At 41.2% G+C, this 57,671-nt stretch carries 48 protein-coding genes, 2 tRNA genes and 1 pseudogene (2 of these 51 only partly in view); 29 read left to right on the top strand and 22 right to left on the bottom strand.

The window, feature by feature from the left end; genetic code table 11:
• The 9 genes from BLP33_RS17160 to BLP33_RS17120 form a co-directional block, all read left to right on the top strand.
• Positions 1-2,207: the 3' portion of a TonB-dependent receptor gene (locus tag BLP33_RS17160; RefSeq protein WP_090531224.1), read on the top strand. The gene continues 568 nt to the left of window position 1, outside the view; the window shows 2,207 of its 2,775 coding nt (coding positions 569-2,775); its start codon lies beyond the left edge, outside the window; its stop codon occupies positions 2,205-2,207.
• A 9-nt stretch (positions 2,208-2,216) separates the two neighbouring features.
• The gene (locus tag BLP33_RS17155; protein WP_090531222.1) at positions 2,217-3,392 is read left to right on the top strand and encodes a DUF4249 domain-containing protein; all 1,176 of its coding nucleotides are present in this window, start codon (positions 2,217-2,219) and stop codon (positions 3,390-3,392) included.
• Positions 3,393-3,439: 47 nt separating this feature from the next.
• Positions 3,440-5,824 carry a hypothetical protein gene (locus tag BLP33_RS17150; RefSeq protein WP_090531220.1) on the top strand — a complete coding sequence of 795 codons (2,385 nt, stop codon included), beginning with the start codon at positions 3,440-3,442 and terminating at the stop codon, positions 5,822-5,824.
• Between the two features lie 186 nt (positions 5,825-6,010).
• Positions 6,011-6,084: transfer RNA gene (locus tag BLP33_RS17145), tRNA-Asp, on the top strand.
• 112 nt (positions 6,085-6,196) lie between these two features.
• Positions 6,197-6,270 (top strand) — tRNA-Asp (locus BLP33_RS17140).
• Positions 6,271-6,521: 251 nt separating this feature from the next.
• Positions 6,522-7,742 (top strand): site-specific integrase, encoded by a 1,221-nt coding sequence (locus tag BLP33_RS17135; RefSeq protein ID WP_090531218.1) that lies wholly within the window; start codon positions 6,522-6,524, stop codon positions 7,740-7,742.
• A 56-nt stretch (positions 7,743-7,798) separates the two neighbouring features.
• The gene (locus BLP33_RS17130) at positions 7,799-8,314 is read left to right on the top strand and encodes a hypothetical protein (RefSeq protein ID WP_090531214.1); all 516 of its coding nucleotides are present in this window, start codon (positions 7,799-7,801) and stop codon (positions 8,312-8,314) included.
• A 45-nt stretch (positions 8,315-8,359) separates the two neighbouring features.
• On the top strand, positions 8,360-8,632 hold the full coding sequence (locus BLP33_RS17125; RefSeq protein ID WP_139160012.1) for a hypothetical protein: 273 nt from the start codon (positions 8,360-8,362) through the stop codon (positions 8,630-8,632).
• Positions 8,633-8,636: 4 nt separating this feature from the next.
• Positions 8,637-9,290, top strand: coding sequence for a zeta toxin family protein (locus BLP33_RS17120; protein ID WP_090531207.1), 654 nt, complete (start codon positions 8,637-8,639; stop codon positions 9,288-9,290).
• 123 nt (positions 9,291-9,413) lie between these two features.
• Here BLP33_RS17120 and BLP33_RS17115 read toward each other — a convergent pair whose 3' ends face one another.
• From BLP33_RS17115 to BLP33_RS17100, 4 genes are all read right to left on the bottom strand, one after another.
• Positions 9,414-10,433 (bottom strand): hypothetical protein, encoded by a 1,020-nt coding sequence (locus BLP33_RS17115; RefSeq protein WP_175490037.1) that lies wholly within the window; start codon positions 10,431-10,433, stop codon positions 9,414-9,416.
• A gap of 29 nt (positions 10,434-10,462) precedes the next feature.
• A complete protein-coding gene (locus BLP33_RS17110; RefSeq protein WP_090531201.1) occupies positions 10,463-11,359 on the bottom strand; it encodes a tyrosine-type recombinase/integrase in 897 nt (298 codons plus the stop codon).
• A gap of 659 nt (positions 11,360-12,018) precedes the next feature.
• Positions 12,019-12,348 carry a winged helix-turn-helix domain-containing protein gene (locus BLP33_RS17105; protein ID WP_090531197.1) on the bottom strand — a complete coding sequence of 110 codons (330 nt, stop codon included), beginning with the start codon at positions 12,346-12,348 and terminating at the stop codon, positions 12,019-12,021.
• Entirely contained in the window at positions 12,345-12,611 is a 267-nt protein-coding gene (locus BLP33_RS17100; protein WP_090531194.1) for a helix-turn-helix domain-containing protein, read from the bottom strand. The genes BLP33_RS17105 and BLP33_RS17100 overlap by 4 nt, the downstream gene beginning before the upstream one ends.
• A 288-nt stretch (positions 12,612-12,899) precedes the next feature.
• On the opposite strand from BLP33_RS17100, the gene BLP33_RS17095 reads away from it, so the two are divergent.
• Both BLP33_RS17095 and BLP33_RS17090 read left to right on the top strand, forming a co-directional pair.
• Entirely contained in the window at positions 12,900-13,607 is a 708-nt protein-coding gene (locus BLP33_RS17095) for a hypothetical protein (protein ID WP_090531191.1), read from the top strand.
• Between the two features lie 225 nt (positions 13,608-13,832).
• Positions 13,833-14,855, top strand: a complete 1,023-nt coding sequence (locus BLP33_RS17090) for an AAA family ATPase (protein ID WP_090531188.1) — start codon at positions 13,833-13,835, stop codon at positions 14,853-14,855.
• A 4-nt stretch (positions 14,856-14,859) separates the two neighbouring features.
• On the opposite strand, the gene BLP33_RS17085 is transcribed toward BLP33_RS17090, so the two are convergent.
• Positions 14,860-17,298 (bottom strand): S8 family serine peptidase, encoded by a 2,439-nt coding sequence (locus BLP33_RS17085; RefSeq protein WP_090531185.1) that lies wholly within the window; start codon positions 17,296-17,298, stop codon positions 14,860-14,862.
• Positions 17,299-17,400: 102 nt separating this feature from the next.
• Here BLP33_RS17085 and BLP33_RS17080 point away from each other — a divergent pair, with 102 nt between their 5' ends.
• Together BLP33_RS17080 and BLP33_RS17075 are read left to right on the top strand one after the other, a co-directional pair.
• On the top strand, positions 17,401-18,432 hold the full coding sequence (locus tag BLP33_RS17080; RefSeq protein WP_090531182.1) for an AlbA family DNA-binding domain-containing protein: 1,032 nt from the start codon (positions 17,401-17,403) through the stop codon (positions 18,430-18,432).
• A 74-nt stretch (positions 18,433-18,506) separates the two neighbouring features.
• Positions 18,507-18,974: a hypothetical protein gene (locus BLP33_RS17075; RefSeq protein ID WP_090531179.1), complete on the top strand. Its 468-nt coding sequence runs from the start codon at positions 18,507-18,509 to the stop codon at positions 18,972-18,974.
• 59 nt (positions 18,975-19,033) lie between these two features.
• Here the strand turns inward: BLP33_RS17075 and BLP33_RS17070 are convergent, their stop codons facing one another.
• The 3 genes from BLP33_RS17070 to BLP33_RS17060 are packed head-to-tail and all read right to left on the bottom strand — an operon-like array spanning position 19,034 to position 23,132.
• On the bottom strand, positions 19,034-20,371 hold the full coding sequence (locus tag BLP33_RS17070; protein WP_090531176.1) for an McrC family protein: 1,338 nt from the start codon (positions 20,369-20,371) through the stop codon (positions 19,034-19,036).
• A gap of 3 nt (positions 20,372-20,374) precedes the next feature.
• Entirely contained in the window at positions 20,375-22,528 is a 2,154-nt protein-coding gene (locus BLP33_RS17065; protein ID WP_090531173.1) for an AAA family ATPase, read from the bottom strand.
• Complete coding sequence (locus BLP33_RS17060; RefSeq protein WP_090531170.1) at positions 22,509-23,132, bottom strand: master DNA invertase Mpi family serine-type recombinase; 624 nt, start codon at positions 23,130-23,132, stop codon at positions 22,509-22,511. The genes BLP33_RS17065 and BLP33_RS17060 overlap by 20 nt, the downstream gene beginning before the upstream one ends.
• A gap of 137 nt (positions 23,133-23,269) precedes the next feature.
• Between BLP33_RS17060 and BLP33_RS27875 the strand changes: the two are divergent.
• Both BLP33_RS27875 and BLP33_RS17055 read left to right on the top strand, forming a co-directional pair.
• Positions 23,270-23,533, top strand: a pseudogene (locus BLP33_RS27875) (Eco57I restriction-modification methylase domain-containing protein); the annotation flags it as partial.
• Between the two features lie 6 nt (positions 23,534-23,539).
• Positions 23,540-24,601 carry a TaqI-like C-terminal specificity domain-containing protein gene (locus BLP33_RS17055; RefSeq protein ID WP_371328326.1) on the top strand — a complete coding sequence of 354 codons (1,062 nt, stop codon included), beginning with the start codon at positions 23,540-23,542 and terminating at the stop codon, positions 24,599-24,601.
• A 6-nt stretch (positions 24,602-24,607) separates the two neighbouring features.
• Here the strand turns inward: BLP33_RS17055 and BLP33_RS17050 are convergent, their stop codons facing one another.
• Both BLP33_RS17050 and BLP33_RS17045 read right to left on the bottom strand, forming a co-directional pair.
• On the bottom strand, positions 24,608-28,054 hold the full coding sequence (locus BLP33_RS17050) for an Eco57I restriction-modification methylase domain-containing protein (protein ID WP_090531164.1): 3,447 nt from the start codon (positions 28,052-28,054) through the stop codon (positions 24,608-24,610).
• Positions 28,055-28,059: 5 nt separating this feature from the next.
• Positions 28,060-31,368, bottom strand: coding sequence for a helicase-related protein (locus BLP33_RS17045; RefSeq protein WP_090531161.1), 3,309 nt, complete (start codon positions 31,366-31,368; stop codon positions 28,060-28,062).
• A 373-nt stretch (positions 31,369-31,741) separates the two neighbouring features.
• Between BLP33_RS17045 and BLP33_RS17040 the strand changes: the two genes are divergently transcribed.
• The 4 genes from BLP33_RS17040 to BLP33_RS17025 are packed head-to-tail and all read left to right on the top strand — an operon-like array spanning position 31,742 to position 35,408.
• Entirely contained in the window at positions 31,742-33,025 is a 1,284-nt protein-coding gene (locus BLP33_RS17040; RefSeq protein WP_090531158.1) for a hypothetical protein, read from the top strand.
• A gap of 24 nt (positions 33,026-33,049) precedes the next feature.
• Positions 33,050-33,745, top strand: coding sequence for a hypothetical protein (locus BLP33_RS17035; RefSeq protein WP_090531155.1), 696 nt, complete (start codon positions 33,050-33,052; stop codon positions 33,743-33,745).
• On the top strand, positions 33,738-34,826 hold the full coding sequence (locus BLP33_RS17030; protein WP_090531152.1) for a DarT ssDNA thymidine ADP-ribosyltransferase family protein: 1,089 nt from the start codon (positions 33,738-33,740) through the stop codon (positions 34,824-34,826). Before BLP33_RS17035 ends, BLP33_RS17030 begins: the two co-directional genes overlap by 8 nt.
• Entirely contained in the window at positions 34,827-35,408 is a 582-nt protein-coding gene (locus BLP33_RS17025; protein ID WP_090531149.1) for a DUF6939 family protein, read from the top strand. It abuts the gene before it with no gap.
• 341 nt (positions 35,409-35,749) lie between these two features.
• Here BLP33_RS17025 and BLP33_RS17020 read toward each other — a convergent pair whose 3' ends face one another.
• Both BLP33_RS17020 and BLP33_RS17015 read right to left on the bottom strand, forming a co-directional pair.
• Positions 35,750-36,958 carry an ATP-binding protein gene (locus BLP33_RS17020; RefSeq protein ID WP_090531146.1) on the bottom strand — a complete coding sequence of 403 codons (1,209 nt, stop codon included), beginning with the start codon at positions 36,956-36,958 and terminating at the stop codon, positions 35,750-35,752.
• Positions 36,959-37,185: 227 nt separating this feature from the next.
• On the bottom strand, positions 37,186-37,368 hold the full coding sequence (locus BLP33_RS17015) for a hypothetical protein (RefSeq protein ID WP_090531143.1): 183 nt from the start codon (positions 37,366-37,368) through the stop codon (positions 37,186-37,188).
• Positions 37,369-37,576: 208 nt separating this feature from the next.
• Here BLP33_RS17015 and BLP33_RS27795 point away from each other — a divergent pair, with 208 nt between their 5' ends.
• The 6 genes from BLP33_RS27795 to BLP33_RS16980 all read left to right on the top strand — a co-directional run bounded on the left by BLP33_RS27795 (position 37,577) and on the right by BLP33_RS16980 (position 41,945).
• Positions 37,577-37,708: a hypothetical protein gene (locus BLP33_RS27795; RefSeq protein WP_256382335.1), complete on the top strand. Its 132-nt coding sequence runs from the start codon at positions 37,577-37,579 to the stop codon at positions 37,706-37,708.
• A 418-nt stretch (positions 37,709-38,126) separates the two neighbouring features.
• Complete coding sequence (locus BLP33_RS17000; RefSeq protein ID WP_090531134.1) at positions 38,127-39,029, top strand: helix-turn-helix domain-containing protein; 903 nt, start codon at positions 38,127-38,129, stop codon at positions 39,027-39,029.
• Positions 39,030-39,122: 93 nt separating this feature from the next.
• Positions 39,123-39,956, top strand: coding sequence for an oxidoreductase (locus tag BLP33_RS16995; protein WP_090531131.1), 834 nt, complete (start codon positions 39,123-39,125; stop codon positions 39,954-39,956).
• A gap of 40 nt (positions 39,957-39,996) precedes the next feature.
• The gene (locus BLP33_RS16990; RefSeq protein ID WP_090531128.1) at positions 39,997-40,728 is read left to right on the top strand and encodes an SDR family oxidoreductase; all 732 of its coding nucleotides are present in this window, start codon (positions 39,997-39,999) and stop codon (positions 40,726-40,728) included.
• Between the two features lie 132 nt (positions 40,729-40,860).
• Positions 40,861-41,706 carry an oxidoreductase gene (locus BLP33_RS16985; RefSeq protein ID WP_090531125.1) on the top strand — a complete coding sequence of 282 codons (846 nt, stop codon included), beginning with the start codon at positions 40,861-40,863 and terminating at the stop codon, positions 41,704-41,706.
• A complete protein-coding gene (locus BLP33_RS16980; protein ID WP_090531122.1) occupies positions 41,667-41,945 on the top strand; it encodes an Atu4866 domain-containing protein in 279 nt (92 codons plus the stop codon). The genes BLP33_RS16985 and BLP33_RS16980 overlap by 40 nt, the downstream gene beginning before the upstream one ends.
• A gap of 184 nt (positions 41,946-42,129) precedes the next feature.
• Here BLP33_RS16980 and BLP33_RS16975 read toward each other — a convergent pair whose 3' ends face one another.
• The 5 genes from BLP33_RS16975 to BLP33_RS16955 form a co-directional block, all read right to left on the bottom strand.
• Positions 42,130-43,059: an NAD(P)-dependent oxidoreductase gene (locus BLP33_RS16975; RefSeq protein ID WP_090531120.1), complete on the bottom strand. Its 930-nt coding sequence runs from the start codon at positions 43,057-43,059 to the stop codon at positions 42,130-42,132.
• Between the two features lie 271 nt (positions 43,060-43,330).
• Positions 43,331-45,472, bottom strand: coding sequence for a carboxy terminal-processing peptidase (locus BLP33_RS16970; RefSeq protein ID WP_090531368.1), 2,142 nt, complete (start codon positions 45,470-45,472; stop codon positions 43,331-43,333).
• Between the two features lie 189 nt (positions 45,473-45,661).
• A complete protein-coding gene (locus BLP33_RS16965) occupies positions 45,662-46,291 on the bottom strand; it encodes a tetratricopeptide repeat protein (protein ID WP_090531117.1) in 630 nt (209 codons plus the stop codon).
• 179 nt (positions 46,292-46,470) lie between these two features.
• A complete protein-coding gene (locus BLP33_RS16960; RefSeq protein ID WP_090531114.1) occupies positions 46,471-47,313 on the bottom strand; it encodes an isoaspartyl peptidase/L-asparaginase in 843 nt (280 codons plus the stop codon).
• Positions 47,314-47,384: 71 nt separating this feature from the next.
• Positions 47,385-48,305, bottom strand: coding sequence for a cyanophycinase (locus BLP33_RS16955; RefSeq protein ID WP_090531111.1), 921 nt, complete (start codon positions 48,303-48,305; stop codon positions 47,385-47,387).
• 171 nt (positions 48,306-48,476) lie between these two features.
• On the opposite strand from BLP33_RS16955, the gene cphA reads away from it, so the two are divergent.
• A complete protein-coding gene (gene cphA / locus BLP33_RS16950; RefSeq protein WP_090531108.1) occupies positions 48,477-51,104 on the top strand; it encodes a cyanophycin synthetase in 2,628 nt (875 codons plus the stop codon).
• 270 nt (positions 51,105-51,374) lie between these two features.
• Here the strand turns inward: cphA and BLP33_RS16945 are convergent, their stop codons facing one another.
• Positions 51,375-52,037 carry a DNA-3-methyladenine glycosylase family protein gene (locus tag BLP33_RS16945; protein WP_090531105.1) on the bottom strand — a complete coding sequence of 221 codons (663 nt, stop codon included), beginning with the start codon at positions 52,035-52,037 and terminating at the stop codon, positions 51,375-51,377.
• A 272-nt stretch (positions 52,038-52,309) separates the two neighbouring features.
• Positions 52,310-53,428 carry a DUF4407 domain-containing protein gene (locus BLP33_RS16940; RefSeq protein WP_090531102.1) on the bottom strand — a complete coding sequence of 373 codons (1,119 nt, stop codon included), beginning with the start codon at positions 53,426-53,428 and terminating at the stop codon, positions 52,310-52,312.
• 116 nt (positions 53,429-53,544) lie between these two features.
• On the opposite strand from BLP33_RS16940, the gene BLP33_RS16935 reads away from it, so the two are divergent.
• The 3 genes from BLP33_RS16935 to BLP33_RS16925 all read left to right on the top strand — a co-directional run bounded on the left by BLP33_RS16935 (position 53,545) and on the right by BLP33_RS16925 (position 55,232).
• The gene (locus BLP33_RS16935) at positions 53,545-53,859 is read left to right on the top strand and encodes a rhodanese-like domain-containing protein (RefSeq protein WP_090531100.1); all 315 of its coding nucleotides are present in this window, start codon (positions 53,545-53,547) and stop codon (positions 53,857-53,859) included.
• 2 nt (positions 53,860-53,861) lie between these two features.
• Complete coding sequence (locus tag BLP33_RS16930) at positions 53,862-54,077, top strand: DUF6358 family protein (protein WP_090531097.1); 216 nt, start codon at positions 53,862-53,864, stop codon at positions 54,075-54,077.
• Positions 54,078-54,323: 246 nt separating this feature from the next.
• Entirely contained in the window at positions 54,324-55,232 is a 909-nt protein-coding gene (locus BLP33_RS16925) for a prohibitin family protein (RefSeq protein WP_090531094.1), read from the top strand.
• 41 nt (positions 55,233-55,273) lie between these two features.
• Here the strand turns inward: BLP33_RS16925 and BLP33_RS16920 are convergent, their stop codons facing one another.
• The 3 genes from BLP33_RS16920 to BLP33_RS16910 form a co-directional block, all read right to left on the bottom strand.
• Entirely contained in the window at positions 55,274-55,831 is a 558-nt protein-coding gene (locus tag BLP33_RS16920; RefSeq protein ID WP_090531091.1) for a hypothetical protein, read from the bottom strand.
• A gap of 84 nt (positions 55,832-55,915) precedes the next feature.
• Entirely contained in the window at positions 55,916-56,551 is a 636-nt protein-coding gene (locus BLP33_RS16915; protein ID WP_090531088.1) for a hypothetical protein, read from the bottom strand.
• 291 nt (positions 56,552-56,842) lie between these two features.
• On the bottom strand, positions 56,843-57,671 hold the end of the coding sequence (locus BLP33_RS16910) for a GH92 family glycosyl hydrolase (protein WP_090531085.1). The gene runs 1,448 nt beyond the window's last position; the window shows 829 of its 2,277 coding nt (coding positions 1,449-2,277); its start codon lies beyond the right edge, outside the window — the gene reads right to left on this strand; it ends in the stop codon at positions 56,843-56,845.

Raw genomic sequence — 57,671 nt, 5'->3', positions numbered from 1 at the left:
AAACGGGTGTAGCTACCGACCAGTTTGGCTATTTCACTATCAAATTACCCAAAGGCAGGCAGGTTTTAAGCGTTAGGGGCGTTGGCATGCGCGATACCCGCAGGCAGATCATCCTTTATTCGGACGGTAAGATCATTATTGAAATGCAAGAGCAGGTAACCAGCCTTAAAGAGGTAAAGATCTCTGCCGAGAAAGTGGCTAATGTGCGTAATGTTCAACTGGGGGTGAACAGGCTTGATATTAAAAGCATTAAACAAGTACCTACGGTATTTGGCGAAGCCGATATATTAAGGGTAGTGCTTACCCTGCCCGGCGTTCAATCAGTAGGCGAGGCTACCACGGGTTTTAATGTACGCGGGGGCTCGGCCGATCAGAACCTGATCCTGATGAATGACGCCACCATTTATAACCCCTCGCATTTTTTCGGCTTCTTTTCATCATTTAACCCCGACATAGTTAAAGATATCGAACTATATAAAAGCAGTATCCCCGAAAGGTTCGGCGGGCGTTTGTCATCGGTGTTGGATGTTACCAATCGTGAGGGTAATAAAAAGAAATTTACAGGTTCGGCAGGCATTGGTTTAATCACCAGCAGGCTTAATGTTGAAGGGCCTATCATCAAGGATAAAACCTCGTTTTCATTCGGAGGCCGTACCACTTACTCCGACTGGCTCCTTAAACTCCTGCCCGATGCCTACAAGCACAGTTCGGCTTCATTTTATGATCTTAACCTGGATATAAGCCACCAGATTGATGATAAAAACAACCTGTATCTAACCAGCTATATAAGCAGAGATAAATTCAGGCTTAATAGCGATACTGCTTATAGTTACAGCAACAGGAATATCAACCTAAAATGGAAGCATAATTTTAATAATAAACTATTCAGTGTTATTACGGCCGGGATAGACAAGTACCAATATGATGTTTCAAGCGCTGATAACCCGGTAAATGCTTATAAGCTGAATTTTGATATTAACCAAAGTAATTTTAAAACGGATTTTACCTATTACCTTAACCGCAAAAATACTGTCGATTTTGGGGTAAGTTCCATTTATTATAAGCTCCATCCGGGCAGCTTTCAGCCTCTTGGCGCCCAATCATTGGTAGCTCCTGATGTCGTTTCCACACAACAGGCCCTGGAAAGCGCCTTATACCTGGGCGATAAGTTTGACGTGACCGACGATCTGTCGATAAGCGGTGGTGTAAGGTATTCGATCTATAATTTCCTGGGGCCGCAAACAGTGTATAACTATGCGCCTAACCTGCCCAAAACAAGCGCCAACCTGTTGGATAGTACCTATTACGCAAGTGGTAAGTTTATTAAAACTTATTCGGGGCCCGAAATCAGGCTTTCGGCCAGATATCAACTGGGCGATAACCTATCAATCAAGGGCGGCTATAACACACTCAGGCAGTATATTCACCTGTTATCAAACACAACTGCCATATCCCCCACTGATGTTTGGCAACTGAGTGATCCCAATATCAAACCTCAATATGGTGACCAGGTATCATTAGGCCTTTATCATAATTTAAAATCAAACACCATTGAAACGTCGGTCGAGGTTTACTACAAACGATTAAGGGATTATCTCGACTATAAGAGCGGCGCTAACCTCGTATTAAACCATCATATTGAAACGGATGTGGTAGGTACAAAAGGCAAAGCATATGGAATTGAGTTTTTAGTAAAAAAAGCCACCGGGAAAGCCAATGGGTGGATCAGTTATACTTATTCGCGCACGTTTTTAAGACAAAATGATCCTAATGCCGGCGATTTGATTAATGGGGGGGCTTATTATCCTGCAAATTTTGATAAGCCACATGCTTTTAATTTTATTGGTAACTACAGGTTTTCACATAGGTTCAGTGTTTCTTTAAATCTTACTTACAGCACGGGCAGGCCTATTACCCTGCCTATTGCCAAGTATGAGTATGGTGGTTCCGAGCGGGTATTTTATTCGGACAGGAACCAATACCGCATCCCGGATTATTTCAGGTCGGATTTTTCAATGAACATAGAGGGCAACCATAAAGTGCACCAATTAACCCATAACTCATTTACAATAGGGGTGTATAACTTAACCGGCAGGCAAAACGCGTATTCGACATTCTTTACAGAGCAGGGAGGGGTCATTAACGGGTATAAGCTGTCCATATTTGCCAAGCCTATTCCATTTATTAATTACAATATCAGGTTTTAATTGAAAGCGATGAAAGGAAAACGATATATATTAATTTTATTATTGCTGGGGGGCATATACAATGCCTGTAAAAAGCCTTATAACCCTAAAATTGTTGACTCTCCCAATCATTACCTGGTTGTTGAAGGGGTAATAAACAATGGCAGCGATTCAACCATAATAAAATTAAGCAGAACGGTTAACATCTCAGGCAATGTAAGCACAAGCGGAGTTGATAATTGCGCGGTATCTGTTGAAGCCGAGGAGGGAACAGCATATTCACTTACACCCCGGGGAAATGGGACTTATGTTATACCGGCGCTTAACCTGGATGTGTCAAAAAAGTACCGTGTGCATATTATCACTAACGATAATAAAGAGTATGCGTCTGACTATGTTGAGGTAAAAAAGACACAGCCAATTGATAGCATAGGGTTTAATATTAAAAATGGCAACATGCAGGTTTATGCAAATACGCACGATGCTTCCAATAGCTCCCGATATTATAGGTGGAGTTATGAAGAAACGTGGCGCTTTCATGCTAAATATCAATCGGCCTATATGGTTGATCCTGTGGCTAAAGCAGTTGTTTTTCGGCCACCCAGTGAGTATAATTATTACTGCTTTGCGGGGGCCAAATCCAGTACCATAGTTATAGGATCATCAGCTAAGCTGTCACAAGATGTAATATACCAGCAACCGGTAACAACCATAGCCTCAACATCTGAAAAGATTGAAATGCGTTATTCCATTTTTCTGAAACAGTATGCGTTAACCAAAGAAGCTTACCAGTTTTGGGAAAATATGAAGAAAAATACGGAGCAATTAGGAAGTATATTTGATGCGCAGCCATCGCAGTTAACAGGGAATATCCACAATCTTAAAGATCCGGCTGAGCCTGTTATTGGCTATATAAGTGTAACCAACATTCAATCGAAAAGAGTATTTATTGACAATGCCGATCTCCCTCGCGATTGGGCGCCTACATATCCATATGATTGCGGTCCCCTTGATACTGCACTCTTTTTTAATCCCAAAACCAAACAAAATGATGTACTGGGCATCATAATTAATGGTAATGCAATACCTGTGCTTGATATAACCGAGAAAATGAACGTAATAGGTTATACTTATTCATCAATTGAATGTACCGATTGCAGGATCAGGGGACGAGTACAAACTCCCTCATTTTGGAAAGAGAGATAAAAAAGTTTATGAATGATGCCATGAAAATAAATCAATAAGGTTTGGCTATGAATGAAATTAAAAAACTTGCTGTGGTTCCGATGATTTCCGGCATGTTACTGTTGTCAGTGAACGGGGTGGCGCAAACTATAAGCCAAATCTCCGACAGCTTTAACAAATACTATCAGGCTACTGTACAGGAAAAGATTTTTGTACATACTGACAAAAGCGCCTATATGACCGGCGAAATTTTATGGTTTAAAGCGTATAACGTTGACGCTACTTATCATAAGCCGCTTGGCCTTAGCAAAGTTGTATATGTTGATGTATTGGACAACAAGCAAAATGCCATAATCCAAACTAAAATAGAAATGAAAAACGGCCTCGGGAGTGGCTCTGTTTATATACCAGTATCGGCAAGCAATGGTAATTATAAGTTAAGGGCCTATACCAACTGGATGAAAAATTTTACTCCTGATTATTATTTCGAAAAGAATATTACCATTATTAATCCTCTAAAATCTCCCGAAGCCATAACTAAAGTACAGGCACCGGGCTACGATGTTCAGTTTTTCCCGGAAGGGGGAGATTTGGTCGCGGGTATTAACAGTAAAGTTGCTTTTAAGGTTACGGCATCAGACGGTACAGGCTTAAGTGAATGCAGAGGTTTTATTGTTGATCAGAAGCACGATACGGTAGCGCGCTTCCGGCCATTGAAATTTGGTATTGGCAGCTTTTTATTCACCCCGATAGCCGGGAATGTTTATACGGCTGTTATTAAATCGGGCAATACCCCGGCTGTTACCAAAGAGTTACCTGCCGTTGAAAGTCGGGGTTATGTAATGGCTGTAAAAGATGCAGGTAGCACACGGGTGGAGATCACAGTAAAAGGCGCCGGCGTTGAAGCTGGCGAATTATATCTGTTTGCTCATACAGGCCAATCGGTTAAAGCCGGCATGACAGCACCTTTTAACAACGGCAGTGCCATTTTTACGCTTGATAAAGCTAAATTGGGCGAAGGAGTGTCGCACTTAACAATTTTCAATAGCGCCAGACAACCCGTGTGCGAAAGGCTTTATTTTAAACGTCCCAAACAAAACCTCATTATCGAGGCCTCTGCTGATCAGCCTTCATATACCCGCCGTAAAAAGGTAAGTGTGGACATCGCTGCCAAAGATTTTTCGGGGCGCGTAAAACCTGCTAACCTGTCAATGTCGGTTTATAAGATTGACTCATTACAAAATATTGATGCCGGCGAAATATTCAGCTATCTGTGGCTCAAGTCAGATTTACGTGGAAATATTGAATCGCCAGGCTACTATTTCAAAAATTCCGATGCTGAAGCCGACACGGCCCTTGATAACCTCATGCTAACACAAGGGTGGCGAAGGTTTCAATGGGATAATGTATTTGGTAATAAACAGGCGGCATTTAGTTTTTTGCCAGAGTATGACGGGCACCTGATTACCGGTAAAATAACCAATACGCAAACCGGTGGTATTGCCAAAGATGTAGTAGCTTATTTAAGTGTCCCGGGAAAACGGGTACAGCTGTATGCCGCAAAAAGCGATTCGACAGGCAGGTTGATTTTTAATACAAGACAACTTTATGGTCCCGGCGAAATAGTAGTTCAAACCAATTCAGAACGGGATACCACCTATCATATTGATATTTTAAGCCCTTTTTCTGAACAATTCGCAAAATCCCCAATATTAAAATTTAACCTAACCCGGGGCATGCAAAGTGCCATTGAAGAACGAAGCCTGGGCACGCAGGTTCAAAATATTTATTTAGGCAATAAGATCAAGCACTTTTATGAGCCGCAGGTTGATAGTTCGGGTTTTTATACAACCCCCTATAAAACCTACCTTTTGGATAACTATACCCGCTTTACTACAATGGAAGAGGTATTGAGAGAGTATGTAAAGGAGGTTTGGGTTAACAGATCGCAAAAACGGTATCACATCAAAGTATTGAATGGTAATGGATTTTTAGATGGCGACCCCTTAGTGATGCTTGATGACGTACCTGTTTTTAACATAGATAAGGTTATGGGTATTGACCCGTTGAAAGTTCGTAAGCTGGAAGATGTTCCGTACCGGTATTATTGGGGACCATCTGTTTACGAAGGAATCTTAAGCTTTACAACTTATAAGGGCGATCTTGGCGGTGTTGAAATAGACCCAAAGGCAGTAGTGCTCGATTATGAAGGTCTGCAATTACAACGTGAGTTTTATTCTCCGGTATATGACACTGAACAGTCAGTAAAAAACAGGTTACCCGATTTCAGAAACCTGCTTTATTGGGGGCCGGATATCAACACTTCAGCCGCTGGTAAAAATCAGTTGTCGTTTTATACGTCTGATCAAACAGGGAAATATATAGGAATTGTACAAGGGGTTACGTTACAAGGTGACATCGCAAGCCAATATTTTAGCTTTGAAGTGAATTAACTACTATTAAATTTCTACAGGATTTATATTTTGTGATTCCTGATTTAATGTTGAATATCAGTAATTTACAGCCACCAAAAAAGGCACACCGCACAAAAAAGTGCTTAATTTTCAAAATAATGAACTTTTTTGAAAAAACAATTTGTGTAGAATAAAATGGTTTGTATATTTGCACACCCAAACGGAGGAGTGGTAGTTCAGCTGGTTAGAATACATGCCTGTCACGCATGGGGTCGCGGGTTCGAGTCCCGTCCATTCCGCTAAAAGCCTTACTGAAAAGTAAGGCTTTTTTGTGTTTTAAGCTTTTTTTATTTTAAGTTCTACAATTTGTGTAGATCAAAAAGGTTTGTATATTTGCAACCCCAAACGGGAGGAGTGGTAGTTCAGCTGGTTAGAATACATGCCTGTCACGCATGGGGTCGCGGGTTCGAGTCCCGTCCATTCCGCTGAAAACAATGTCAAAATTGCCTAAAAGCCTGTAAATCATCGATTTACAGGCTTTTTTGTTTGGCCGAAAACACTAAAATATGCATGTTTTAGCAAAAAAAAGGTGAGCAATTCGGTGAGCATATTAAAGCCAAAAAGACGCTCACCAGAAACACCATAAGTAACTGATTTAGAAGATGTTCAGCGAGTGAACATCTTGATTGCAAGTGATGGAATAATCAATTTTGTTTCACTATTTAATTCATTTGTAATGAGAACTAACATCAATTTGCTTTTTTATTTAAAGAAGCGCTCTACCTACATAAATGGCCCAGTGGCCATTTATCTCCGGTTTACTGTTGACGGCCAAAGAGCGGAAGCCTCAACTGGTAAAACTTGCGACCCTTCTCGCTGGAATACACAAGCAGGCCGTGCTATCGGCACAAAAGAAGACGTCCGCACCCTCAACTCTTATCTCGACACCTTGCAGGCCAAAGCCCAGGAATTCCATCGCTGGATGACGGCTAATGACGAAATGGTTACTGCTGAGAGTCTCAAAAATCGGTTTATTGGTAAAACTGAAAAGGTACGCACCCTGGTTAGCGTTTTTGAAGATCACAATCAAAAAATGCGAAGTCTGGTTGGACAGGAATTTGAGAAGAGCACACTGCAGCGTTATGAAACAGCTTTAATGCATACCAAAGATTTTATGCAATGGCAGTACAATGTATCAGACATGCCTATCACTAAAATCAATTTTGAATTCTTGAATAACTTTGAATACTACCTGCGGAGCGTACGCAAGTGCGCTAACAACTCTGCAATCAAGTATATCAAAAACTTAGGCAAGATTGTTCGCATCTGTTTAGGAAACGGCTGGCTTATCGTTGACCCTTATCTAAATTATAAACCCAAAACAAAGAAAGTCCATCGGATGGCGCTGACTAAAGAAGAATTGACAGCTATTGCAGAAAAGCAATTTCCCGTAGACAGATTACGATTGGTTAGGGACATCTTCCTGTTTAGCTGTTATACAGGACTTGCTTATGTCGATGTTAAAAAGCTTAAACGTTCTGAAATATCTAAGGGAGTCGACGGCGACCTATGGATCCATACCAACCGCCAGAAAACAGATACTTTATCCCGCATTCCCATTTTGCCAGCAGCGTTAAAAGTTATTGAAGGATACGAGGATAACCCACAATGTATTGCCGATGATCTTTTGCTACCAGTGATGAGTAACCAAAAGATGAATGCCTATTTAAAGGAAATAGCTGACTTGTGCAGCATTTCCAAACTACTGACTTTCCATATTGCCCGGCATACGTTTGCCACCACGGTAACGCTTAATAATGGCGTTCCGATAGAAAGTGTGGCTAAGATGATGGGACACACCAGCATCAAGACCACACAAATCTATGCTAAGGTGATGGATCATAAAATCAGTTCTGATATGGCCGCACTTAAAGTTAAGTTATCGGTGAATAATTAAGACCACCAATTAACAAAGTTTGAAAAATAATATTCTGACACCTTATTCTTTTATTTATGAAAGTACACAACGGCATGAAACCGCATGATGTAGTCGTGTTGCTAAAAATCATTTCTTTAGAAAAGAGCTGGTCGAGTAAAGACCTCGCAAATAGCTTATGTCTCAGTAATTCCGCGATCACCGAATCGCTACACCGTTCGATAATTGCCAAGCTGATCAGCCCTGATAAACAGGTCGTTTTCAAAACTGCTCTTTATGGTTTTATTGAACACGGATTGAAATACGTCTTCCCGGCGGAACCGGGGACTGTTGTACGCGGATTGCCAACCGCACACAGTGCTCCTATATTGAAAGGCTATTTTGTATTTGATAACTACTATGTATGGCCAACTGATGGTGGAAAAATTAAAGGGCGCGCAATAGCACCGCTATATGCTAACCAAGTGGCAGCGGCATTGAACGATCAAAAATTATATGATAGCCTTGCTTTAGTTGATGCGATCCGGGTAGGGAAAATCAGAGAGCAAAAGAAAGCCTTAGAGTTATTAAAACATTCTTTTGGTCTGTCTTAGAATAGCCAGATCCATTAATATTTATCTTAAATTAATTATATTTGTATGAGAACATTCCATCAAACAATGAGCAATTCCTCCGCGATAGATCTACGTTTAAAGCCAATCTTTGAGTTATCAGACGAAGAATTGCGAGAAAGACTGCGCCCTACCTACGAAGCCATGAAAAGGGACAAATTCGCTAATGGCGGTTACCTTACTTATTACGATCCATCTATTTGTCCGACCAATATCCATGCTGTGCATGAGTATAGTGATAGGAAAGAACTGGTAAAGTTGGATATCGACGGCAATGTGCAGTTTGTAAAAAATCTTTAATCTTATGTCAAATTACCCGCAGCTATTATTTGTAGCGGGGCCAAATGGAGCTGGAAAATCGACTTTTTCAAAAGAATTGTCGGAGCCTGGTGCCATTATTTTTGACGCGGACATAGTTGTTGCACATATCGAGGCCCAATCACCTGATATGCCTAAAAAGCGGGTATATGATGATGCTACAAAGGAATTTTTTGAACAGGTTATCGCCGCAATTACGGATAGGCGGCACTTTACTTTGGAAACCAATTTCAGAGATGAGAATTTATTAAAAATTGTTGCTGAATTCAAGCGCCATAGATATACTACAAACATGATTTACCTGACGTTGGAAAATATAGAACAATCTATCGACCGTGTTAACGAAAGAGTTTCAAGTGGCGGTCATTATGTCGATCATGAAACCATTAAGCAAAATTATGATCTGGGATTGCAATTCCTTGAACGTTATGCTGAAAGTTTTGACAACTTAGAGATTATTGATGCTTCCGGCTCAACTTGGCAGTTGCGCTCTTTACTTAGCATTCAAAACCGAAATTTGAAACATGTAAGTGAACGTGTAAATGAAAGGGTTGCGAAAACGGTGAATGCTATTGCTGAAAAGTTCACCCCACCACCGCCCGAACAAGATTTAAGGCCTTATAGAGGTCCCAGGCGTTAATTAGTATTTATTTAGCTTTAGCCGCTCGAGTGAGCGGCTTTTTTGTGTCAGACAGGCCAATATTTGCCCAAGAGGCAGATATAGTAATTTATATCTCCTCTTGGGCATTTGTAATCATAATTGTTAAAAGATATCTTTATCTCCTTCCGTCATCCATTCATCTTCAGCCATTACAATTGGGTCTAGCCAATCTGCTTTATGCCTAGCCCAGGCCAGCCAGTCATTATTAGGGCTGGGTATTGCATCAAGGTACTCTCGAACAAGCTGGGCCTGCTTCCAGCGTTTTGCCTGCGTAATTAACTCTTTAAAACTCTCTCGCTCTTCATGCTGGTGTGCATCACGTTTTGCCTGAAGTTTACGTTGCTTTTCCCAGTTCTCCTGCCATATACGTGCATTTTTTAAATACTCCTCTTCTTGCTTAGCAGATATATCCAGTTTAGCCATTATTTTTGGCAGCTGGTCTTCTAATAGTATGGTTTTTGAATCTCCCCATTCAGACTTTAATCTGTCATCAAGTCGAAACACTATTTTACCATTTGGCCGCCATTCAAATTCCTGATAGGGCATATCCACCTTGAATTTGGTTGTTCGTTCCCGAAAATTGACCCTGAGTTTTACATTACCAATAACAATATAATTCCCATCTATAGTTATCTCATAAATGTATCCTCTGGCATGTACGCATTTAATTAACGTATCCATGAAACGAAGTGCCCGCCCGATATTGGATGGTGCCACGCGAATATCCAGTTGCCCTTTTGTGGTTACAGCCATTCCAGGATAATTGATATCAGTCAGTTTTTCCAAACTTTCTTTTGCAGCAACAATTAGCGGATCAGGTTTTATAAACCGTCCTGGTACCTTGAAAGGTAATTCCTTCTGAATTATTTCCTTAACGAGTTGCACCCGCTCGGAAGCTTTTTTAACAGGTTGTTCCTGAGGCCGTTCTTCGAGTTCAATAAAATCTTGTCCGTCCCACTTTGCCGGCAGTTTAGGTTGGTGTCTATGATGCCCTGCTTTAACTTTAGCCCAGGAGCCTGTTTTTGGAACAGGAATATTCATACGAAGGCATATTTTACGAAAACCAACATCCGATATCTTATATTTCTTAGCAATCTCTGTCATTGGTAGCTCCCATACCATCTGGTAGATTTCTTTACGTGTAAACCTGATCATAAAACGGGCGCTGCAGATTTTAACTCGTCCATGTTAAACTCACCCAGGCTTCGGAGATATTTCATTGTTATAAGTACTGATGAATGTCCCATCATTTTCTGAACCATATAAACATCTTTAGTACGGCGAAATACATCTATCGCAGCGGTATGCCGAAAAGAATATAATGTCTGTTTAGGATAAATCAACCCATGGCTCAATAATATCTTCTTTTCCCGTGACCATTGTTTACTGAAGTAGTCATCATTAAACGGCTCGTTAATTAAACTGAATATATTGTCATCTTTTCCAATTACATCAAGAACAGGCTCCAGCTCATGCCTTACATAATCGGGTACATAGACAACCCGAATTTTACCGCCCTTATTTTCACTACCATTCAAATGGATCTCGGTATTGTTAATCTTAAAATGCTTTTTGGTCAGTAGCCGTATCTCCTCATGAGGCCGCAATAAGCAGCCATAGGTCATCAGGCAGCAGCGATAAAGATTGGTTTGCCTGGCCTTTAGAAAGTTGAGCACTGGTTTTAGCTGATCCTTTTCATAAGCCAAATGAAGTGTAGGCTTGATTTTTTGTACTTCTGTTTTCTTAACTGTCATTAAAGATTCATCGATTAGTCGAGTAGCCGCGTTAAAAAGGGAGCTCAATTCACGCCTTTTGTTCATGTAGCTTGTTGGAGATGAATTGTACCGTTGGAGGAATTCTTCAATTGTAGATGTCTTTAATTTCTTGATTGACATTTCACGGCCTTCTGGCCCTAAAAAGATCATGAACTGATTGTAGGCATACCGAAGGCTATCTCTATGCAGTTTACTGATGTCAGAAGAAAGCTTTCTGTCGAGCGCCTGCTGAAAAAGCAAGCCAATGGACTTGTTATTTTTTTTAATTTTCATCCGGCAAACATGCGCTTATAGCACATATCGACTTTATTAATTCTTTTCTTTTTTGACAGCTTTGAACAATGCTGCCTTAATCATCATGTAAGCAACTGAAAGCAAAGCCGGATAAAATGTCAAGGGCAAGCCAACCGCTGAAAGCGAACAATACGGCTCGCTTGTATACCCTTGACATTTTATTCCGGCTTGGACTACCTTTGCGATAGTGGTGAGTAAGGTAATCTCACGATAGTAATTTATTCGTTGTTGCCCATCTGACCAATCAGGAACAAGGCTTTTATGTAACTTTTAAAAGACCTCCAAGAAAAAATGAGTTGCGAATTTTTTTAGATCCTCCCGGTAGGGCAAGGGACTTTTTGTCATACAAAAAGACATCTTGCAGTAACAAAAGCAACGTGTTTTTTGATAATGATTTTTAAGTTAATTGATACTTCTTAAAAAAGCGACAGAGTAATTTTCGACAGCATTTAAAAGCCGTTTTCGAGATTCTCGAAAACGGCTTGTTTTGGGTGATCTTAGATAGGCAGATACCTTGATCGCGATATTTGCAGATCGCAAGATTTCAAGATAATAAGATCATGAGATTTGTGGATTGCAAGATCTTATGATTTCGTGATCGTAAGATTTACGGATTACATTATCTATAGATTTCCTGATCATGAGATCGATGGATTTTGTAATACCTCCTCCGGCCAATAAATCAAGCTTCCTTGTTTTGGATGATAGGATGGCTCATAAATAATGTAGCCATGCTCCTGTAAATCTTTTATGCATTTGTGATAAGTAGCTATAGAAGCGATATTGCTGTAAGACATCAGCACTCTGCGACTAATTGAAAACGGACTAATACCACCGTTTTGCTGCCAAAAAATAAACAAAGCACTATATAAGCTTGAATGACTGGTATATAAATGAGGGGCTTCTTTTATTTTTGCAACCCGCTCCCTGTATCCTGAAAAGTCCTTGGCATTAACACATCGTTTCATGGTTTACCTCCTTCCAGAACTTTTTGAATATCCTCCAGCTTGTAATACATCATACCGCCAATCTTAGTGAAACTAAGCGTACCATTGATTCGCAGATTTTGCAAAGTACCTGGTGAGATGTCTAATAGCTTTCTAACGTCCTTACTCTTTACCCATCGCTTGCTTTGTATTTTTTCAGGCTGAAGAAGAGCTTCAATTTTTTCCAAGATTCTTTTTTCGAAGGCATCCAGGGCTTCTGTAGTTACTAATTCATTTGGTCTCATTTAATTTAGTTAACAAAATAGTTCGTTCACCATTCGCTGACCTAGGGAATGGTGCATTTTAATCTGCAGTTGACTTAACTGCAATGTTTTTCATTTAAAACAAATGTAAAATATTGTTTTGACAAAATTAAATTTATCAAAACAAATGAGTAATTTTGACATATTCAATCAGCAAAAGCTTAATTAGGATTGATCGTTTTTGGTTAAATCTGAATAACTATTGAGGTTTAATAAAAGAAGCAAACATCAAAAGCAGCCAAATCGTATCAAAAAATATTTTCAAAAAAAGTGAATAAAATCAGTTACAAAACCTACCTGAATGACCGTTTGAAGCAGGTTGGCTTCCACGGACAGCTAATCCACCCCTTATACGTACAGGTAACTTATGAGCGAAAGACTATTTTTTTTAAAAGCTATTATTTTGAGTTGTTCTCTAAAGCAAGGTATGCTATGCATCTGCCGGATGGCAAGATCAAAAGTCCAGACCTGGAGCAAATAATTGAGAAGGAAAACGAGGTTATCCGATTTGTAATAGACAAGCTTCAAGATGGATTTTCATTGGAAGCGTTTAAAAAACTTTACACGCACTTTAGTACAGATCTTTGTGATGCTACAGAATTCGACTTTATTACTTATCTGTATTTGTTCTTCGATGACAAGGAATTACCGCACATGGCGGAATTAATAAAGTGGGGCACGTTGCACCTCGTCACTTATGATCTCATGATGGAATTCAAAAACACACTTAAAAAGTCTTTATATACCGAACTCATTGAGCAAGCGTTTCAAAAAGCCCCCCCATATTTGCAATTATATGGTTTTGTAATGCACAATAAGCGTTCACCTTTGCTCTGTCTCACTGTGATGGAATGGGATAATATTGAAACGGTTAGGTCTTTTAAAGAGTATGTAGAATTACATTATCCGAAATTGAAGTCTACTATATTGATTGGACAGGTGAATGCCTGGTCGAATTATCGAAGGAAGGCAATTTAGATTATTTTTATCATAGATTCCGCTATACACAACAAGTGCCGTACAGTAAATTTTCACAATTTGAAACTTGCATTTCCCGCTGATTTTCATTAGTTTCAACTCGATAACCTATTACCTGTTAAATTCGTACTAAATGCCGGTGCGCGGATTTTTCTTGGTCATATTTTTGATAACCAATGTAAAATCGTTGTTTAAAGGATATATTTGCCGCCAATTGCTAATAAAATGAGTCAGGCTGAGTACATAAAGGATATTGCGAAATTCGGATTGGAAAACGATCAGGAGAAGCTTATGTCCGCTCTGAACGACTTGATCGAGCATTCCAAGCATACCAAAAAGGTCAATTTCGCGCTGCAGCTCCAGTCGATCGTTAAAGAATCGGTCAAAGGGCAAAAGGCGAATACGCTTGTTCACCATGCTTCGGAAGCTTATTATAACCGCCAAGACGACCGCGATTATAGCGAACTGATCCTGGAAAAGCTGACCTCGGACTATACGCTGGAGAACCTCATCGCCGCACCTGACGTCAATCATGAACTGAAAATGTTCATTAGGGAGCATTCATCCCTCTCACTGCTGCAGAAATATGATCTTCCGGTAGCCAATAAAGTGTTGCTGTACGGTCCGTCAGGCTGTGGCAAGACACTGGCCTCCTACGTTATCGCCGGCGAACTGAAAAAAACGATGGTCGTGGTCAATCTTGGTGCTATCGTATCGTCCAAATTAGGCGAGACCAGCAAGAACCTTTCCCGTATCTTCCGCCGGGCAGCCATTGAGGACTGTATCATATTTATTGATGAGTTCGATTCTTTGGGTAAGGTCAGGGATTACAGCCAGGACCACGGTGAAATGAAACGCGTGGTGAATACCATCCTGCAGCTATTCGATTACCTGCCCCAAACCTGCCTGGTCATTGCCGCGACCAATCAAAAAGATATGCTCGACGAGGCCTTGATGCGCCGTTTCGACCTGCATCTCGGCCTAGATCTTCCCAGTGCAAAACAGGTACGTGAACTGATCGATCTGGTCCTGAAAAAGGGGAATTTCGTGCTCGACACGCCGCGCTCCCTTACCGCCCTGATCAAGGCCGCCAAAGGCCTTTCGTACTACAGTATCCAAAAGACGCTGATCACCGCGATCAAGCGCAGCCTCCTGGAAACGACCGGGGAAGCCACGCCGATGGCGGCTGTCGTAAAGACGGCGCTGTGGCGCGAGCTGATCACGCAGGAGCTTAAAGCCCTCAAATAATCCATTATTCCGCGTCCGCTTCTGCAATGCCGTCCGCGCGGGCGATGTTGATGATTTGGTTGACCAGCAGCATTTCATTGTACAGGCGGCCCGTATTTTTACCTGCCGGCATTTTTTCTTCGATCCTGATCGCCAGCGAAAAAGGATGGGCATGCTGGTAAGCGCCTTCCGCGCCCGGGAAAAGCTGTTTGCTCAGGCGGCAGTTCACCCCGATCTTGAACGTATGGTCCTCGTTGACCAGATCGTCGAAGCCTACGCTGAAGCTAACCTTCTGGGTGTTCATATTGGGGATCGGCTTATTGACATAACGGCCGCTCTGCGACCAGCGCAGCGAAGTTTTCAGCAGGGAATAGACATCTTCCTCTTTTTTGAGGATATCTGCCGGCGACTGGTTCTTAAAAAAGCAGAAAGCCATGTGTACCGGGCAATAGGCCATTTGGCTGTTGATCACCGGCGCGAAGCTGAAACTCAGCGTTGCCGTCACGCGCAGCAAACCGGTTTTCTTTTTGAGGATACCGCTGGTCAGGTATCGCGGGAAGTGGATCGGGAAGACCGCCAGTTTTTCGGGCTCCACGCTGTCCTCGATCAAAAAGGTGATGCTGTTATCATCCGACAGCACACTCGCCTCCTCATTCACCAGGCCGTGTCCGCAAACCTTGTTCAGCAATTTGTCGTGCGGTTTGGCGAAGCGGATCAGATCGAGGGAAGCCGCATTGACCATCAGCGCTTTGATCGACTGGGCGCCGATGCCCGGGTAGGCCGCCTGGATACGCGCCGCAGTGTTGGCCGCCAGCGGTGCCGCATAGCTGGTACCGATCCCTTCACAGAAACTTTCGGCCGGATCCGCAGAAAGCACTTCCATCGAGGCTTTGGAACCCTGGCCGAAGAAAGTGCCGCTGCTGTGCAGTTCATAATCCCCGCCAACCTCCAGCACATCGGGGCGGAAATAGTGTTTATTTAGTTTTTTGCTGGAAAAGAAAGGCGTCAGGTCGATATGGCTGCGGCGGGTATATAGCGCCGGAAATTCGCGGCTGCTGGCAATGCCGGCAAACGGTCCGCCGCGGAGACTGCCCGCCGCGGCACCGACGATGAGGCCGCTCATGGAATCGGCCGGCGCGCACAAATGCGTTTCCGGCTGGCTGAAATAACCCAGCGAATACGCCTTTTGGTTCTCCGCCAGTTCATTATTCGCGGTACAGATCACGACCAGGCAGTCATGTTCATGCGCAAAGCGGTCGATCTCCGCCGCGTAGGTGGAATGGAGCTCGTTCAGCAGTTTCGGCTGCTGGTAACAGATCGTCAGCACGAATATCTTCAGGTCCGGGTATTTTGCCTTGGCGTCCTTCAGCAGTTGCAGTACCTGCGATTGCGCGATAAAACCCGAATTACTGTCCAGGATCTTGATCGGAAGCACGCGCGCGTCGGCTGTGATATCTCCCCGGTAGCCCTGTGCATAAGGCTTTTTCCCCAATGCTGCCAAAGCCGCCACGGCAGTTCCGTGGCCGCTGCCGCCGGAACTGTTGTCCTCATTGACCGGGGTGCCGGTCAGGTTAAGCGCCGGCTCCACCACCAGGATATCTTTCAGCGGGGTCAGCGCGCTGATGCCGGTATCCAGCACGCCGATCAGCGGCAGGTCCTGATCGTTACCGTTGACGATCTGAAAGCCATAACCTCTCTGCGGCTGGTTCAGGTGGCCGGGACGGACGACCGTCGCCAGTGCCGAGGTCACGCTGGCTACGATGTCGAAATTCTGGATGATCTCGGTGATCTGCCCGCCGGAAAGCCCCCGGATCTCCAGCTGATTGCTTTCCTGCTGGTAGGTATAGGTGAGCCGGGCGTTATTCAAATAGGTTTCCAGTGCTTTGAAGATCGACTCCGAAGCCCGGTTGTTGAGAGGGAAATCGATCAGCTTGAAGTTCATCAGTTCCTGCGGCTGGGCATAGCGGATGATCTGCGCACCGGAAAGCAGCTGGAACGACTTGATATATAAAACCTTGGCGGAATACTGGGCATCCTCGTTCAAGCCGGTTTCCTTTTCTATGAAGCGCTCGATGTTCGCGACGAAATCCTTGAACTTCGCGCGGTTGACCACGGCAAAAAGGCCCTGGTGGTTATAGTCAAAGAAATTGGTTGCCTCCAGCCCGAACTCATTATACCAGGACTGAAAGAATTTGCTGACGTTGAACTGGCCATGGAACTCGATCCGGATATGGTCGATGTGGTCCGGCACATTCAGCTCCGGGTTCCGTAGATCGGCTTTCGTCTGCTGGTCCACGATCAGCTGGTTCAGGTTGTTCCGGAAACGCAAAGCCATACGGCGGTAGTCGCTGCCCTGTTCCCGGTCGTCGTCATCATCATCGGGCTTGCCGTAGTTGAACTGCAGCTTGACCGGTTTATCAAATTGTTTGGAGGTATCTAATTGGATGTGCGGGTTCTTGGCCATATCGGACTGAAAAACAGCGTTTAGGTGTTTTACAAATATATTATTTCTGATATATATTATATATGCTGAAATTTACCGGCCTATTCACCCTGAACTTTTGCTATGGACCACGCTTCATTACATTTTGGCAAGCCGATCGGCAACCTGAGCTATGCAGATATCATTGCTTATTTCCAAATCCCGAGGGCAGAATCCGCGACCCTTGAGTTCAAATCTTCGCCGCCCCGGTCTAATTTCGACGCCGGTTTGGGCAAGGTTGCGCGCGGCATCTCCAGTTTCCTCAACGCCAATGGCGGTATCCTGGTCTGGGGTGCCCCCACTGCGAGCAAACAAGCAGGCGGCAGTGCCGATGAATTCAGCGGCGACCTATGCCCGCTGCGGGAGTACGTACCCAAAGACACGGTGATCAACCGTATCAATTCATTGATCAGCCCGCTGCCGGCAGGCTTGCAGGTACAGATTCTCCGCGACGGTGAAAATTGTCTGTACATCTTCGAGGTCCAGGAAAGTCGGACCAAGCCACACATGTTCGGGCATAGTTATTATATCCGGCTTGACGGGCAAAGCCACCCGGCGCCGCATTACCTTGTCGATGCGCTGATGAAGCAGGTCACCTATCCTGATATCGCCGGCGTGATCGCGTTCCATAGCCTGCAGGAATCGTCTAAAGACAAAAGAAGCACGGAAATGGCAATGACGATCGGGTTGTTCAATTTCTCACCTTTTCAAAACGAGGAAAATATTTCTTATAAACTGACCATTAGCGGCGGCTATCTATCTAATAGTTTAAACATGATCCAGACCAGAAATCCGGCTTATGCGGCGGGCGGCTTCCAGGTTGTTCACGAGAACGCTGTGGATGTCCTGCATTTTGGAACGCCGAAAAGTTTTCTTGAACGCGTGGCATTTAACGATCAAACGCTGCGAATGACCAAGAACATGCTTTACTTGGATCTGAGTTTCGGCGGTAAACGTTCGCCAGCCAAAATCTCCAGTTATGTGCTTGACCTGTCCAAATACTGGGTTGAAATGGATCCTAAAGATGCCGTGATCTATACCAAAGAGAACATACTTTTTGCCGATAAAGAACAGAAAAGCCGGGAGGATGAGCTACAGGATTTCAAAAATCAATAGCTGGGGAAAATAGTATATTTGAGCATGCCGGATAGCGGTAAAAGCATCGTCCGGTTACCATAAACACCGACCCTATGATTAATTGGATCAACCAAAAGTTAAATATCAACCTCGACCCAAACGGATTAGAAAGCATTAAGGACTTTTCGCTAATTTGGAACATATTTGAGCGCATAGTTTGCGGTATGCGATTCACTATTAATACAGCCGAAGTGTCTTTGAACCAAAACCAATTCCAGCAAGCCGAGTTCCAGGCCTGCTACGACTACTTCCGCAACCGTTATACTGGCGATGCGGTAGCGCTGAACCGTTTCGATCATTTAAACTTCCGGCCGAATGACCGCCGGGCATATGTTAGACAAGTACTGGAGGATCCGGCCAGCTCGATAGCCGATATTGTTTTAGCGCTAACAATCATTGTTTACCGCCTGCGCAATAACCTGTTTCACGGCGAAAAGGACATGCGCTTTATCGAAGGGCAGGTAGATAACTTTGAACAGGCTAATGCTTTTTTAAAAACCTTATTGAATTATTACCCTTAAAATAATGATTTAAATGTACGTCGATTTCAATGCGAAGATTGAGATAGTTTAAATTGTTCTTATATATTTAATAAACCTAATGATTGATACACCTCAATAGCTAAGGAGGTATTTAAAAATGTTTTACCATTTGTCATACTTTCATTCCATGCTTTGGAAATAATTAAGCCACAATGTTTTGATGCAGGCTCTTCTGTTCCAAAGAAATATTTATTATAAAAAACACCATTTTTAACAGGTTCTGTACTTCCAGGATAAAGTAAAAAACATTGTTTAGCTTCAAAGAAATGATGATAGGCATACATTTGCCTCAAATCGTCCATACTTATTTTAGACGGATCGTTATTAATATTTTTCCATTTTGTATCTATCACTATTTTTTCGGAATTCATTGATTCAATAACGATATCAGGTTTCAAATATCGACGAGATCCATTCACCTCCCAAAAGCAAGTAGATTTTTGGTTATAGATCATTTTTACGCTATCCGGCTTACTTTTTTGTAGTATTCTGTATATGTATTCTTCCCATAACTGATTCATATTGAAAAGAATGGCGATAGAATTATTTGTACCAGATGTAAGGTCAGGGCGATAGTTTAACAACAGCATTTTTGCTATTTGAATTGCAATTTGATAAGCGTTTGACTTGCGGTCAAATACTATTTTGTCAAACAAGCTTTCTGTTATTATGATATCTTCAAGTTCCGGAAAATTTAGTTTTAAGCTATAGCATTCAGATAATAACACCCTGCTACTACATAAGCTTGGTAATATATCTATAGCTTTAGCAAGGATTTTATGTAATAAATGATTTTTATCAAACTGTATTTGGGCTACATAAAAGCGTTCCTGGTGAACCAAGTTTTTTTGAATATGCTTTCCAATAAGAAGTTTTCCTTTAAGGTTATTACAATTGCCCTCGACTTTTCGGTACCTTTTAATTAGCCCTTGCCTTATCAAGGTATTTACTTCAATGATAAATCGTTCAATATAAAGATCAAGTATGCTATTACTATGGGTTTTTAGATGTGCATCTGATATGGACGGCGTATTTATTAAATAGCATACTTTCAACATATCAATTAATATGCTTTGCCATTTATTTTCCTCTTGCTGTATTGCTCGAAGATCATCAAAATTCGCTCGGCGATTATCAGCTTTCGGCAAAATTTCGATAGTAAGATTTAATACTTTTACAACACCAACGTATTCATTAAAGCAAACGCCATTACGCGTCGGTTTAAAAAATGGCCTCTTCTTTGAATCATACAGTTTCCATAATGCGTCAACATACTTCTTGTCTAATGGCTCGTGTTCTGGTTTTTGCCCTTTATAAAAAATTAGAGGTTGGCCTATAGTTATCGTTTGGTGTTCAAAGACTTTGAGCGTTTTCATAAGTTAGTTTACGATTGCTTTGACAGCTGATAAAAATCTATCTTCGTCCATTTGCTGATCTACACCTATAAAGTTGTTGATTCTGTAAACTTTTTTTTCCAGTAAAATATCTTTGTCATCGTATTCAAAATCTGCAAATTTGGGAACATCGGTAACCGAGGTGATAAAGCCTTTACCCAAAATCAATCCAATTTTGCCGTAGTCTCCAAAAAAGTATTCTTGTAATTGAGGGATAATTTTGTTGTAGAAAGCATTATGAAGTTTATCACTATCATTGATATTCAAAAAAAATGAATGACCTATCATATGATCCCGGGATAATAATGTCTCCAAGCGTCTATTAATGCTTTTTAAAACATCTTTTAAGTTGATGTCTTTAATGTCCTTTATGTCTGGGTTATCTTCCTGCGGCAGCATCTCTATAAAGCTAAAACGTCTGCGTAAGGCAGTATCCAACGCCTCAACGCTTCTATCTGCTGTATTCATAGTGCCAATAATATAGAGGTTAGGAGGAACAGAGAAGCTCTTCTTTGAGTAGGGAAGCATCACTTCTAGGGCTTCTGCACAACCTTCACGTTTATCATCTTCAATTAAGGTAATGAGTTCACCAAAAATTTGCGATACATTACCACGGTTAATTTCATCTATAATTAATACATAATTCTTAGGTTTAACCGACGCTTCTTTCTTTATTTCTTCTGCACTCTTTACGAAAAAATCGAGTTTAATATTTTGATTATCTAGTTTATATATGCTTTGCTGAGAGAATGACTTATGATAGATTTCTGATACGGGAATATCTACGTCTTTTACTAACCATTCTACTTTCCTAAATTGGTAATAGTCAATTTCATCAGTTTCCTTGAAGTAATAATCGCCAGTTACTTTTCCTATCGCTCTACAGCTATTATTTCCGTTAGATACTAAAACGTAATTGCCTTTTTTTAAATAGTTGATAAAATGATTGATAGCCGTTATCGCATAGCCGCTTTTTTCAATCGCTATCGCTTTCTTCTTTGTTTCTGCTTCATTTAGGTTACTGTAATCGGTATTACCTCCCCAACCTAAAGCTATGCAGTTATTTTTTATACAATAATCATATATCTCATCGTCCTCCGATAAAAGTGTATTTCCTAACGATATTTTAAAGAAGGCTGTTTTATTAAATTCCTCTTTGCTAATCTGGAAACGTTTAATTTGCACATCGGGTTTGTAACGCGCTTTTTTGCAAATCTCAAAAAATATCCCAGGTTCAATTTTATAATTTATTGTTTTATTAAGAACTTCTAATTCATCTGCAGGTTCCACTAATATTGGTTTAATGCCCTCAATAAAATCTTCATATCCCAAACTTTGATGAAAAGTTGTAAAAGCTATCTGGCCATCTGCATATAATCGCTGATATTCATCTTTAATTTCTTTTCTGGTTTTATCAGTAAACACAAAATCGGGATTTGTGATAGCAATAGCCCTATTAATGGTGTGATATGTTTTACCCGTACCAGGTGGCCCATATAGAATCGTGTTTAATGACATTACGCTTTGTGTTTTACTTGTTTCAGTTGGAGGCTCTGGTTTATCGCCAGTCAAAGCCCATAAGTCATCAGTGTATTCAAAATAATCTTGATTGACCGGCTTGTTGTCCACTAGATATTTATGGGCTACTGAAATAGGGGCGTTACCGGCCGGCATTCCTTTGGCCCGAGCAGCTATTAATAAAGCTTCCGGCTTAAAGATGTTAATGACTTGATAATTACTATATAAAAAGGCAATCTTCCACTTATAAGCGTAACCCAGATCCATTTCGTCTATAGGTTCTAAGTGGTTTTGTAGAGCATCTGTTGCTATTGCAACGATTAACTTTTTAATTTCAAGAAATGCACTATAAGCCTCATTTCCATATTTGGAATGCCATGCATAAGTACCGTCTGTTTTATAATTGGTACGGTTATCTGTCTCTAGACTGCTTTTTCGATATATGCCAAACTTATAAGATGAGCCACCCCAAATGCTACCTAATTCTTCGGTTCTTTTTTCAAGCCAGTAACAAAATGAAGTTGATCTGTCAAGATTAGTATATTCATTTAATTGCAGATTTTGAAGGCGGCTTAGTGGCCATGTCTCTAAAAATTGCGTTTTAAGTTCGTACCGACTCATTGTGTGATAATTGCTTAGATTCTTTAACGAATGAAGATACCGTTATTCTGTGAACTCCCAAAATGCGTCCGATGGCACTATGCGAAATGTTTTTGTCTAATAATCCTTTTATCTTTTTTTCCTGACCGGTAAGTTTGGTGGTAGCGGATTTGCTGCCAATAGGGCGGCCTAAAACTACACCTTCGGCTTTCTTTCGTGCTAAGGCTTCCTTTGTTCGTTGTGAGATAAGGTTTCGCTCTATTTCCGCAGAAAGACCAAATGCAAATGCCAGGACTTTAGAATTAATGTCACTTCCTAATCTATAGTTATCTTTAATAGTCCACACTTGAATATCCTTATTCATACATTCATTAAGTATGCTCATTATCATTAAAAGGTTGCGGCCAAGTCGAGATAATTCGGAGCAAATTAGGATATCGCCTTTTTTCATTTTTCTAAGCAGCCGCCCTAATTTCCTCTCCTGGACGTTTGTTGTGCCAGAAATTGTTTCTCCTATCCACTCGTCTACGACCAAAAGTTCTTTTTGACAGAATTTTGTCACCTCATAGCGCTGGTTTTCAATTGTTTGTTTGTCCGTACTTACTCGGATATAGCCATAAATCATAATACAATGTTATTTAAAGTGAATTGGTTAATTTAATACTAAATCTGTATTTAAATTCAGCAGTTTATATATAACACAATCATAGTTTAAATAGACATTTCTTTCCATATTTATTAGGTAGTTTAACTTCGACAGGCGGTTTTAACATTGTTATAGGGAACCCGCCTTATGTAGAAGCAAAAAAGTTAAAAAACGTATCTACCTATTTAAAGCATTATAAAGTTTATTCAGGGACCGCTGATATAAGCAGTTATTTCTTTGAGAAAGGAATTGACCTATGTAGCAAGTCAGGACATATTTGTTATATAAATACAAACAAATTTTTTACCACAGGCTATGGTAAACCGGTACGTTCCTTGATACTTGACGTGGAGATCCGGCATTTACTGAATTTTGAACAAGTTGAGGTGTTTGAAGGCGTTTTAGTTTCTAGCGTTATACTTGTTTTAAAAAATAAGCAACCTTCAATAGCTAATAAGTTTGCTTATTCCAAATTTTATAAACTTAAGAACAAAGACTTTATTAAGGAATTTACAAATAACATTAAACAACCGAAATTATATAATCAATCTGTCTTGGATAGTAACGAATGGTCATTTGCAGATGATCTAAGCCTATCTATTAAAGCAAAGATAGAGTCGCTCGCAATCCCCATAATTGATATAGAAGGAGTTTCCATTTACAGGGGTGTGACAACAGGGTTCAACCCCGCATTTATTATTGACGGTCAGAAGAAAAGTGAATTAATTCAAAAGGATGAAAAGAATAAGAATTTAATTAAGCCGCTATTGCAAGGCCGAAATATTAGAAAATGGCATTATAATAAAAGTGATGAAAATCTTTTATTTATTCCATGGCATTTTCCACTTAATGATGATACTTCTATAACAGGAAATTCAAGCGATGCAGAACAAGGTTTAAAAACAGAGTACCCTGTCTTATTCCGCCATTTATCACATTATCGAGAAGAGCTTTCAAACCGAAATCAAGAAGAGACGGGTATCAGATACGAGTGGTATGTTTTACAGAGATGTGCGGCTTCTTATCATAAAGAATTCGAAAAAGACGAGAAGATAATATGGGGCTTGACGGCTGATAAATGGGCTTTCGCATATGACGATCAGAAACATTATTTACCAAGCAATGGATACATCTTAACTTCTGAATCGGTGCCAATTAAGCTATTGTTAGCACTCCTTAATAGTAAATTACTAAATTATTATTTTGGCTTTATCGGTATAATGACAGCAGGAGGCGCTTTCACATTGAAGCATTCTACAATTCAGAAGATGCCAATTATTGTATCGAATAGTCCCCAACAAATTATAGCAATTGTCGATGAAATTTTATTAAAAAAGAAGGCCAGTATTTCAGCCGACATCCGAGATTTAGAATGGGATTTAAATAAACTTATTTATCAGTTATATAGTCTATCTGACGACGAAATATCCATCATTGAAAATAGTTGATTTCGATTAATCAATGATCAAATTATTATATTCTGTTTCATTTAATGAGAATTGGGGATCAATTATACATACTTCGTCAAAAGTTAAAGAATAAATTTTATATACGAAACAATTGATTTGCTCCTCTAAAATTTTTGTATCTAATTTTTCTTGTTTTTTTAAAATGACCTCTTTGGCAAGTTTTACAATTTTACTTGCCTGTTGAGATACAATCATTGGTAAATTGTCAACCATGGTAGACGACATCGAATAGTAATCACCTTGTTTTAATGGAAATGTATGGTGCACAAAAAATTCAATTAATTTAGAATTTAGTATTGCTAAAAAATATCTTAAATCTATGTTGTTTAATTTTAAAGTGATGCCGAATACTCTCGCTCCGCTATATCCAGCTTTGTTCATATTTAAACCAAATTTCATTGCACGTTGCTCCCCGGGGAACACTATTTTTTCATTTTGAGAAAAAACTTCTAATTGCCCAAATCTTGTCAAGGTATGCCAGTTTTCAATATTTTCAAATGTTTCTCTCGAGTCTTTTCGCTTCTTTAATATATGTTCGTTAGACATTAAATATTTAAAGGTGGCGGGATATTTGGTTCTTATAGTATTCAAACCAAGCAAAACAGTTTGTTTTCCAATAAGCTCGAAAGGATACAAAATATACAGATGATTCTTTATAATTGAATATCTATCGCAATCATTAGCGCGTAATAGTGGCAATAAACACTCTTTCTCAATACCATGGGTTCTAATCTGATCTTCATTCATTATAAAAACCTTATCAGCGCCGCTTACTATTCCGTAACTACATTTAGCATATTTCTTTAATTTTTCAAATTTGTTATTGAGTTTGGAGATCAACAATTCTTTATTACCAGATGACATAATCCATTTTTCTGCATTTAGATTTGCATAATCAATTTTTTCATAATGAATTTCGGATTGATCAAATGGTAAATGTGATACTTTATTATAATTAAGTAATACATTTTCTCTTTTTGTTAAATTAAATATACTCACATAAGTTATAGCACTCTCAAACACCGGTAGTCCACCAAAGTCTATACAACTTTTTATCCAAAGCTTGGTAGTTAAGAAATTTCTTAAATTTCTGCCATATTCAGCCATTAGGAATTGATTCGACGAGATATAAAAACAATTACCATTAACTGTAATAAGTCGTTCAATTAATTCAAAAAACAAACTTGAAATATCAAGTCTTTTATAAGCAACCAAGTACCGTTGCTTATATAAATCTATTTCTTGATAATCTAAATTTTGAACTTTTACATAAGGCGGGTTCCCTATAACAATGTTAAAACCGCCTGTCGAAGTTAAACTACCCTTTTCTTTTAACATAGGGTTAAGCACTTCAGGAAAGTCCAACTTCCAATCAAAGAAATTGAGCGGCTTTTCGGATTGAAGCTTTAGCGCTTCAAGTTTTTTTATAGAGGTGGTATATCCGGCCAATTGAAGGGCTATCTCCGTTGTTTTGACTTTCTCGTTTTTTGTTTCTCCAAATAGATTTCCCGTTTTAGCAGTTGTGTGATCGTATTTGTATTTATCTAATTCTAATTGGCTAATTAGAACATCAATCTTGATACTTCTTATTTCAGCTTGTATTTTCTTCTTATCTCCCTTATAGTTAAAAAATTGCTTTTGTTTCGCCAAGAGCTTTCTAAGATTTTCCTGAATCTGCAATTGTAATTTTTTAGTAGCCTCTGTCCCAGCGTTTACCTCCCAATCGATATCAATCACTTCATCTTCGAACTTGCTTAGTAGGCTATTGCCAACAACAATTTTATAATCCAAATTAGGCAACGGTTGTGGTTTAAGCTCATCAACAACTAAACTCAACCAAAAACGCAAACGGGCAATATCAACAGCACCTGGTTCAATATCAACACCATAGATGCTATTTTCAATAATGCTTAATTTTACTTTAGCGGGGTTCCATCCATCTTCCAAATCCCAAATTCTTTTGGTTGCATCAAACTCATAATAGAGGGTTTCAACTGAATGAAAAATCTCTAATAGTACACCCATGGGAAAAGCTCCCGAACCGATAGCTGGATCACAGATCTTTACATCGCGCAGGGCCTGCAATATGATTTCATCATATTCAGCAATACCTCCAAGTTCTTGATTTTTAATAAATCCCTCAATCCCAATACGCAGATTTTCGTCTGATTTCGCTTCGCATTTGGTGCACAAGTATTCAATCAGGCTTTCTTGACACATGTAATGTACAATCTCTTTAGGCGTATAAAATGCACCTTTGTCTTTATTGTCTTCCAGTAGGTTTTCAAAAATATGGCCTAGCATTTCTGGATCAACTGCTACGGTGTGCTCCTGCGGACTATCTTCATGGACCGTGAAATTATAGCGATCAAAAAAGGTGAAAAGATTTTTAAATAGCTCTGCCGGAAAAATCAAGTAATCCGTAATGTATGCTTCGGGTTCGAATAAGCCACCATTTAAGAAGGGAATTTTACATTTACTATATTCAATGCCGTTAAAAAGCGTATCGTCTATAGCAAAAAAGTCGCCAGCTCGCATCTTATTCAGCGTGTTATGGAACAACGGCTCCAATACCAATGAGTAAAAGCCTTCCTGGTCCTTACTGTTATCGAAAAGGTTCCTTAAAAAATCGGGGTCGCCCTTGCCCCAAGGTTCGTCCGCCGGCACACCAAGCCAGCCCTTCTTTTCTAAAAAATACAAAAACACTATGCGGCCAAGCATTTTTTTTACAAAGTCGCGCGCCTTCTTACGATCAGCATTAAAAGCGGTTTTAAACAGGTGTGTGGCTTCACCGGTCACCTTCCCCTCTTCATTTTCGCCAATTAAATAAGTTAAAAATGCGCCGTAATGCTTACGATATTTGTCAAAAAACTCCTTCGACATCTTTTCAACATTGAATGTGTCTTGAAGACTTTTCAAAGTTATACCCCTGCCTGTAGCCACATCTTCTTTTTGTATATCAGCAAAACGATCAGCAGCAGTTTTGGCTTTCTCGTCTTTCCCAAATAGATAAGTATAGCGCTTCGGATCAGTTTTTAATTTTTCACGTTCGCCGGTTACAGAATTACGAGCTGTTACCTCGCTTACATAGCTAAATCTCCATTTATCGCCTTGGGTAAATACGATCAATGCAGCATCAACATCCGTTTTGTAAACGTTACTAAGTAAATTACGCAGACCAACCTTATTACGATAAATTTGTTTTACTGCAGGTACATCAACCTCATAAATACCAACTACGTGGCCATTAGAGGTATCAAAAGTTCCTAACTCATAAGCAACAGCGCCAAAATCATTTTGCGTCACAGAGACTTTTATAATTGGGTTTTCTCTTAACGTATCTACATTAAAATTTTGCCTTAGTATTTTGTACCAATCGTTTCGGTTGTACTTGGCTTCTAAAATAGGTTTAAGCTGTTCTGAATTTAACATGTGATTTATAAAGTAAAGGTTTCTGAAATTATTATAGCGGGCTTATCGGTTATAGTTAACGGCAGTTCAGGCTGTTCATTATCACTATCCTCATGAGCATTATGCCCATATTTGACCGCATAAGTCATCATCAGATTATGGGCTTTTGCAGGAGATAATTGATTTTTATCGCATTTTAAACGTACCTGATTAATTTCGGTAGCTAAATTAGTATATGTACCTGTTTCAAGTAGGGCATAAAGCAATTCGCAGGCTTTTCTAAATTTTTCGTCGGTACTGTTAGCTTTTTCTTCTCGTATAAACTTTTTAGCTTGGTTTGTTTTGGCATCCGCCTGTGGGCCGGATAAAGCATCAGAAGATTGCGTAAGTAAATCCTCCTCGAATTTTTTCACCGCCATTTGCACCTGTGTGTGATGATAAGATGCCAACTCGTCAGCGGCAAGTTCATTAGGTTTTGCCTCAAATATTTCTGCGGCTTCTACAAAGCTTAATGGTTCAATTTTTTTATCCCCTACCTTAAAAAAGTCCATTTTATAGTCGGACTTTAAGAACACCAGGGTTTGGCCTTTCATGTGTTTTCTATCGGCTTGCTGCGTATCCCGGGCGGTCCGTGCACGCAGAGGTAATCGCGCTATGCGCTTAAACTCTTTTTCATTTTTGTTTCTGAAATCGCGAATAAATTCAAGATATTTTAAGCGTTTATCTTCTTCTTCTGGCAAGCCCTTAATGTGTAAAGTAACTTGTTCTAATACTTCCTCGCGTGTATATACTTGTGCGTCTTCGCCGTAAGCAGAATGGAACCCCTGTAATTTTATATACGCGTTGTTGTATAAACTTATTAATGCATCACTTTCACGGCTTGGGTAAAACGAATAGTTATAAATAACGTCAGCAGTGCTACCTATTCGATTAACCCTACCTATCCGTTGCATTAACCGTGTTGCATTCCATGGTGTATCATAATTAACCAAAATATTTGCCCTATGCAGGTTAATGCCTTCTGCCAATACCTCAGTTGTAATTAAGTATTTAATGTCGTCAGTTTGTTTGCCTGGTAAATTAGCATCAAAGTTACTTAGAATTCGACTTTGCATAGATTTGCGATTTTCGGCCGAAATCATTAGTGTTTGCTGTTCATATCCCCATTGGCTAAATTCTTTAAATAAGTATTTTGCAGTGTCTTTCGATTCTGTAAAAATCACCAGCTTACCAGATGGATTATAGTCTTTGCGTAAAAGTTCCTGAGTTAATAGTTTTTTAAATACACCCAGCTTTGGATCAATATGTATTTTTTTCCATTCTTTACATATAGCATCAATATTTACAAAGTCTTCTTTTAGCAACACTAAAAATTTATCATCAAAATCTTCAGGAACAAATATTTGATTCTTAGGATTTTCTATAGAAAGTTCAAGAATATATTCATCTATCCTTTCTTCATCCCAACCCTTGTTCATCAAATCATTGATTTGAGCATCAGGCGCAACATAAATTTTTCCTTTATCAAACATCTCTATCATACGAACCGTGGAGAGATGGAAGCGATCCAATGATATTTTAAAAGCATCGAAAGAGCTTTCTAATCGCTTCACCAATTGGGTCATCATAATGAATGCAAGCGTTTTTGACGCTGTTTCTGCTTGTGTATAATACTTCTTTTGAATCTCGGGCAAAAGATATTCTATTGCCCGGTATCTGTAATAGGCAATTTTATCTACAAGATAATCAATAGTGCTAACAAATAGTGGCCCTAGCTCAGGGCCAAGTTCATACTCAATAGAAATTGGGGGATTTATTGCCGGAAATCTAATGCCCTGTTCATCAAGGTCCTTTTTGTAATCTCCATACGACTCTACATCTTTTCGGGTGCGCCGCACAGTAATAGGTTGCAATACTTTTTCGCGAATGATCCCATAGATTTTCCTTAGTTCATTAATATCCGGTTTACCTGTTACTTTTGCTGCCGATAATACTTCCTTATATTTTCTAATTAGCGGCGCAAAAAAACTTTGCAGGTTTGTAACCGGCAAGGTAGACTTCCGGGCATCAGTAAATAATTGAAGTTGATAATAAATATCTTCGGGCCGGTTATTTAAGGGTGTTGCCGAAATCAAGATCACCTTTTTTCGTAATCCTAATACATTTCCTTCAACAGAACGTGGTGTTTTACAGATAAGCTGAAGCTGTTGGAACATTTGAGCTTTATGATTCCTGAATTTATGAGCCTCGTCAACCAATATTAAATCGTAATCTTCTTTGGGCCAATAATCATCATTTTTATGTTCAATTATTTTATGTAAGCTCCCATTACTTATATAGCGAACATGTTTATCAAGACCAAATTGGCTAAAAGTACTTTTCCAATTCTGTTCCAAATGAGGTGGGTATACTATCAGTATTTTTGTATTTATTGTCCCATTTGCAATAAGGAAGCGTTTAGCAACTAACGTTGCAATAATTGTCTTACCTAGACCAACCACATCAGCCAGCATAAAACCATTATGTTCCAACAACATACTATATCCCTGATTGACAGCATCAATCTGATAAGTTAATTTCTTAAAGTTCTTGGGAAGATCTCCAACTGAGTCGGGATCATATTCAATATTTTTTCCAAAATACTCTATAAGTAACTTAATGTAAATTTCAAAAGGTTTGTATAACTGCCCAATGTGACTTCCTTCTTTAGTACGATTAATGTCAATTGGTAAAACCTCTTCTCCTTCGCTCCATAGCCTTTGAAATTCCATTTCGGCAAATGCAACCTCTTCATAATCTCTTAATGCAACATTAAACTCGTAATTGCCTTCATTCTTTATTCCTAACCCGGCATCTGTTAGGTTAGATGAGCCAGTAATCACCTCTCCGCCACTGTATTCATTGAATTTTTTTGGTAAAAAGACATAGATTTTGGCGTGGAGCTTTTTAGTTTTATGTATTTTAATATGAATCTTTTTATCAATAACATCCTCCATGAATTGCAGGATACCATCTTCAACTTCTTTAGCGTATTCAGCTTCACGAATATCCTGGCGCATTAATTTAATAAACTCTTCACGAGTACGGTCCGGATCTCCAAAAAATAATAGGCCTCTACGCTTGGCTTCCGCACTAATTTGATCTACGTCTATGCCAACTAATATTTTAACTTCCGGTACTTTGTGTAAATGTTCGCGAATGGGGAAATATCCAGAAGCTCTAAAATAACCAACAACAGCATGGAACGCGTAAATATCAGCCATATGATCTATGGCTCCTTTAAACTTCTTGAATAAACTTTTTTCCTCTCGGTTAGTAAAAAACTTGGCTGACATCAATATAAAAGGTTGATTAATGGTATGATTCTAATTCTAGTTGTATCGAAAGCTACAACAATAATAAGGATATAAAACATCATACTATTTATATATTAAGGGTAACTGCTATATGTTATTAACGTATAGCAGTTATTCTTAATCATCATGTAAATATAGAATAAAGGCAAATAGAGAAACCCGTTGGTAGAGGTATTAACCAAATTTGAGCCAAGGATAGTTAGAATGGCAGATACGAGAGAGAAGCCGGAGGATTGAAAGGGCTATGAAGCAGGAACAATATCGGATAAAGTATTAAATAGACTGTACCTGCCTGCTTTTTTTGTTTTATAAAAATTAAAAGGTTAATTAGCGAACCATTAACCTTTTTACCATGTCACAACCCGATCTGCAAGATGTAATAGCCTCCTTGTTAACCAATGCGGGTAGCCCGCTTACCACCACCGAGATCGCGGCTGCGATTGCAAAAAACCGTATATGGCACCGGCCATCCGACAACCAGTTTCCAACCCCGAGCCAGATCAGCGCACGTGTGAACAATTACAGTAATTTATTTGAAAGGATTGATGGGCGTATTGTTTTGAAAACTTCAGCCAACGAAGTTGACCGATTGTTTCGCTTAACCTGGAATACCACCGGATGGCAGTTTCCCATTAAGCACAAGTGGCGTAAAGCCAATCAGGGAAAATCCAACATAGCCTTTGAGAATCAATACGGTTTCGGTGGCGAAGAATGGCTATTCAACCCGCGTTACATCATCGACGGGTATCAATATGGATTCATAAGAGGCGTAAGTGATCTTGCAACCGATGTAATATTGGTTCCAAAAGCATGGTTATTCAGCTTAAACCAGGAAACCAAGGAGCGTTTTTTAGTCGGACAAATCAACGATCTGGAAGTCATCAAAGCTAAGCCTGATATTATGCGTATAGCTGAAAATTTATACAGGCATCACTTCGAGGATGTGAAAGTTGAATTACACGACGTTGATGCAGATGAAAATGGTTTGGATAATTACGGATTACTGCCAAACGTTCGTTTTCACCTAACTGGTGAAGAACTTTTTGAAGTCATGTTGCCAGCTCCCGCACTTGACGGCCATCAGTATAACCGTTTTTTACCTTATATCGTCGATGATGAACTGCAGTTACTCATAGATGGTGTGTTGCCCGAAGATGATTTCGTTTTTAATCCTGGTGTCGCCCGAAACAGCACAGGGCATCAGTGGGTTACTAGTCCCTCTGTCCGTGTAATCCAAAGAATTCACAGCGATATTTCTACTGCATTAGAGCAGTATTTAAGACCGCAATTTGCACGCAGCAACAAAAACATATCAATTGAAAAAACCCGATTTGGTGATAATATTGCCGATGTAGTACTCATTCATCACGCAAAAGAAATAACGATACTTGAGATAAAAACCTCCGGGCTCGCCAGAAAAAATATTAGGGAGGCCCTCGGTCAACTACTCGATTATGGCTGTTGGTATAGCGGCCTGAAAATAAAAAAACTGATCATTGTTGCACCATCGTTTTTATCAGTACGGGAAACGGCTTATTTTCAACGAGTAAAAAGTGTACTTGATATACCGATTGGTTACTGGCAGTATTTACCCAACGCCGTTAAAGGACAACCTGAGTTTGAAGAAATAATATAAACTTATCAACTTATTGATTCGCAAATGCTGACACAACAAATAGCCGAACAAAAGCTTTATGAATCTTTAGCTGATCTGCAGCAAAAGAAAGGAAATCTGATCTTACAGGATGTAGAAACAGAAACCATCAACGTGGCCTGTCTGCTCATCCTGGAAAATCACAGGCAGCAAATATCATCTCATCACGATATAAACCAACTACAAAATCATGTTAACGCCAATATGCGTTTTCATGATATCGCACTGTGGTTTACAAATTATACTGCGCGGCTTTTTCCGCAGGACTATACTCAAAACCATGTTGCTACAGCGTCATTTATGATCGTTCAAAATATCTCATGGGCTGGTATGTGGGATTTTCTGAGGGAGTATTTTTTCAGAACACATGGCAGAGCGATAGATAACGTGGAATCCGACATGTGCATTTTTGATTCCGTTCGCCACGAAAGGTATGAGAACAATTTAATGGTAAACAACTCCATTGCCGATCGTAAGGTAATCGTCAATTTTACAGATGAAAAAAGAAGGGCGATGATTAGTATCGAACCAACCTTGTCTGCGAAAAGTGCCAGGCTATCGCGCCGAAACGGCAACCAGTTGGAATATGCTGGGGAAGATCCTGATTATGCTTTTCAAATTACTGTTAACAGATTTGATCAAATCGAAAGATTTATATTAAAGATGCCAAACAGGCGGCTGGAGATTATTTATTATGTCTGAAAAGGTTATCGGCCCCGATGCACACGCGGAGTATATCGTAACGCTTGAGCGGCTTCTTAGGAACGTTGCTGAAATCAAATCACTGTTACTTAATTATGAACAGAAAGACAAGCAGGTTAATGTCCGGGAACTTATCGGCATCTACGATAATATATTTCAGGATCAGGCATTAAGCATTCATATAGACTATGAGATAAAGTTTGTTCCGAAATCCACCTATGCTTACATCCCGGCAGAATTAAACGAGGAAAACGCCTACTACCATCTGACGCTCAAAATATCCTCCCCAGAGTTTTCATGGCTGAATGATCTTTATGCTGGTAGGATTGATGAACTGCTGCAATACTTCAGATATTTATTTTCCAGCGTAGATTCTGTCTTTGTACTGCGTAATAAAACGAAGTTAAATCAATTTCAGGCTCTGACAGATGAGGTCGCAGCCGACATTACTGCATTTCTGGAAAAAGTCCTAGAAAACGAGCGCAATCTGCCTGGTTTCCTGAGACAACAGGATGCCGAAATAGAACTGTTACGAGCCCAGCCGAAGGAGAAGGTAATTTACAAAACTGATGCGGAGGCCTTTAACATCATCATTAAAAAGAACGGCATTTACAAGTTGTATCATTTTACAGACCGAAGTAATATTGATTCCATCCTTCAACACGGCTATCTTTACTCTTGGAAATATTGCGAAGAAAACGAAATTTTAATTCCCGCGCCCGGCGGTAATTCGCTATCAAGGGATTTGGACAGTCGCAAAAAACTCGAAAATTATGTTAGAACATCATTTTGCCAAAAACACCCTATGCTAAATCGGGTGATCGGGGACGGGACTGTTAAAAATCCTTTATTTTTAGAAATAGATCCTGAAATCATTTATTGGAATGGTACAAAATTCAGCAATATGAATGCAACCCGAAAAGACGCGATGATTGGCGAGTCTATTGCAGATTTTACCCGGATAAATTATGCATTAACGCAACGGAATCCTCAATATGGTGATAGGCCTCATTATGATGCTTTTCAGGCTGAAGTGCTTGTATTCGAAAAAATCCCCATTGCTTATATAAAAAACTTATAGATGATCTTTATTGAAAGCAAACGAAAAAAATTGCAGGGATTAGTTCAGAAATACCCGGAAGCGATAATACTAGATTTTACGTCATCGGGCATAGATGAGTACAAACAATTTAGCCCGTTCTATCCTCATGGAGACATACCCGTTCCATTTTGTGATGTGTTAGCGAAAAGCGTTGAAGGAATATGGCAAGGCCTAAAAGTTTTTGAAGATCAGGATATTGATACCGCTAAATTTATGATTGAAGACATGAAGAACATAAAACGCTCCGTTAGAAAAAACGGGCGGGTATGCGGACATCGAAAAGGTGTTTACGGAACAGAGCTGCTCGACTATCAGGAGGCAAGAAAAAAAATTTATTTAAAAACGTATGCCTGGGTATTAGATCATAAGCTACAAACGTTGTTAGGAAAGCTAACACAATTAGCTCTGCAAAAGGATTTAGTTTTCCTGGATTATGAAACCAATATCGAAATTGAAAACTTAGAAAAGCCCTTATCCCATGCCGGTTTGGTAAAAAGATACCTTGAAAAGAAAACACCTGCTATTACTTTAAAAAAATCAATTCCTAATCTTTTATTCTGAGTTGATTGCGAGTTTATAACCTCAACCGGGGCGGTTGCAGTGTAGGCAAGAACGTGGCGTACTTGGTTTTAACGGTTTTGCTTTTTATAATTAGTGTGATGTATTAGCGTGTAAGCTTTTCAGGACGACACACATGTTTCATGAGTTTTTCACGGCGTTTCATGTGTTTGAGGTATTGAATATATTTCATGAAACAAAACAGCCATCTCAAACTGATCAGTTTATAACTTCGACCTAAAATATAAGACATCCGGCTTTACTATGACGTTGTGCTGGGAACGATATTCAAATAGAGGGTGCGAAAAATAATAACAGCGCAATGCACATGCTTTTCGCAATCATTATTTTGATAAATATTGATGGGCCGGAACTACATGGACAACTTTACCATTTTTCTCCAACCGGTCGGTTTGATCAAGGGTCACGATAAAGCCTTCATCACCATTAAAAAATGTAAGTGCTTCAACCACACCATCCAACTCACGGTTGATATTATCAGGGTTTAATTCAAAACACACCTGAACTGCCGCCACTAATTTTCCGTTATTTGTGATAACGAAATCGCATTCGTTCTTTTCAGCAAAATAATAGATCTCTCGGTGTTTTTGACGTAGGTGCAGGTAAACCAAATTCTCAAACTTTCTGCCATTATCTTCTGTAAAAGAACCCGAATTAACATTGATCAGGCCGGTATCTATCGCATAAACTTTCCTTGGGTTTGCGATCTGTTTTCTTAAAGAATAGCTGAATTTAGGCACGAATTGTAATAGATATGAATATTCCAGGTGGGACAAATACTCCATAACTGTACTGGTAGACCCGATTTCAAACAGCGTTTTGAGCCTGTTGCCTGAGATCAACTTTGAAACATTAGAGAGCAGGTAAAATGCCAGCCGCTGCAACGTCTTAACATCCCTAATGCTGTAGCGTACTGCAATGTCTCTGATCAAAATATCCTCGAATAATTGATTTAATATTTCAGGTATCCCTTGCTTTAAATATTCGGGGAAGCCGCCTAATTCTAAATAACTTAATAAAGAAGACTTATCATAAGATAATCCTTTAAAGGAACAAAACTCATGATAAGAAAAAGGAAAGAGCTCTTTTGTGATATGCCGACCGGTTAACCTAGTGCCTAACTCCCGACTTAATAAAGAGGCATTAGAGCCTGTTATTACTAATTTATAATCTTCATCCAGCTTTTGCCTCGCATATCTTTCCCATTCCGGTATAATTTGGATCTCGTCAAAAAAAAGCACATTACTTCCGCTTGCCTTAATGGATTCATCCAGTCTGGCGAAGTCCGTAGGACCGAATTCATAAAGCCGGGGATCTTCAAAATTAAGATATAATGCATCAGGATATCTCTCTTTGAGTAGTTGGAAGAGCAGCGTACTTTTCCCGCATCTTCTTATTCCCGAAACGATTAATGCAAACGCCGATAAGTCTGGCAAAGTTGCCAGCGCATCTCTTTTCAGACCAGGATCTTTTTGAGTCAGGTTTGCTTTTTGAGTTTCGATAACCTGGTTAAAAGCAGATTGAAGTATCATATTTATTTATTATTTGATACAAAAATACAAAATTGTTTGTTAGTAAAATACAATTTTATTTGATACCAAAATACAATCGTGGTCGTCAGTGGGTGGCCAAGTTTAGAATTTATATGACTTTTACGATCCACAGGTACACTCTTATTTACAGAGCTAGCCCGAAAACACTATCATAAGATTCTAATAACGGAGGTATTCGGCTTGAAAAATACGACATGAATTAAAGATTAAGGGATAAGAAATTTCGGCATAACCGCCTCACCGTTTTGGGATTCCTGGTGCAGACGAACTGAAACCCTGCGACCATGTACGGTTATCGATTTTAAGGTGACGTGCTTCACTTGTTCAATGGGTGTCCAGCCGAGCCTTTCACCTTTAGAGCGGGTAAGTTTCGTAGGTTTTGGTGCCATGACTACAAAATTAAACAATAAAATGAGCTTTGACTCTGGAGATCAAAGGCCAAGCCCCCTGTCGGTTATCCAACACCATCTTTACAAAGAAACTTTGATTGTTTCATTTTACAGGATTTAAACGTGGTAGATTAAGGGTTCGTAAACAAATCGCTCCGGATTTTACCCTAATTCTGTGCCATTTAACACTAAATTTTACCCTAATTATATGACATCATGCAGAATAGTTGTTTTCTCTGACAAATCAGTAAAACAGGAAGATCGTGATATTCTACTGAAGATCCGTAACAGAGAGTTTGAGGACCTTATGAAAATGGTAAAAGAAAATGGAGCAGATTAAGATCGGCTATTAAAAAGTAACCTACCGGATAACCACATATTAATCAAACCGAGGAGCTTCTGATTAAAATCAAAGAAGAGTATTATCAGTCTTAAATAGTATTTTAGGCAAATCTTTAAAAATCCGGCGAATAAAATTGCACCAAAAAATATTTTTTTATAGATTTGACGCAACTCATTTGCATTCAATTAATTGCAAAAAACAGGTGAGCATCTGGTGAGCACCAGGTTTTTAGAAAGTAAAAACATTGATTTTCAAAGATATAGGGGCGTAGTTCGAGTCCCGTCCATTCCGCTGAAAAACATTTTAAAAATGTTCAAAGCCTTTAAATCATGCGATTTAAAGGCTTTTTATTTACCTCAAAATATTAAATTATCCCTGTTTTGAAGCCTTGGTTTGATTTTTGTAACTTTGTTTTATGTCGAAAGCAGAAACACTTCAAGATTTTTATCAAAGAAAGGTTAACTGGTTGCCCGGTAACCTTCAGCAAAGCATCGGTCACTTTAATGTGTTCAGGATTGAGGATTGTATTGGCCCTAATGCAAAGCAGGTAACCTACAGCCGCCGTACTTTTTATAAGATCAGCCTGATGCGCGGCGATAACATTATTCATTATGCCGATAAAAGTATCAAGCTTTCGGGTTCAACGCTGATGTTCTTCAGTGCCATGGTACCTTATACATTTGAGCACATGTCTGATGACCGCACTGGTTTCTTCTGCATATTTACCGAAGAGTTTTTTCTGGAGAAATTCAGGACAGGCTTAAGCGAGTTTCCGATGTTTGGGCTTAATGCCAAGCCGGTTTATGCCTTAAATGATGAACAGGACGCTTATGTAACCGCTCTTTTTCAGAAAATGCTGTCTGAGATTAATACCGAGTATGCTTTTAAATATGATCTGCTCCGTAATTATGTTACGGAAGTAATTTATTATGCGCTTAAAACGGAACCATCCGAAAATGTTTATAAGCATGTAGACGCTAAATCGCGCATAACATCAGTATTTACCGAGCTGCTTGAAAGGCAGTTCCCTATTGAAACCCCTTCACAGCGGTTTGTATTGCGATCGGCCAATGATTTTGCACAACGGCTTTCGGTGCATGTAAACCATCTGAACAGGGCAATTCGCGAAACTACCGGCAAAACCACTACCGATCATATTGCCGACAGGCTGCTGAGCGAAGCCAAATCATTATTAAGGCATACAGACTGGAACATTTCTGAAATTGGTTATTGCCTGGGCTTTGAGGAGCCGACACATTTTAATAACTTTTTCAAGAAACAAACCCAACAAACACCAAGCTCGTTCCGAAATGTTTGAATTTTGTAACCTTTGGTTTGATTAATGTAATGTGCCCCCTTTGTTGCTGCTGTAACTTTGTTTTATCTCAAATAAACAAAGCAAACAATTTTTATGGACAACAACAAAGTATGGTTTATTACCGGGGCTTCGAAAGGTTTTGGCCTCAGCTTAGTAAAACAACTACTGGATGCAGGACAGCTTGTTGCCGCTACTTCCAGAAATTTACAGGAATTAACCGCTGCGGTTAATACAACAAGCAATAATTTTTTACCCCTACAAGTCGATCTGGTAAACGATAGCAGTGTATCGCTTGCATTGCAACACACCTATGAAGCTTTTGGCCGTATCGATGTAGTGATCAACAATGCCGGCTATGGCATTGGTGGAGCTATTGAGGAACTTAGTGATGCCGAAACCCGTATGGCATTTGATGTAAACGTATTTGGTATGCTGAACGTGATCCGTGCGGCAATGCCATACCTGCGCAAACAGCGCTCAGGCCATATCATCAATATTTCATCTATCGCAGGTATTACAGCTAATACCGGCTGGGCAATTTATGCAGGGGCCAAATATGCGGTGATCGGTATTTCGGAAGTGCTTGCTGCTGATGTTAAGGAATTGGGCATTAAGGTAACCGTGGTCGCTCCCGGCGCTTTCCGCACCAGTTTTCTTACTGCAGGATCGCTTTCAATTACTGGCAACCAAATTGATGATTATACAGAAGTGCGCGCCATTCATAACAAATACCTCAAAATGGACGGCAAGCAAGCCGGTGACCCGGAAAAGGCTGCAACTGCTATTATCAACACAGTTTATGAAGAGAACCCGCCATTGTACCTTTTATTAGGTGGCGATGCATACAATCGCGCTTTGGCAAAGCTTGATACTTTACACAATGAAATCAGGCAGTGGGAGGATGTAACCTGCTCAACTGATTTCTAAATTTTATTCCGTTTACCCTATATCTACCTATAAACACCAAATGGAAAGTATCAAGGATAAAGTGATTGTAGTAACCGGTGCCAGCAGTGGCATCGGCGCATCTGCTGCCCGCAAACTGGCACAACTTGGCGCTAAAGTGGTTTTGGCTGCCCGCCGGGAAGATCAATTGAAAAACCTGGCACAGGAAATTGGCGAAAATGCAATTTATGTAGTAACCGATGTTGCCAGGCGAACTGATCTGGATAACGTCATTCTGCAGACCATAGCCAAATTTGGCCGAGTTGACGTAATGTGGAACAATGCCGGCATCATGCCCATCTCTTTTTTTGAAGAAGGTCATGTTGATGAATGGGACAAAATGATCGACATTAATATTAAGGGCGTATTGTACGGGATTAATGCTGTGCTGCCCCACATGCTTGAACGCGGCCAGGGGCATATCCTCTCCACGTCATCGGTTGGTGGTTTAAAAACGTCGCCGGGCATTGGCGTTTACAGCGGTACCAAGTTCGCGGTTAAGGCTATTATGGAAACCCTGCGTGAGGAAGTTGCCCAAAACATTAAGGTAACCACCATTTACCCCGGCGCAACTAAATCCGAATTAGGACATGATATTACCAGCCCTAAGATTAAGGGCTTGTACGGCAACCTTGCCAACATGCCAAAACTTGATGAGGAGGCTATAGCCAACGCGGTGATTTACGCTATAAGCCAGCCGGATAATATCTCCGTTAACGAGGTGGTGGTACGGCCGCTCGGACAAACACGATAGAGCAGGTTGAATTCATCATAAATCGGTGGAATCATAGCCTATCGGTGAAATCCCAAAAGACAAAATAGGTGAAAATCATAAACAATCATTGAAATAGTAACAAGTAAAATCAAAATCTATCAAATACAACATATGGAAAACAACAAAGTATGGTTTGTAACTGGTGCCTCAAAAGGACTGGGACTTGCCTTAGTAAAAAAACTATTGAATGAAGGCTATAAAGTAGCCGCTACATCGCGCAATTTAAGCGATTTGACCAAAGCAGTTGACACGCAAAACGAGCAGTTTTTACCCCTCGCCGTTAACTTGACCAGCGAGTACAGTGTGCAGGAAGCCGTTGAGCATACTGTAAAAACCTTCGGAAAAATTGACGTTATTGTCAACAACGCTGGTTACGGCTTATTAGGCGGTATTGAAGAGCTTACCGACCGCGAGGCCCGTGATAACTTTGAGGTTAACGTATTTGGATCATTGAATGTGATCCGTAAGGCGTTGCCTTATCTGCGTGCTCAAAAATCAGGTCATATTTTAAATGTATCGTCGATAGGTGGCTTCACCGGCGCGTTTGCAGGCGGAGGTATTTATTGCGCCACCAAGTTTGCCGTTAATGGTTTCTCCGAAACATTATCAGCCGAAGTTGCACCGTTTGGCATAAAGGTTACCATTGTACAGCCGGGTTATTTCAGGACCAATTTCCTGTCGGCCGGTTCATTGGCGGTACCTCAAAACCAGATAGCCGACTATCAAAACGTTCGCGATACAGTAAATTTTCACCAAAACGACATGGACAAGCAACAAGCCGGCGACCCTGAAAAAGCAGCCGAGGCTATGATCAGCATAACTAACGAAGCTAACCCACCGCTAAATTTATTTTTGGGCGAGGATGCTTACGGTCTGGTTGAAAAGAAGCTTGCCTTCGTTCAAAACGAATTAGCAACATGGAAAGAACTAACGCTTTCAACAGCAATACAACAATAAATGCTCATCATTATATAGGTGTATGGGTTACCCGCGATGGGTTTATACGTCACGAATTTTTGCCTAACGGGCGCTACACTGAGGCCCGAGGCGACAAACAAAATGCCTACACAGGTTACTACAGTGTATTAGGGAACCACGTTGAATATCTTGACGATACCGGCTTTACTGCCGAAGGCGATTTCAGGGACGGGGTGTTTTACCATGCCGGCATGGTATTGTACAAGGAAACGGCATAACGAATATATTAAATCAGTTATCATTTCTGCCAACCCGGCCCGGAAATGTATCTAAACAGAAATCTCCTGCACCATGCCTTATAAAGTATGCATGGTGCAGGAGATTTCTCTTTCATGTGACTTACAAGGGGCATTCCTTACACTGTCGCAATTATTAAAGATATGTGTGGTTCCGATAATCTGCCTATCCTTTCAAATCGGCCAGCTTTTCGGCCATTACCTCGCTGATCTTCCGGTATGAATCAAATGTCCAGCCGGCAACGTGAGGGCTTAACAGCACTTTGCCGCTTCGTTTTAATTCCTCAAACCATTGTTGCTCGGCAAGGGCCGGGAATTTTTCAACCTCCAATACATCCAACCCTGCCCCTAAAATTTTGCCTTCGCGTATGGCGTTTAGCACGGCACTTACTTTAGCAGTTTTGCCGCGTGAGGTGTTTAAGAAAAAGATAGGCTTTTTAAAATGGAACAGGTATTCATCATCCACCAGCCCGTCGGTTTCTGCAGTTAGGGGGATATGCAGGCTCAGTACATCGCTGTGCTTTACAATTTCTTCCATGCTTACCTCGCGCGCATATTTATCACTGAAGCCGGTTTTGTATTTATCGTAAGCAATAACATTTACCTGGAAGCCCGAAAGTTTCCTGGCAAAGCTGCTGCCCATATGGCCGTAGCCGATAATACCTACTGTTTTACCTTTTAGCTCGTAACCCCGGTTAGCCTCGCGCAGCCACTTCCCCCCGCGAATTTCGGCGTCGCCGCGGTTTAGGTTGTTCATTAATGACAGCAGTAAACCTATGGCATGTTCGCCTACGGCATCTGAGTTGCCTTCGGGTGCGTTGATGAGTTTTATACCTTTTTGAGTAGCATAATCTTCATCAATATTATCCATACCAGCGCCGGCGCGGGCTATGAATTGTAGGTTGGTAGCTGCATCAAGCACGGCTTTATCCACCCTGAATTTTGAGCGGATCACCAACCCTGCATAGTCGCCTATGATTTGCATGGCTTCGTCAGGCTTAATCAGCGGACGGTAATCGCAGGTGTAACCCTTGGCCTCGGCCATCTCCATGAAAATGGCATGCACATCATCAACAATAAGAATATTATTTTTCAACGTTGTATCGATTTTTATAAGAGGCCAAATTTACAAAATGCCGGGGTATTAGCCGGCAGGGTTTTATAACAGGGAGGTGATTTTTAAGAATATGACACTAATTCCCCGAATTAAATCGAATTACACGAATTTTATTTTTTGATGTAAGGCATCTAAGTATATCAATTCGTGAAATTCGATAAAATCCTTCTTAACCAGTAATGCATTTGTGTATAAATAAAAACGCCCGGCATCTTTCAATTCCGGGCGCTCAATATTATTAATAATTTGCTTAGTTAGCCGGTTGCGATACGCTTGTATACTTATTATCAAGGCTGATATAATCGGTCATGATTTGGCCGGCTTCGCGTTTTACAAAGTCAAGGTCTTCGTTTTTAGGTTTGGTTTGACCCTTTTTAAGGGCTGGCAAACCTAATGCTACCCGACGCAGGTTGTTACGCTCAAATGATTTCGCTTCATCATCGTCACGTTGTTTCTTCAAATCAGATTCTTTTAACGATACGCTGTCATCGGCATCATGTTTTTTGAAATCAGCAATATCTTCAAGCAGGTATTTATAGCTGTCGCTGCCGGCCATGCGTTGGTCGTGCAGTTTTTTTAGCTGTGGCAGTACGCCGGTAAAATCGCCTGTTTTGGTATAATCTGTTTTGGCAATGATGTCAAAAGGCATTGCTGATGGTTCGGTATCTTCGCCATATTTATCCAATGGAATAACCGATGGGAATGAAATATCAGGTGTTACCCCTTTGTGCTGGGTTGAATTACCGCTGATACGATAGAATTTAGCTATGGTAAGATTAAGTTGTCCGTAAGTACTTTGGCTGCCCGTTGAGGTTGTTTTTTTACCGCCGCCAACAACGCCTGCAATTTTTTCACGAAGTGAAGAACCAATCACCCTGTCAAGATCGATAGCGCTTTGTACCGAGCCTTTACCATAAGTTTGGGTTCCCAATATTAACCCGCGACCGTAATCCTGGATAGCGCCTGAGAAGATTTCAGAGGCCGAAGCGCTGAAACGGTCAACCAGTACCGCCATAGGGCCGCTATAGGTGATGTCCGCATCTTCGTCTTTATCAATTTCCACCTGGTCTTTAGTGTCACGCACCTGTACTACAGGGCCGGTTTTAATGAACAGACCGGTAAGCTCAATAGCTTCCATCAATGAACCACCACCGTTTTCACGCAGGTCGATCACCAGGCCATCTACATTTTCTTTCTTTAACGAGTCAAGGATTGCCTTAACATCGTGGGTGGTACTTTTATAGTTAGGATTACCTGCTTTATAGTCGTTAAAGTCAATGTAGAAGGCAGGGATAGATATTACACCTATCCTAACCGTTTTACCATTACTGTTGTAAGTGCGGATCTCTTTTTTGGCCGATTGGTCTTTCAGGATGATCTTCTCACGTACCATTTCAACCACTTTGGGCTTGCTTGATGCATTTGCACCGGCAGGCAATATTTCAAGCCTTACCGTTGTGCCTTTAGTACCGCGGATGATAGCGATGGCATTATCAACACGCCATCCCACCACGTTCTGAAACTCCCCGGTTTTACCCTGGGCTACTGCAACGATACGGTCGTCGACGCTTATCTGGTGGCTTTTATCTGCCGGGCCGCCCGGTACAATGGTTTTAATGGTTACATACTCATTTTCCACCTGTAGCGAAGCGCCGATCCCTTCAACCTGGCGCGACATTTCGATATTGAAATTAGCTGCGTTTGATGGGTTAAAGTAATTAGTATGCGGATCGATAGCCTCTGTAAAGGCGTCCATAAAGTATTGAAAAACGTCCTGGTTTGATAGCTTGTTGGTTTGTGTTAACAGGTTTTCGTAACGTTTCTTAAGTGTTTCCTTGTTTTTGGCCATATCTGCATTGGCCAGTTTCAGGTTTAGCAAATCGTATTTTACGCGCTTGGTCCACATGGCATCCATATCGCTTTGCGAAGCAATCCATGGCAATTTATCACGATCATAAACAAAGGTTTCGGTTTTATTGAAATCGAAGTTTTTATTGATCTGCTCAAGCGAATATTTTACATGCTCGATATATCTTTTCTGAAAAACGTTGAAGATATAAAAAGCATCGGCCAGGTTGCCGGCTTTAATATCATCATCAAGTACGGTTTTATATTTTTCAAAATCCTTGATATCAGATGCTAAAAAATAGCTGTGGTTCTCGTCGAGCGATTTGATATACCGGTCGTAAATGATGGCGGATACTGAATCGTTCAGCGGAACTTTTTTATAGTTGTAGTTAGAGATTAATGATGCTACCTGCTTACAAACAAGGCTTTGCTGTTCATCGGGCTGTAAATCATTTGAACCTGCTACTTTAACAGGTTTGGATGGTGATGCTTTACAGGCGAGGGCTGCGCCCAGCACCAATAACAAATATACTTTCTTAAACATATCTTTTACTGTAGTTAAATCGGGGTTGGTGTAAAACATCAATACTTGTGCCTATTATTAATTTGCTAATGTAAAATAAAAAAGAGACAGTCAATATGCTGTCTCTTAATTACTAATAACAATAATACGATTATGTTTTACTAATAGTATGCAGGCAGCACCATTTTACGTTTTTGTTACAAAAAAATACTATTTGTTAACCGGTTTGGTAATTGTACCTGCATCGGCGGTTTCGGCAAAGTGGGTTTCGGTGTGCAGCGTATTAAATTTATTGTCCTGTAAATAGCGCGTTTTTTTCTCTACAGTAGCCAGGTCAAAAGTCAAACCGCGGGTAACAGCCAGTTGGCGGGCTTCGGCCAGATCTTGTTTAGCTTGTGCGTAATCGCCGTAATCGGCTTTTACAGTAGCCAGGTCAAGCAGGTTGGCTATGGTATGCCTGTCGTCGTTTTGCTGGCGCGATATAGAAATACTTTGCAGCAGGAACCATTTTGCCTCGGCCAGGCGGTTTTGCTTCATATACATCTGGGCCAGGTCGCTAAAGTTGTAGCTGGCGGCATTATATACGTGAAAGCGCATGTTGTGCTGCGCGGTTTTCATAACCGATTCCTCGATCATGGCCAGCACATATGGGGTATGTTCAATAGTAAACGGGCGAATCTTTACTTTAGCCAATGCAGGAGCGGGCAGTCTTTTAATAGAGTGGCTTTGTGCATAAGCCATTTGCGGAGACCGGGTACGCTTATTGAACGGCTTGTAATACCATTGCGCTGATGCATCGAACCCAACAGCGCATAAAATAATAAGTAGGAAATATCTCATTTAATCTTTTTCCTGGGTTTAAACTGTTTATTTTAAATTAATCAGCTTAACAAATGTAATTATTTGTTAACGGGAAAACAATACCTGTAAAAAGCAGTAAATACGTAAACGCCTAAAAGCCACCGTTATTTTACAGATACTGAACTTATACCTTTCTACGGAAAAAATAAATTTAGGTTTTAGTTAAAAACTTCAATATCTCCGTCATGCAGGGCCCAAACCATGTAAGGATGTGTATCTGAATGATAGATCTGCCCATCAGTAGTAATACCGATTACACCGGCAAAGCCATCGTAAGGTTTCATTTCATCGAAGGTTTTTTCGGTAGCAGCCATAAGGGGCATGCCATCGGTTACGCGTGTAACAATTTTAACAGCTACTGAGCCGCTTACAATATCTTCACCTACGCCGGTACATGAAACGGCAGCAAACTCATTTGCATAATTGCCTGCTGTAGTAGCCGAATCACTAACCCGACCGGGTATTTCAAAACCTTTACCGCCGGTGCTGGTGGCTGCAGCCAGGTTTCCATGCACATCCAATGCAACGCAGCCCACGGTGCCAAGCCTTATAGAATCGCTTAGTTTCTGTTCGTATTCGTGACGTCGCTGCGGGATTTCCGGGTTATAATATTTATGACCGTTTTCTATAGCAAAATCGCATGCTCCTTTGCCGCTCAATACACGATCATCATAGGCTTGCAGTTTTTCGGCTACACAGATAGGGTTTTTAACGTCTTCAATGTTGATGACGCCCGAAAAGCGCTGGGTTTTACCATCCATCAAAGAGGCGCTGAGGCGGATCTTGCCGTCGCTCTGGATCTGTGAGCCGGTACCTGCGTTAAAAAGCTCGCAATCTTCAAGCAGCCTTACGGTATAAACGGCCGTTTCGGCAGCAGTGTGGTGTTGCAGATGTTTGTATCCTAACTGCACTATGCCGTTCAGGGCCTCCTGTTTGGCCAGCTTTACTTCTTGGTTGGTATGCGATTCGCTAAAAAAACCGCCGTGAATAATTATTTTCATAATTATAAATTAAAGTAGATGTACTGCATAAATAAGGCCAGGGTATTTATAAGAACTTTATGCAGTTTAAATTATTGTAGAAGTTTGCTGCCTGGTGCATTTATAAAAACACCTTCTTCAACTTTTACGCTCTTTTTTATGATTAAACGGTGCTGCACCAGATCGTACTTATCAAATATCGACATGACGTGTACCCTCAGGTTTTCGATAGATATTGGCGAACCAAGCTCCACATCGTATATATTAGTTGATACGATGTTGCGTCCGTCAACCAAAATAATAAGGCCCGAGCCGATAGCTTCCATCATATAACCTTCGGTAATAAGTAAGCCTGTATCTTCGCCCAAACCTATCCCCAAAATGCCGGGGTTAGTTGCCACGGCATACATTAACCGGCCTATGCGCCCACGCTGTACAAAGTGAGTATCAACAATCACCGAGTCGATAAAGCCAAGGCCGGCGGTTATCTGCACTTCGCCTTTAACCAGGGCTTCGTTACTTTGCCCGCGGTAGATCATGTGTGTTGAAGCCGCTGCAGCGCCTGCCGATGTTCCGGCAATAACGAAATTCTCTTTTTGGTAACGCTGTTTAAGGATCTGTAAAAATTCGGTGCCGCCAAAAATGGCTGTTAGCCTGAGCTGGTCGCCGCCGCTGAACATCACTACATCGGCTTTACGGATCCTGTCTAAGTATGCCTTGTTCCCCGCATCTTCGCGGCTTTTGATGTGCAGTACGTTAACATTGGTAACGTTGAGCTGGCCAAACGCCTTGATATACTCGGCGCCGACAAGCTCGGGGATTTGAGAGGCGGTGGTGATCACTTCAATTTGTGAGCCTTCGTGCTTAGCAGATTCGTTAATTATGCGCCTTAATATGCCTTGTTCAAAAAATTTGATATAATCGGGCTGCAAAATATGCTCCTGGAGGGTAACATTGCTCCCCATATCAACCGCGCCGCCTATAATTATTAGCTTACCTTTCGGGACAATCATGATTATTTCACACTATCTTAATACAACTATATACAAATTACGATAAAAACATGCACAAACACAGGAACTAATAATAAATAATGGCTTTTCGCCATCAAAAATTTTATTCCCGTGTTATGTTTTATAGTTTTAAGGGGAAATTAGACTGACAAAAAAATAGCATCCTACATAATGAAGATCGAGAATATCCAGGTACTACGCGGACCCAACATTTGGAGCATCAGGCGCAAAAAATTAATACAAATGCGGCTTGATCTGCAGGAGATGGAGCACCGCCCCTCCAACGAAATAGATGGCTTTTATGAACGGCTTGAAAAGCTGTTGCCATCGTTATACAGCCACCGCTGCTCGCCCGGTGTACCCGGCGGCTTTTTTCAGCGGGTGATTGCCGGCACCTGGATGGGACACGTTGTTGAGCACATTGCCTTAGAGATCCAGACCCTTGCCGGTATGGATACCGGCTTTGGCCGCACCCGCGAAACCAAAACAAAAGGCGTATACAATGTAGTATTTGCCTACCTGGAAGAAAAAGTTGGCGTTTTTGCAGCCGAATCGGCCGTGCGCATAACCGAAGCTTTGATAAAAGGCGAGGATTACAACCTGGATGCTGATATTCAACAAATGCGCGAGATCAGGGAAAATACCCGCCTGGGACCAAGTACCGGGTCAATTGTGGAAGAAGCGATCGCGAGGGATATCCCATGGATCAGGCTTAACAACCAATCATTGGTGCAATTAGGTTACGGCAAAAACCAGGTACGTTTCCGCGCTACCATGACCGAAAAAACCAGCAGTATTGCCGTTGATATTGCCAGCAACAAGGAAGAAACCAAACGACTTTTACAGGAGCAGGCCATCCCCGTTGCAAAAGGCGTAACTATTTCATCAGCATCGGCTGTGCCGGATGCTATCCGCAAAGTGGGCTTCCCGCTGGTGTTTAAACCGCTTGATGGCAACCACGGCCGTGGCATTTCTATCAACATAAAAACCGAAGAAGAAGCTATTGAGGCCTATGAGCACGCCGCCAAAATATCGCGCCGGGTAATTGTAGAGCGTTATGTTACGGGCTTCGACTTCAGGGTGTTGGTGATCGATAATAAAATGGTTGCTGCCGCCCTTCGTAAACCGGCCCATGTTACCGGTGATGGCAAGCTAAATATCCAGGAATTGATAGACCTGGAAAACGCCGACCCCCGCAGGGGCTATGGACATGAAAATGTGCTTACAGAGATAACAATAGATAGGGATACTCTTGATCTGCTGGCAAAAAATGACTACACGCTTGAAACCGTGCCCAAAAAAGATGAGGTGGTTTATGTAAAGTCAACTGCTAACCTAAGCACCGGCGGCACCTCTGTTGATGTTACCGACCATGTGCACCCCCAAAATATTTTTATTTGCGAACGTATCTCTAAAATCATTGGTTTGGATATTTGCGGCATCGACATCATGGCGCAAAACCTTACCGAGCCGCTTACTGATACAGGTGGAGTGATACTGGAAGTTAATGCCGCACCGGGCTTCAGGATGCATATTGCGCCGAGCGAAGGCCTGCCCCGCAACGTAGCCGGACATGTGATTGATATGCTTTACCCGGCCGGTAAATCGGCCCGCATCCCTATCATAGCTATTACCGGGACTAACGGTAAAACCACTACCACCCGTTTGATAGCACACATTGTTAAAAATAACGGTCACCGGGTAGGTTTCACCACCTCGGATGGGATTTACGTACAAAACAATATGATGCTGAAGGGCGATACAACCGGCCCGGTAAGCTCGGAGTTTATACTGAAAGACCCAACAGTTGATTTCGCGGTATTGGAAACAGCCCGCGGGGGTATCCTGCGCTCGGGCCTCGGTTTTGGCTTTTGCGATATAGGGGTAGTTACCAATATCCAGGAAGATCACCTTGGCTTATCGGACATTCATTCATTGGAAGACCTTTCACGCGTGAAAAGCGTAGTGCTTAACTCGGTTAAGAAGGATGGCTGGGGCGTTTTAAATGCCGATAACGAGTATTGCGTACGCATTGGCAAAAAGGCCGAATGTAATATCGCTTATTTCAGCCGGAACGAAAATAACCCAATCATTAAATCACATTGCAAAAAAGGGGGCATTGCCGCTATCTGTGAAAACGGGTTTATCACCATTTTAAAAGGCGACTGGAAGATCCGCGTACAGCGTACCATCCTGATCCCGCTTACGTTTGGCGGTACTGTGCCCTTTATGATCGAGAATGTGCTTGCCGCAACACTGGCTACGTTTTTATGGGGATTTAAAACAGAAGACATCAAGATCTCGCTCGAAACTTTTATTCCATCGGCCTCACAAACGCCTGGCCGCATGAATATTTTTGAGTTTAAAGATTTCCGTTTCATGATTGATTTTGCCCACAATCCGGATGGATACACTGGCATCAAGGAGTTTTTAAGACATATCGATTCGCCACTTAAAATTGGTATCATAGCCGGCACGGGAGACAGGAGGGATGACGATATCCGCGAACTGGGTAAAATATCGGCCGAAATGTTTGATTATATCATCCTGCGCCAGGAAAAACACCTGCGCGGCCGCACCGCCGAAAATATTATTGGTTTACTCAGGGGGGGAATTGAATCAGTTGATCCTAACAAGCAGGTTGAAGTAGTGCCTAAGGAAGTTGACGCTATTAAACACGCCATGAGCCTGGCCCGCCCCGGAACATTCATTACGGCCCTGAGCGATGTGGTTGATAATGCCATTGAAACCGTACAGGATTACCAGGAGCAGGAGAGGAATGGCCTATTTAATGTTTGACAGCCCCTAAAGGTGGCTGCCTTTGATAAGCATATTTTTAATGCGTTGGCTAAGCCAGCGCATTTTTTGTTTATATGCTTTTGCAGGTTCAAGTGTAATAACACCTACCATGGACAGCACCAACAGGGGTTAACAGGGTTAACACAATTCGAATGTTTAAGTGTAATAATCTGAATATCAATTATTTAATAAAATGAAAGGGTTGCGCGAAGGATCTGATAAAAATATTCGGCTTGTATTCGGTGTTATCACTTGAGCCTCCGAAGATCTTTATTTTTTAACGCCTTGCCTGGAGGGTTTGGGTAGTGCCGGTACTCTTTGGCTCAGATAATAATGCCACAAAATCATCGCGGCTACCGTACGGTATGGTTCCCATTGTTCGGTCACCGCTAACAACTCTTCTTTGGTAATATCTTTTGGCAGATTTTTTACCCGTTTAAGGGCATTCACTGCGGCCAGATCCCCGATAGGGAAAACATCGGTGTGCTGCAGTACAAACATCAGGTAAACATCAACCGTCCAGTTGCCAATGCCTTTGAGGGCGGTTAGTTTGGTACGGATAACATCATCCGGCATTTGTTCCATTTCGGCGAGGTTGATCTGCCCGCTTACAATGGCTTCTGCAAGGTATTTTATATAGATGGTTTTTTGGCGACTTACATAACATGCCCTAAATTCTTCATCGGTAAGCAGTAGTACCCGTGCAGGGGTAATTTGCTGTACCCGCTCGCGCAATTTATTTAAGGCCGATAATGCTGAAGCCAGCGATACCTGCTGTTCCAGTATAATATGAACCAGCGTTTCAAAGCTATTTGGGCGTGACCATAAAGGCGGATAACCATGGTTTTTGATGATCAGGGCCAGCTCCGAATCGCCCGCGGCGAGCTTATCGCAAATAGTATGGAAGTTTGAATGGGAAAATTGCTCAAACATAGGTTGATATTATGTTTTGCAAGATGGGAGATTGGGTTGGTAATTGCAAATTATGGATATAGAACGTAGCCCTTAAGCTATCAAGTGACAGGATTTTAGAAATCCCCTCTCGAGAGGGGGCGCGGAGGAAAGAGCGATAGCAGGGGTGTGTTTCTGCGATTAGAATACCCAAACAGAAACACACCCCTCCACCCCTCTCAAGAGGGGAATCGCACAACTCCCATGCTTTTAGCTTATTAAATTATGCGTCTCTACGGGAAAAATGCAGGGTTTTACTCGTAACTATGCCGCTCAAAATCATAATCAGATTGTGAGGTAATGATCTTTTTTCGCCGCTCGATATCCGTATCCAGGTTGTGATCGTAAATATTATCGGTAACCGCTATATCACGTTCTTTATCACGTTCGGCAAGGTGGATATTGGCTTCGGCTGTTTTGGCGATAGCCGTATCATAAGGTCCTTTGGGCGACATCAGCTTTACAAATACCGGCAAACATTCAAACAAAATGAACAGGTAGCCGATAAAAGAGATAGCAAGGTAGGTATCAAGGTCGCGCTTACCGTTTTCGGTATAGGTAAGCTGGCCCAACGCCCAGTTACGGTCGGAAAATCCTGCTATACTGGCTAAACTATCTAACTGATGCTCAGTGAACAGCCGGGTACTGTTTAAACCTTCATAATCTTTCCGGGCGCTCAGGTACTGGTCCATCTGCCCTAAATTATCAGTAACGGATTTAAGCCGGGCTTCCTTTTCTTCCAGTATGGCCTGCTTTTGCTTTGCATAAGTGCCATAACCGGTAATGCCCGACGTTTGGTTGGTTTTATCACCGAAAACTTCCTGGTTAAGCTGATAACGTGAGCGGTTAATATCCCGCTCCAATGAATCTTTTTCCTTTTTCAAATCGGTGTTTTTACCCAGCTCCATGGCATACTTCTGCATGTAGGTTTTTTCGAGGGTATCAATTTTACTGCGTTGCCCTTTTAAATAGGCGGTTTTTAGTTTCTGGCGAATTTCTTTATCAAAGATCTTGAGTTCAAGCGGGCGTGATATCACAATACCGATCATAATGGCCAGCAAAATACGGGGCGATGCCTGCAGGATCTGCTGGTTGGTTGTGCCTTCTTTGTTGATACTGGATACAATGTAGCGATCCATGTTAAAAATGGCCGTTCCCCATAGTAAACCGAATAGTATAGCAAAACCTACAGCAAAGGCATCGCCATTAAAAACAAAGTACATGGCATAACCACCGGATAACGCGGCGAACAGTGCCGTGAAAAATATGGTAGCCCCAATACCAACATACTTATTATGTTCAATTGGGTACTTTTTTAGGGTATCGATATGTGCTCCTGAACAGAACCAGAAAAAGCGTGTAACTTTTTTCATTAAGTAATTATTGTGTAAACATATATGAAACGCTCATATACTTTGATTGTTACAAATAACAAGCCTAAATATTTGATTAAGAAAAAAACTACCTTTGAATTATAATTACATTTAACATGAACGAGATAACCGTACAGGAACTAAAAGAGAAAATTGACAAAGGCGAAGACTTTCAACTGATTGATGTTAGGGAAGATTTCGAATACGAAACTTCAAACCTTGGCGGGCAGCTTATACCGCTTGGCGGAGTGCTGATAGAATCGGAAAAGATAAGTAAAGACAAGCCGGTAGTAGTAATGTGCCGCAGCGGTAAACGCAGCGCGGCTGCTATTATGCAACTGGAGCAGCAGGGTTTCACCAATCTGTCAAATTTGAGGGGCGGGATCCTCGCATGGCAGGCCGAAATTGACCCTGAATTAAACGTATACTAATAATGGGCTTTAAACTGGTGCTCAATGTGCTTTACACCATGGGTGTAGCTTTGTGCTTTATTGTTGCTTATAAAATGTTCACCGAAAAAAACTACCTGATCATGGCCGGTGCCATGGTTGTTGGCGTAGTTGTGATTTTCATGAAGCTGAGGCTTTTGAAACAGGTTAAAGAGACCCAGCAAGCCCCGCAAAATAAAAAAGGCAAAGGGGCTAAGTAACCCGATATTAATTAGGCTCCAGACTTACGAAGTTTTTAAAACTTCGTAAGTCTTCTCTACTTCTAATGGCGCAAGTTTTGTGTAAAGGGAACAAGCGCCGGCTAACTTGTGCCGTTATGCTAAGTCGGCAAAAAAAATACCCCCCTTTCGCATCCATCTAATTCCCGGCAATAACAGCCTTAATTCCCTAAAAAACATTCTTTTATAATAAGCTTGCAGCATGCAAAAAAAGCTTAACTTCATTGCATGTTTATAGCAGTATTAGGAGTGATTGTACTCATTGTGGGTATAGTGCTCAAACGTTCGCCCGAACCGGCCGGCCGCTTTAACGGCGTGGTAACCGCGGTGGGTATCGCCATGGTTGTACTTGGTCTGTTACTCAATATTTTTAAAGTTATTGAACCTGGTAAAGTGGGGGTTCAAACCCTTTTTGGCAAGGTGCAGGACCAGGTGCTTGAAAGTGGTTTACACATTATAAACCCTGTTGTAGAGATCACAACTTTCGATGTGCAGACCCAAACCTATACCATGAGTGCGGTTAATAATGAAGGCCAAAAGGAAGGCGATGATGCTATCCGCGTGCTTTCATCAGATGGATTGGAGGTTACCATCGACCTTTCGGTGCTGTATAAAGTGAAACCCGATAAAGCCCCGTACATTATGCAGAACATTGGCGAAAACTATGTAGATAAGATCGTTCGCCCGGTTTCGCGCACGGCCATCCGCGATAACGCGGTTGCTTATGCTGCCGTCGACCTGTATTCGACCAAACGACAGGAGTTTCAGGATAAAATAAACCGTTACATTACCGCCAGTTTTGAAAAACGCGGACTTGAACTGCAGCAGATCCTGGTGCGCAACATCACCCTGCCTGCCTCGGTACGGGCCAGCATTGAATCAAAGATCAACGCCGAGCAGGATGCCCAGAAGATGGAGTTCGTACTGCAAAAGGAACGCCAGGAAGCCGAACGTAAGCGGGTGGAAGCGCAGGGTATTGCCGATTATCAGCGTATCCTTTCAACCGGGTTATCGGATAAGCAACTGCAATACGAAGCCATAAAAGCACAAAAGGAAATAGCGCTTTCGCCCAATGCCAAGGTGATTATTATTGGCGGCGGAAAGGGAGGCAACCCGATAATGATCAGCGATAAATAGTGCGTGATTAATGTACCTTGTTTTGGGCGGGCATAAATGGATTAGTCCGCCCTGTAGGCTTTCAATATCTTCCTTTCCCTACCTTCTCCGGGCCAAAGGGTAATCTTATAGTGATCGGTACCTTCGTCCTCATCGGGATTTACGTTTTTTACAGCATACGAATAAATGCGTATGCGATATCTTGCCGGGGTAACAATGGCTTTTAAGATAATTTTGGTATCCGGAAAATTCAGGACTTCCATAATGCCCGAACTTAATTTTACACTGCCCTCAACAACGTGATCATATTTGCTGAAATCTTTTTCAGTATCCGCCGTGTTGAGCACATTAAGTTCGGCCTTTATGTGTCCATAACTGGCTGTTTTAATGCCAATGATATCTTCGGTCGTACCTAAGCGCGCATTTTGGGCATCGCTGTTCCAAAAGGTAGTATCACCGGTGGTACCGGTAAAGGCCGAATCGCAGAGGTAAAATTGGTTATGGGTAGTGAAAAAATCGAGGTTGTATTTGCCGGAGGGGTGTAAGGAAAAAGCTAATATCGCAGGCAGCGCCAAAAGACATACGAGTAAGACCGAAACGTTTGTTTTTTGGCTTTTCATTGATAAGGCAAGTTACAAAAAAGATAAAAGTAAATTACCAATCAAACGTAAACAACCCCGAATATCTGCTTAAAAACCATATTCTTATTGCTTTTGCCTGGCTTTATTCACAACCTCTTTAAAATCGGCATAATAAGAATCTATTGTTTCTTTTTTGATACCTGGCCAAAGGCTTTTATCAACGCTTAACTTATCTATGTCTTCGTCTTTTACCTTATCATGTGCTGTTAAAACGTTGATCCATCGCTGATCATATAACTCGTCATTTGCAGTTACATAAGCTACAACCTGGGGAACAACCTTTTCTAAGGTATCCAGATGCTCAAAGGCATATTGGTTTATCGACATCCCGATTGGGCCGTTCCAGTTGGCTGCCGATACCGTTTTATCTACACTGCGGTTTACATCGTATCTTGATCTTAATTGCGCTACATAAAACCAAAAACAGGCATCGCTATATTTTTCCTGCCCAAATAAAACTATAGCCATAGTAAATAATACCGGAGGGATATGTTTATTGGCGTTGGCCTGCACAGAGGCAATAAGTTTATTTTGAGTTTTGTTGGCGCTGGGATCATAAAATGCCATCATCACCTTCCCGTCTTCATCATTCAATATGATCTGTTCGGCCTTTGATTGTCCCGCCTTTAAAGCCGCAAAATCCTGCGCTTTAACAATACAGGTAGTTGTGATAAGTACGAAAAGTAAAAGATATTTCATGGTTTAGCGTTGATTGCTAAATGTAGGTAAAACAAAACTTTTAGATGGCATATCTAAAACAAAAAACGCATAACCCGCATCTCCCATCATGCATGTTTGATCTGCATAGCGGGAGACGGCATGTGATGCGTCTCTGCAAAAAATAAAAAAAGGACGGGAATGTGCGATTCCCCTCTTGAGAGGGGCGGAGGGGTGTGTTTCTGCTTTGATAATCAAATCGCACAAACACACCCCTGCTCTCGCTCATTCCCGCCGCGCCCCTCTCAAGAGGGAATTTTTAAGGAGGGGTGTTTATTTCTCGTTACTCATTGAATAAGGCACATCGGCATCTTTGGTACCGCGGTCTTTATTCGGAGTGGCCTGCATATCAAAATCAAGTACTGCACCATTTAGTAAACCTTTATGGCTTAACCAGTTATTAGTGTATGGTTTGCCATCAACTGTAAGTGTGTTTACATACTTGTTATCTGCGCTGTTTTTTGGCGCGTTGATGGTGATGGTTTTGCCATTCTCTAAATTAACAGTTACTTTTTTAAACAGCGGGGCACCTAAAACATACTGGTCGCTGGCCGGGGTTACCGGGTAAAAGCCCATTGCTGAGAAGATATACCATGCAGAAGTTTGACCGTTATCCTCGTCGCCGCAGTAACCATCAGGAGTTGCCCGGTAAAGCCTGTTCATTGCTTCACGAACCCAGTACTGGGTTTTCCATGGTTGATTTGCGTGATTGTAAAGATAGATCATGTGCTGGATAGGCTGGTTACCGTGCGCGTATTGGCCCATACCTGCAATCTGCATTTCGCGGATCTCGTGGATCACACCACCATAGTAGCTGTCATCAAATACCGGCGGCATTTCAAATACGGAATCCAGTTTGGCTGCAAATTGCTGCTTGCCGCCCATCAGGTTTATTAAACCCTGAATATCATGGAACACGCCCCAGCTATAGTGCCAGCTGTTACCTTCGGTAAAGGCATCGCCCCATTTAAACGGATTAAATGGCGTTTCAAAAGTACCATCCTGATTTTTACCGCGCATCAGTTTAGTTTGCGGGTCGAAGATATTACGATAGTTTTGGCTGCGTTTTTTGTAGATCTCTATTTCCTTTTTAGGTTTGCCC

The organism is Mucilaginibacter sp. NFR10 (assembly GCF_900100445.1).
In the GTDB taxonomy this organism is placed as follows: domain Bacteria; phylum Bacteroidota; class Bacteroidia; order Sphingobacteriales; family Sphingobacteriaceae; genus Mucilaginibacter; species Mucilaginibacter rubeus.
Note: the sequence above shows the minus strand (reverse complement) of the source record. Positions and strands in the feature narration are given on the sequence as shown.

Coding starts and splice junctions, on each gene's coding strand:
- BLP33_RS17035 (WP_090531155.1), top strand. CDS start 33,050: ATGCTGACACAACAAATAGCCGAACAAAAGCTTTATGAATCTTTAGCT.
- BLP33_RS17135 (WP_090531218.1), top strand. CDS start 6,522: ATGAGAACTAACATCAATTTGCTTTTTTATTTAAAGAAGCGCTCTACC.
- BLP33_RS17000 (WP_090531134.1), top strand. CDS start 38,127: ATGTCGAAAGCAGAAACACTTCAAGATTTTTATCAAAGAAAGGTTAAC.
- BLP33_RS16970 (WP_090531368.1), bottom strand. CDS start 45,472: ATGTTTAAGAAAGTATATTTGTTATTGGTGCTGGGCGCAGCCCTCGCC.
- BLP33_RS17065 (WP_090531173.1), bottom strand. CDS start 22,528: ATGAGTCGGTACGAACTTAAAACGCAATTTTTAGAGACATGGCCACTA.
- BLP33_RS17045 (WP_090531161.1), bottom strand. CDS start 31,368: ATGTCAGCCAAGTTTTTTACTAACCGAGAGGAAAAAAGTTTATTCAAG.
- BLP33_RS17030 (WP_090531152.1), top strand. CDS start 33,738: ATGTCTGAAAAGGTTATCGGCCCCGATGCACACGCGGAGTATATCGTA.
- BLP33_RS17060 (WP_090531170.1), bottom strand. CDS start 23,132: ATGATTTATGGCTATATCCGAGTAAGTACGGACAAACAAACAATTGAA.
- BLP33_RS16920 (WP_090531091.1), bottom strand. CDS start 55,831: ATGAAAAGCCAAAAAACAAACGTTTCGGTCTTACTCGTATGTCTTTTG.
- BLP33_RS16945 (WP_090531105.1), bottom strand. CDS start 52,037: ATGTTTGAGCAATTTTCCCATTCAAACTTCCATACTATTTGCGATAAG.
- BLP33_RS17080 (WP_090531182.1), top strand. CDS start 17,401: ATGGACCACGCTTCATTACATTTTGGCAAGCCGATCGGCAACCTGAGC.
- BLP33_RS16990 (WP_090531128.1), top strand. CDS start 39,997: ATGGAAAGTATCAAGGATAAAGTGATTGTAGTAACCGGTGCCAGCAGT.
- BLP33_RS16925 (WP_090531094.1), top strand. CDS start 54,324: ATGTTTATAGCAGTATTAGGAGTGATTGTACTCATTGTGGGTATAGTG.
- cphA (WP_090531108.1), top strand. CDS start 48,477: ATGAAGATCGAGAATATCCAGGTACTACGCGGACCCAACATTTGGAGC.
- BLP33_RS17155 (WP_090531222.1), top strand. CDS start 2,217: ATGAAAGGAAAACGATATATATTAATTTTATTATTGCTGGGGGGCATA.
- BLP33_RS16960 (WP_090531114.1), bottom strand. CDS start 47,313: ATGAAAATAATTATTCACGGCGGTTTTTTTAGCGAATCGCATACCAAC.
- BLP33_RS17050 (WP_090531164.1), bottom strand. CDS start 28,054: ATGTTAAATTCAGAACAGCTTAAACCTATTTTAGAAGCCAAGTACAAC.
- BLP33_RS17090 (WP_090531188.1), top strand. CDS start 13,833: ATGAGTCAGGCTGAGTACATAAAGGATATTGCGAAATTCGGATTGGAA.
- BLP33_RS17110 (WP_090531201.1), bottom strand. CDS start 11,359: ATGAAAATTAAAAAAAATAACAAGTCCATTGGCTTGCTTTTTCAGCAG.
- BLP33_RS17105 (WP_090531197.1), bottom strand. CDS start 12,348: ATGAAACGATGTGTTAATGCCAAGGACTTTTCAGGATACAGGGAGCGG.
- BLP33_RS17075 (WP_090531179.1), top strand. CDS start 18,507: ATGATTAATTGGATCAACCAAAAGTTAAATATCAACCTCGACCCAAAC.
- BLP33_RS17070 (WP_090531176.1), bottom strand. CDS start 20,371: ATGAAAACGCTCAAAGTCTTTGAACACCAAACGATAACTATAGGCCAA.
- BLP33_RS27795 (WP_256382335.1), top strand. CDS start 37,577: ATGACATCATGCAGAATAGTTGTTTTCTCTGACAAATCAGTAAAACAG.
- BLP33_RS17150 (WP_090531220.1), top strand. CDS start 3,440: ATGAATGAAATTAAAAAACTTGCTGTGGTTCCGATGATTTCCGGCATG.
- BLP33_RS17085 (WP_090531185.1), bottom strand. CDS start 17,298: ATGGCCAAGAACCCGCACATCCAATTAGATACCTCCAAACAATTTGAT.
- BLP33_RS17025 (WP_090531149.1), top strand. CDS start 34,827: ATGATCTTTATTGAAAGCAAACGAAAAAAATTGCAGGGATTAGTTCAG.
- BLP33_RS16935 (WP_090531100.1), top strand. CDS start 53,545: ATGAACGAGATAACCGTACAGGAACTAAAAGAGAAAATTGACAAAGGC.
- BLP33_RS17120 (WP_090531207.1), top strand. CDS start 8,637: ATGTCAAATTACCCGCAGCTATTATTTGTAGCGGGGCCAAATGGAGCT.
- BLP33_RS16915 (WP_090531088.1), bottom strand. CDS start 56,551: ATGAAATATCTTTTACTTTTCGTACTTATCACAACTACCTGTATTGTT.
- BLP33_RS17040 (WP_090531158.1), top strand. CDS start 31,742: ATGTCACAACCCGATCTGCAAGATGTAATAGCCTCCTTGTTAACCAAT.
- BLP33_RS16965 (WP_090531117.1), bottom strand. CDS start 46,291: ATGAGATATTTCCTACTTATTATTTTATGCGCTGTTGGGTTCGATGCA.
- BLP33_RS16995 (WP_090531131.1), top strand. CDS start 39,123: ATGGACAACAACAAAGTATGGTTTATTACCGGGGCTTCGAAAGGTTTT.
- BLP33_RS17020 (WP_090531146.1), bottom strand. CDS start 36,958: ATGATACTTCAATCTGCTTTTAACCAGGTTATCGAAACTCAAAAAGCA.
- BLP33_RS16940 (WP_090531102.1), bottom strand. CDS start 53,428: ATGAAAAAAGTTACACGCTTTTTCTGGTTCTGTTCAGGAGCACATATC.
- BLP33_RS16930 (WP_090531097.1), top strand. CDS start 53,862: ATGGGCTTTAAACTGGTGCTCAATGTGCTTTACACCATGGGTGTAGCT.
- BLP33_RS17115 (WP_175490037.1), bottom strand. CDS start 10,433: ATGGTATGGGAGCTACCAATGACAGAGATTGCTAAGAAATATAAGATA.
- BLP33_RS17015 (WP_090531143.1), bottom strand. CDS start 37,368: ATGGCACCAAAACCTACGAAACTTACCCGCTCTAAAGGTGAAAGGCTC.
- BLP33_RS16980 (WP_090531122.1), top strand. CDS start 41,667: ATGGAAAGAACTAACGCTTTCAACAGCAATACAACAATAAATGCTCAT.
- BLP33_RS17100 (WP_090531194.1), bottom strand. CDS start 12,611: ATGAGACCAAATGAATTAGTAACTACAGAAGCCCTGGATGCCTTCGAA.
- BLP33_RS17125 (WP_139160012.1), top strand. CDS start 8,360: ATGAGAACATTCCATCAAACAATGAGCAATTCCTCCGCGATAGATCTA.
- BLP33_RS17130 (WP_090531214.1), top strand. CDS start 7,799: ATGAAAGTACACAACGGCATGAAACCGCATGATGTAGTCGTGTTGCTA.
- BLP33_RS16985 (WP_090531125.1), top strand. CDS start 40,861: ATGGAAAACAACAAAGTATGGTTTGTAACTGGTGCCTCAAAAGGACTG.
- BLP33_RS16955 (WP_090531111.1), bottom strand. CDS start 48,305: ATGATTGTCCCGAAAGGTAAGCTAATAATTATAGGCGGCGCGGTTGAT.